The sequence below is a fragment of the Thermosporothrix hazakensis genome (assembly GCF_003253565.1).
Classification (GTDB): Bacteria; Chloroflexota; Ktedonobacteria; order Ktedonobacterales; family Ktedonobacteraceae; genus Thermosporothrix; species Thermosporothrix hazakensis.
This window is the reverse complement of sequence record NZ_QKUF01000004.1, coordinates 114,388-172,058: the sequence shown is the minus strand read 5'-3', so window position 1 is coordinate 172,058 and position 57,671 is coordinate 114,388. Positions and strand designations below refer to the sequence as shown.

General features: G+C 54.1%; 51 protein-coding genes and 1 pseudogene (2 of these 52 only partly in view). 21 read left to right on the top strand and 31 right to left on the bottom strand.

The annotated features are described in order from the left end of the window. Positions 1–5, bottom strand: partial view of a cytochrome P450 gene (locus EI42_RS08915; protein ID WP_211326090.1) — the start only. The gene continues 1,192 nt to the left of window position 1, outside the view; only the first 5 of its 1,197 coding nucleotides appear in the window; its start codon is at positions 3–5; its stop codon lies beyond the left edge, outside the window. 322 nt (positions 6–327) lie between these two features. On the opposite strand from EI42_RS08915, the gene EI42_RS08910 reads away from it, so the two are divergent. From EI42_RS08910 to EI42_RS08885, 6 genes are all read left to right on the top strand, one after another. Continuing rightward, positions 328–1,395 (top strand): class I SAM-dependent methyltransferase, encoded by a 1,068-nt coding sequence (locus EI42_RS08910; RefSeq protein ID WP_170142478.1) that lies wholly within the window; start codon positions 328–330, stop codon positions 1,393–1,395. A gap of 167 nt (positions 1,396–1,562) precedes the next feature. Then, positions 1,563–1,958 carry an ester cyclase gene (locus tag EI42_RS08905; protein WP_170142477.1) on the top strand — a complete coding sequence of 132 codons (396 nt, stop codon included), beginning with the start codon at positions 1,563–1,565 and terminating at the stop codon, positions 1,956–1,958. A gap of 44 nt (positions 1,959–2,002) precedes the next feature. Beyond that, the gene (locus EI42_RS08900; protein ID WP_137686289.1) at positions 2,003–8,407 is read left to right on the top strand and encodes a type I polyketide synthase; all 6,405 of its coding nucleotides are present in this window, start codon (positions 2,003–2,005) and stop codon (positions 8,405–8,407) included. 61 nt (positions 8,408–8,468) lie between these two features. Beyond that, positions 8,469–14,741 (top strand): non-ribosomal peptide synthetase, encoded by a 6,273-nt coding sequence (locus tag EI42_RS08895; protein WP_137686288.1) that lies wholly within the window; start codon positions 8,469–8,471, stop codon positions 14,739–14,741. Continuing rightward, entirely contained in the window at positions 14,738–16,009 is a 1,272-nt protein-coding gene (locus tag EI42_RS08890; protein WP_111320994.1) for an alpha/beta hydrolase-fold protein, read from the top strand. Before EI42_RS08895 ends, EI42_RS08890 begins: the two co-directional genes overlap by 4 nt. 2 nt (positions 16,010–16,011) lie before the next feature. Next, the gene (locus EI42_RS08885) at positions 16,012–17,154 is read left to right on the top strand and encodes an FAD-dependent monooxygenase (RefSeq protein ID WP_111320992.1); all 1,143 of its coding nucleotides are present in this window, start codon (positions 16,012–16,014) and stop codon (positions 17,152–17,154) included. A gap of 51 nt (positions 17,155–17,205) precedes the next feature. Here the strand turns inward: EI42_RS08885 and EI42_RS08880 are convergent, their stop codons facing one another. Continuing rightward, positions 17,206–18,840, bottom strand: coding sequence for an FAD-dependent monooxygenase (locus EI42_RS08880; protein WP_111320990.1), 1,635 nt, complete (start codon positions 18,838–18,840; stop codon positions 17,206–17,208). A gap of 315 nt (positions 18,841–19,155) precedes the next feature. Between EI42_RS08880 and EI42_RS08875 the strand changes: the two genes are divergently transcribed. After that, complete coding sequence (locus EI42_RS08875) at positions 19,156–19,590, top strand: RidA family protein (protein ID WP_249033455.1); 435 nt, start codon at positions 19,156–19,158, stop codon at positions 19,588–19,590. 184 nt (positions 19,591–19,774) lie between these two features. On the opposite strand, the gene EI42_RS08870 is transcribed toward EI42_RS08875, so the two are convergent. From EI42_RS08870 to EI42_RS08860, 3 genes are all read right to left on the bottom strand, one after another. Continuing rightward, on the bottom strand, positions 19,775–21,064 hold the full coding sequence (locus EI42_RS08870; protein ID WP_111320988.1) for an MFS transporter: 1,290 nt from the start codon (positions 21,062–21,064) through the stop codon (positions 19,775–19,777). 225 nt (positions 21,065–21,289) lie between these two features. Next, entirely contained in the window at positions 21,290–21,631 is a 342-nt protein-coding gene (locus EI42_RS08865) for a YrdB family protein (RefSeq protein ID WP_111320986.1), read from the bottom strand. A 608-nt stretch (positions 21,632–22,239) separates the two neighbouring features. Beyond that, complete coding sequence (locus tag EI42_RS08860) at positions 22,240–23,055, bottom strand: MFS transporter (protein WP_170142476.1); 816 nt, start codon at positions 23,053–23,055, stop codon at positions 22,240–22,242. 33 nt (positions 23,056–23,088) lie between these two features. Between EI42_RS08860 and tnpA (EI42_RS08855) the strand changes: the two genes are divergently transcribed. Together tnpA (EI42_RS08855) and EI42_RS08850 are read left to right on the top strand one after the other, a co-directional pair. Beyond that, the gene (tnpA, locus tag EI42_RS08855) at positions 23,089–23,487 is read left to right on the top strand and encodes an IS200/IS605 family transposase (protein WP_111320982.1); all 399 of its coding nucleotides are present in this window, start codon (positions 23,089–23,091) and stop codon (positions 23,485–23,487) included. Then, positions 23,484–24,680 carry an RNA-guided endonuclease InsQ/TnpB family protein gene (locus tag EI42_RS08850; protein ID WP_111320980.1) on the top strand — a complete coding sequence of 399 codons (1,197 nt, stop codon included), beginning with the start codon at positions 23,484–23,486 and terminating at the stop codon, positions 24,678–24,680. Before tnpA (EI42_RS08855) ends, EI42_RS08850 begins: the two co-directional genes overlap by 4 nt. Here EI42_RS08850 and EI42_RS08845 read toward each other — a convergent pair. From EI42_RS08845 to EI42_RS08800, 10 genes and pseudogenes are all read right to left on the bottom strand, one after another. After that, on the bottom strand, positions 24,677–25,369 hold the full coding sequence (locus EI42_RS08845; RefSeq protein ID WP_111320978.1) for an MFS transporter: 693 nt from the start codon (positions 25,367–25,369) through the stop codon (positions 24,677–24,679). The genes EI42_RS08850 and EI42_RS08845 overlap by 4 nt on opposite strands. Positions 25,370–25,413: 44 nt before the next feature. After that, positions 25,414–26,136, bottom strand: coding sequence for an SDR family oxidoreductase (locus EI42_RS08840; RefSeq protein ID WP_111320976.1), 723 nt, complete (start codon positions 26,134–26,136; stop codon positions 25,414–25,416). Between the two features lie 140 nt (positions 26,137–26,276). Beyond that, a complete protein-coding gene (locus EI42_RS08835; RefSeq protein WP_211326088.1) occupies positions 26,277–28,286 on the bottom strand; it encodes a winged helix-turn-helix domain-containing protein in 2,010 nt (669 codons plus the stop codon). A 31-nt stretch (positions 28,287–28,317) separates the two neighbouring features. Then, positions 28,318–29,463 (bottom strand): annotated as a pseudogene (locus EI42_RS08830) (RNA-guided endonuclease InsQ/TnpB family protein). After that, complete coding sequence (locus EI42_RS33815) at positions 29,378–30,685, bottom strand: MalT transcriptional regulator family protein (RefSeq protein ID WP_249033454.1); 1,308 nt, start codon at positions 30,683–30,685, stop codon at positions 29,378–29,380. The pseudogene EI42_RS08830 and the gene EI42_RS33815 overlap by 86 nt, the downstream one beginning before the upstream one ends. Positions 30,686–30,780: 95 nt before the next feature. Next, entirely contained in the window at positions 30,781–31,188 is a 408-nt protein-coding gene (locus EI42_RS08825) for a winged helix-turn-helix transcriptional regulator (RefSeq protein ID WP_111320972.1), read from the bottom strand. Between the two features lie 136 nt (positions 31,189–31,324). Beyond that, positions 31,325–31,696 carry a hypothetical protein gene (locus EI42_RS08820; protein WP_111320970.1) on the bottom strand — a complete coding sequence of 124 codons (372 nt, stop codon included), beginning with the start codon at positions 31,694–31,696 and terminating at the stop codon, positions 31,325–31,327. An 83-nt stretch (positions 31,697–31,779) separates the two neighbouring features. Next, positions 31,780–32,487, bottom strand: coding sequence for a restriction endonuclease (locus EI42_RS08815; RefSeq protein ID WP_111320968.1), 708 nt, complete (start codon positions 32,485–32,487; stop codon positions 31,780–31,782). A 390-nt stretch (positions 32,488–32,877) separates the two neighbouring features. Beyond that, positions 32,878–33,954, bottom strand: a complete 1,077-nt coding sequence (locus tag EI42_RS08805; protein ID WP_111320964.1) for a helicase-related protein — start codon at positions 33,952–33,954, stop codon at positions 32,878–32,880. After that, complete coding sequence (locus EI42_RS08800; protein ID WP_111320962.1) at positions 33,932–34,525, bottom strand: DEAD/DEAH box helicase; 594 nt, start codon at positions 34,523–34,525, stop codon at positions 33,932–33,934. The genes EI42_RS08805 and EI42_RS08800 overlap by 23 nt, the downstream gene beginning before the upstream one ends. Positions 34,526–34,780: 255 nt before the next feature. On the opposite strand from EI42_RS08800, the gene EI42_RS08795 reads away from it, so the two are divergent. Further along, entirely contained in the window at positions 34,781–35,272 is a 492-nt protein-coding gene (locus tag EI42_RS08795) for a ferritin-like domain-containing protein (RefSeq protein ID WP_111320960.1), read from the top strand. A gap of 52 nt (positions 35,273–35,324) precedes the next feature. On the opposite strand, the gene EI42_RS08790 is transcribed toward EI42_RS08795, so the two are convergent. Continuing rightward, positions 35,325–36,203 (bottom strand): RNA polymerase sigma-70 factor, encoded by an 879-nt coding sequence (locus EI42_RS08790; RefSeq protein ID WP_111320958.1) that lies wholly within the window; start codon positions 36,201–36,203, stop codon positions 35,325–35,327. Between the two features lie 35 nt (positions 36,204–36,238). Continuing rightward, the gene (locus EI42_RS08785; RefSeq protein WP_170142475.1) at positions 36,239–37,552 is read right to left on the bottom strand and encodes a phytoene desaturase family protein; all 1,314 of its coding nucleotides are present in this window, start codon (positions 37,550–37,552) and stop codon (positions 36,239–36,241) included. A 121-nt stretch (positions 37,553–37,673) separates the two neighbouring features. Here EI42_RS08785 and EI42_RS31880 point away from each other — a divergent pair, with 121 nt between their 5' ends. Beyond that, a complete protein-coding gene (locus EI42_RS31880) occupies positions 37,674–38,081 on the top strand; it encodes a hypothetical protein (RefSeq protein ID WP_137686287.1) in 408 nt (135 codons plus the stop codon). 36 nt (positions 38,082–38,117) lie between these two features. Here the strand turns inward: EI42_RS31880 and tnpA (EI42_RS08775) are convergent, their stop codons facing one another. Beyond that, on the bottom strand, positions 38,118–38,531 hold the full coding sequence (tnpA, locus tag EI42_RS08775) for an IS200/IS605 family transposase (RefSeq protein WP_170142474.1): 414 nt from the start codon (positions 38,529–38,531) through the stop codon (positions 38,118–38,120). Then, positions 38,528–39,013: a hypothetical protein gene (locus tag EI42_RS34660; protein ID WP_346268187.1), complete on the bottom strand. Its 486-nt coding sequence runs from the start codon at positions 39,011–39,013 to the stop codon at positions 38,528–38,530. The genes tnpA (EI42_RS08775) and EI42_RS34660 overlap by 4 nt, the downstream gene beginning before the upstream one ends. Between EI42_RS34660 and EI42_RS08770 the strand changes: the two genes are divergently transcribed. After that, positions 38,997–39,830: an RNA-guided endonuclease TnpB family protein gene (locus EI42_RS08770; RefSeq protein WP_111320950.1), complete on the top strand. Its 834-nt coding sequence runs from the start codon at positions 38,997–38,999 to the stop codon at positions 39,828–39,830. The genes EI42_RS34660 and EI42_RS08770 overlap by 17 nt on opposite strands. A gap of 96 nt (positions 39,831–39,926) precedes the next feature. On the opposite strand, the gene EI42_RS08765 is transcribed toward EI42_RS08770, so the two are convergent. The 3 genes from EI42_RS08765 to EI42_RS08755 all read right to left on the bottom strand — a co-directional run bounded on the left by EI42_RS08765 (position 39,927) and on the right by EI42_RS08755 (position 41,672). Beyond that, positions 39,927–40,169, bottom strand: a complete 243-nt coding sequence (locus EI42_RS08765) for a nucleotidyltransferase domain-containing protein (protein ID WP_111320948.1) — start codon at positions 40,167–40,169, stop codon at positions 39,927–39,929. A gap of 129 nt (positions 40,170–40,298) precedes the next feature. Next, positions 40,299–41,075, bottom strand: a complete 777-nt coding sequence (locus EI42_RS08760) for an SDR family NAD(P)-dependent oxidoreductase (RefSeq protein ID WP_111320946.1) — start codon at positions 41,073–41,075, stop codon at positions 40,299–40,301. 108 nt (positions 41,076–41,183) lie between these two features. After that, entirely contained in the window at positions 41,184–41,672 is a 489-nt protein-coding gene (locus tag EI42_RS08755; RefSeq protein WP_111320944.1) for a MarR family winged helix-turn-helix transcriptional regulator, read from the bottom strand. Between the two features lie 105 nt (positions 41,673–41,777). On the opposite strand from EI42_RS08755, the gene EI42_RS08750 reads away from it, so the two are divergent. Then, complete coding sequence (locus EI42_RS08750; RefSeq protein WP_111320942.1) at positions 41,778–42,662, top strand: NmrA family NAD(P)-binding protein; 885 nt, start codon at positions 41,778–41,780, stop codon at positions 42,660–42,662. 10 nt (positions 42,663–42,672) lie between these two features. Here EI42_RS08750 and EI42_RS08745 read toward each other — a convergent pair whose 3' ends face one another. The 3 genes from EI42_RS08745 to EI42_RS33160 form a co-directional block, all read right to left on the bottom strand. After that, positions 42,673–43,461, bottom strand: a complete 789-nt coding sequence (locus EI42_RS08745; RefSeq protein WP_137686285.1) for an MBL fold metallo-hydrolase — start codon at positions 43,459–43,461, stop codon at positions 42,673–42,675. 34 nt (positions 43,462–43,495) lie between these two features. Next, positions 43,496–44,491, bottom strand: a complete 996-nt coding sequence (locus tag EI42_RS08740) for a phosphotransferase enzyme family protein (protein ID WP_246046446.1) — start codon at positions 44,489–44,491, stop codon at positions 43,496–43,498. Between the two features lie 424 nt (positions 44,492–44,915). Continuing rightward, positions 44,916–45,107, bottom strand: coding sequence for a hypothetical protein (locus EI42_RS33160; protein ID WP_211326086.1), 192 nt, complete (start codon positions 45,105–45,107; stop codon positions 44,916–44,918). A gap of 441 nt (positions 45,108–45,548) precedes the next feature. Between EI42_RS33160 and sigZ the strand changes: the two genes are divergently transcribed. Then, a complete protein-coding gene (sigZ, locus tag EI42_RS08735) occupies positions 45,549–46,148 on the top strand; it encodes an RNA polymerase sigma factor SigZ (protein WP_111320936.1) in 600 nt (199 codons plus the stop codon). 21 nt (positions 46,149–46,169) lie between these two features. Here sigZ and EI42_RS32405 read toward each other — a convergent pair whose 3' ends face one another. Next, complete coding sequence (locus EI42_RS32405) at positions 46,170–46,322, bottom strand: hypothetical protein (protein WP_170142471.1); 153 nt, start codon at positions 46,320–46,322, stop codon at positions 46,170–46,172. A 719-nt stretch (positions 46,323–47,041) separates the two neighbouring features. On the opposite strand from EI42_RS32405, the gene EI42_RS08725 reads away from it, so the two are divergent. The 3 genes from EI42_RS08725 to EI42_RS08715 all read left to right on the top strand — a co-directional run bounded on the left by EI42_RS08725 (position 47,042) and on the right by EI42_RS08715 (position 49,189). Next, a complete protein-coding gene (locus tag EI42_RS08725) occupies positions 47,042–47,476 on the top strand; it encodes a GNAT family N-acetyltransferase (RefSeq protein WP_111320932.1) in 435 nt (144 codons plus the stop codon). Between the two features lie 392 nt (positions 47,477–47,868). Further along, a complete protein-coding gene (locus tag EI42_RS08720) occupies positions 47,869–48,246 on the top strand; it encodes an OsmC family protein (RefSeq protein WP_111320930.1) in 378 nt (125 codons plus the stop codon). 109 nt (positions 48,247–48,355) lie between these two features. Beyond that, the gene (locus EI42_RS08715; protein ID WP_170142470.1) at positions 48,356–49,189 is read left to right on the top strand and encodes an LLM class flavin-dependent oxidoreductase; all 834 of its coding nucleotides are present in this window, start codon (positions 48,356–48,358) and stop codon (positions 49,187–49,189) included. 49 nt (positions 49,190–49,238) lie between these two features. Here the strand turns inward: EI42_RS08715 and EI42_RS08710 are convergent, their stop codons facing one another. Then, the gene (locus tag EI42_RS08710) at positions 49,239–50,450 is read right to left on the bottom strand and encodes an MFS transporter (RefSeq protein ID WP_111320926.1); all 1,212 of its coding nucleotides are present in this window, start codon (positions 50,448–50,450) and stop codon (positions 49,239–49,241) included. 775 nt (positions 50,451–51,225) lie between these two features. On the opposite strand from EI42_RS08710, the gene EI42_RS08705 reads away from it, so the two are divergent. Next, the gene (locus EI42_RS08705) at positions 51,226–51,954 is read left to right on the top strand and encodes a TetR/AcrR family transcriptional regulator (RefSeq protein ID WP_111320924.1); all 729 of its coding nucleotides are present in this window, start codon (positions 51,226–51,228) and stop codon (positions 51,952–51,954) included. 47 nt (positions 51,955–52,001) lie between these two features. Continuing rightward, a complete protein-coding gene (locus tag EI42_RS08700; protein ID WP_111320922.1) occupies positions 52,002–52,679 on the top strand; it encodes a methyltransferase family protein in 678 nt (225 codons plus the stop codon). 47 nt (positions 52,680–52,726) lie between these two features. On the opposite strand, the gene EI42_RS08695 is transcribed toward EI42_RS08700, so the two are convergent. Continuing rightward, positions 52,727–53,098, bottom strand: a complete 372-nt coding sequence (locus EI42_RS08695; protein WP_211326085.1) for a TraB/GumN family protein — start codon at positions 53,096–53,098, stop codon at positions 52,727–52,729. 248 nt (positions 53,099–53,346) lie between these two features. On the opposite strand from EI42_RS08695, the gene EI42_RS08690 reads away from it, so the two are divergent. Continuing rightward, positions 53,347–54,312: an LLM class F420-dependent oxidoreductase gene (locus tag EI42_RS08690; protein WP_111320918.1), complete on the top strand. Its 966-nt coding sequence runs from the start codon at positions 53,347–53,349 to the stop codon at positions 54,310–54,312. A gap of 367 nt (positions 54,313–54,679) precedes the next feature. On the opposite strand, the gene EI42_RS08680 is transcribed toward EI42_RS08690, so the two are convergent. Further along, positions 54,680–55,315: a LysE family translocator gene (locus EI42_RS08680; protein WP_111320916.1), complete on the bottom strand. Its 636-nt coding sequence runs from the start codon at positions 55,313–55,315 to the stop codon at positions 54,680–54,682. Positions 55,316–55,692: 377 nt separating this feature from the next. On the opposite strand from EI42_RS08680, the gene EI42_RS08675 reads away from it, so the two are divergent. Next, positions 55,693–56,547 carry a patatin-like phospholipase family protein gene (locus EI42_RS08675; RefSeq protein ID WP_111320914.1) on the top strand — a complete coding sequence of 285 codons (855 nt, stop codon included), beginning with the start codon at positions 55,693–55,695 and terminating at the stop codon, positions 56,545–56,547. A 315-nt stretch (positions 56,548–56,862) separates the two neighbouring features. Here the strand turns inward: EI42_RS08675 and EI42_RS32400 are convergent, their stop codons facing one another. Beyond that, positions 56,863–57,015 (bottom strand): hypothetical protein, encoded by a 153-nt coding sequence (locus EI42_RS32400; RefSeq protein ID WP_170142469.1) that lies wholly within the window; start codon positions 57,013–57,015, stop codon positions 56,863–56,865. A gap of 272 nt (positions 57,016–57,287) precedes the next feature. After that, a protein-coding gene (cas6, locus tag EI42_RS08670; RefSeq protein ID WP_111320912.1) for a CRISPR-associated endoribonuclease Cas6 crosses the window boundary here: on the bottom strand, positions 57,288–57,671 show its end. 567 nt of this gene lie beyond the right edge of the window; only the last 384 of its 951 coding nucleotides appear in the window; its start codon lies off the right edge, out of view; the stop codon is at positions 57,288–57,290.

Below are 57,671 nucleotides of genomic sequence, written 5' to 3'. Positions count from 1 at the left end.
CCCATCTCCTCCATGTGACAACCCCTTTCTTGAGCTGCACAGTGCTGAATGTATGAGTGTGAATAGAAAAATTTTTACGCAATTCGCATATCTTAAGACATAGTATACTTGTGGAACAAAATGATATCCTCCTTATACATATGCCAGTATGCTTGCTTAGAAGTTTGACATTAGACTGATGGTAAATCAGAAACTATACTTATGTTTCATGCCAGGCTCTCTATTCTGGTAGAGGCATGCCTCATTTGAAAAATAGGACAAAAGTTTAAATACTTGAACTGGAAGAAGAAGCGTATTATCATGAATACAGATCTAAGGAGGTTGAATATGGTTGTAGAGGATAGAGATCAAGCTGCGACAAAGGCCTTTTCCGAGAAGGTGATGCGTGATGTTGCAGGGTGGTTAGCCTCATTAATGGCCTGTATTGGTGATCGTCTTGGCCTTTTTGCCTGTCTGGCACAGGGGGAGGCGACTAGCGAAGAGCTTGCGGCGCGGGCTCAAATCAGTGAGCGCTATGCACGTGAGTGGCTCGGCGCGATGGCATGCGCGGGCTATCTGGACTATGATCCGACGAGCAAGCGCTTTTGTTTGCCTCCGGCTCATGTTCCGGTACTTGCTCAGGAGGATGGCCTGTTCTTTGTTGGTGGACTGCTTCAGGGTACTTTTGGCGCTCTTCCGGCTCTGGGGCAATTGCTGGCTGCCTTCCGAAGCGGGGAAGGCGTACCGATGTCGGCGTATAGTGCTGACGCGTTCGAGGGTATGGCACGACTCTCCAATAGCTGGTTTGAGAACTTGCTGGTACAAAAATGGATTCCGGCGATGCCCTCTGTGCAGGAGAAGCTGATGCAGGGTGCGCGTATGGCGGATATTGGTTGTGGACAGGGGCGAGCGCTGTTGAAGCTGGCTCAGGCATATCCCAAAGCGCACTATTGTGGCTATGATATCTTTGCCCCGCATGTGGAGCGAGCCAACGCGGATGCCCGGGCTGCTGGTGTGGCCGATCGCGTGTGCTTCGTGCAATTGGACGCCGCCGAAGGGCTCCCTGAGCAGTACGATATCATCACCACATTTAACATGGTTCATGATGCACCGGACCCATTGAAGCTACTTCAGGCGATCAGGCAAGCGCTTGCTCCCGGCGGGCACTATATCTGCACGGAAGTGGACGCCTCGGACAAGCTGGAGGAGAATAAGGGGCTGCATGGAACGCTCTTCTACTGTAGCAGCGTGCTCTTCTGCATGCCAACATCGCTTGCTTTTCAGGGGGCAGGTCTGGGGACATTAGGCTTGCCAGAATCTAGATTGCGTGAGTTTTGTTTGAAAGCAGGGTTTCGCGACTTGCGGCGACTACCGGTTGAAGCGCCAATGAATGCCTTTTATGACATCACGGCATAGCTACTTTAGTGCTTAGCAGTATCAGGTATGACTCTTTGTGAATGTAAATATATAAATTCTAAAACGAGAGAAAAATGAGTATAATGTATGGAAGATGTCATTGCAGTATGCATCTTCTTAGACGAGAGCGTGCTACAGTTAGAGTGAAAGGAGCGCTTGCGTTGTCAGTGGAAGTGAAGCACATAGCCCTTGTCAGACGCTACATTGAGGGCTTGTGGAGTGGTGAGCGCATCGAGAACCCCCACGAATGGTTCACAGATGATTTTGTTGCGCATGAAGCTACCGGGACACATGTTATTCATGGATATGAACAGTTCATCGCTCTTGGAGAGCAGTTCATGGAAGCTTTTCCTGCCATTGAAGTGAAAATGCGGCATATTGTTGCTTCAGGTGAGAATGTCGTGGTGCATTGGACCCATCGTGGAAAGCCCCGGATCGCGCTGCCGGGCCTGCCTTCGACCGAAAGCGAGGCTCTGCTTGAAGGAATGGCACTTTTTCGTATAGCACAGGGAAAGATGGCGGAGGTCTGGGAAGTCGTACAGGTACGATGCCTCGCATCTTGAGATCTGCATCAATGTACTCGCGAATTTGACTGTATGTATGCTTCGTGGTTTGGTGGAAAGGAGAACGGCGCGGTGGTACAGCGCCCGGTCAACGAGAAATGGATACACTGACCTGTGACAACGATGCACCTGGACTGCTCAAACGAGAACCTATTGCGATTGTTGGTATGAGTTGCCGCTTCCCGGGAGCGCAGAATCTGCAAGCGTTCTGGCAGTTGCTTCGCGAGGGAAGGGATGCGATTAGCGAGATACCGCCGCAGCGCTTCTCGCTCGATCAATACTACGATGAACGGCCTGGCATTCCCGGCAAGATTATTTCTCGCTATGGTGGCATGCTTGAGGAGATAGACTGCTTTGACGCGACCTTTTTCCAGGTTCCGCCACAGGAAGCATCCTGGATGGACCCACAACATCGCCTGTTGTTAGAGGTCGCTTGGGAGGCGCTGGAAGATGCCGGTTTTCCCCCGGCCCGCGTGCAGGAGAAGCAGACAGGCGTCTTTATTGGTATGTGGACAAACGACTATGAAGACCTGCAATTTCGGGATCTTGCGTCTATCTCTCCATATGCAGTTGTGACCGGTGTTCGCTCGGTTGCAGCCGGGCGGCTGTCGCACTTTCTCAACGCGCAGGGGCCGAGCATGGTTATCGATACGGCCTGTTCGTCTTCGCTGGTCGCTGTGCACCTGGCCTGTCAGAGTTTGCAGGCGGGAGAGTGTCAGGTTGCGCTGGCGGGTGGCGTCAATCTCGTGCTGGAGCCCTCTCAATCGATTAGCTTTTCACAGGCAGGCATGCTTTCTCCGGATGGTCGTTGCAAGTTTGGTGATGCACGAGCAGATGGCTTTGTGCGTAGCGATGGCGTCGGGGTGGTCGTCTTGAAGCCGTTGGCACAAGCGCTGGCTGATCATGATCCGATTTATGCGGTGATTCGAGGAAGCGCGGTCAACAATGATGGCAGTGCGCCAGGAGAGCAGCGCCGACTCTCGAAACCGAGCCTGAGCGGGCAACGCGACGTTTTGCGAAAGGCCTATCGGCAGGCAGGTATAGCGCCCTCACAGGTTTCTTATGTTGAGGTGCATGGAACAGGAACCAGCGCGGGTGATCCTGTGGAGCTTGAGGCGCTAGGTGACATTCTGGCTGAAGGGCGAGCCCCCGATTTTCCTTGTTTGGTTGGGTCGGTCAAGACAAATATCGGCCATACAGAGGGCGCGGCGGGTATCGCGGGCCTTATCAAGACCGCCCTGTGTCTCAGACATCGAACGATTGTGCCGTCTCTGCATTGTCATGAGCCCAATCCAGCCATTTCCTGGTCACGTGTTCCGTTCCACCTGCCGCAAAGGGTCCAGCCGTGGGAGGCGCATCCTCTTTATGCGGGTGTGAGCTCCTTTGGCATCAGCGGCACGAATGCCCATCTCGTGCTGGAAGAAGCGCCCAAGCAAGCATCTCCTATCGTGGCTGAGGAACCAGATGCGTATCTGTTGCCGCTTTCGGCCCATTGTCCAGAGGCGCTTCTAGAGCTTGCTCGACGCTATGTGCATCTATTAAGTGAAAAACAGTTATCGCTGGAAGATGTATGCTATACTGCCAGTGTTCATCGGGCACATCATCTGTATCGGTTTGCGCTTGCGGGCACTTCCCGGGCGGAACTGCTGGACCAATTACGGGCCGGGCCTCAGACTGCTGCCGTACAAGCGCCGAAAGTGGTTTTTGTCTTTCCCGGGCAGGGCTCGCAGTGGCCTGGTATGGGTAGAGAGCTTTTGCGGCAGGAGCAGCACTTCGAACAGATAATTCAGCGGTGTGAGCTGGCAATGCGTCCCTATGTTGATTGGTCTCTGAGAGAGGTATTGACGACGGACGAAGGCGCGGCGCTGCTAGAGCGTATCGACGTGATTCAACCGACATTATTCGCGCTTGAAGTGGCGCTGGCTTCCCTCTGGCGCTCATGGGGCATCGAACCACAGGCGGTCATCGGTCATAGTATGGGCGAAGTCGCGGCGGCGTGTGTGGCCGGGATTGTGAGCCTTGAGGATGCGGCACGGATCATTTGCTGTCGTAGCAAGCTGATGCGCGGTCTGGGGCAACATGGGGCGATGCTTTTCGTTGAGCTCTCGTTTGCCGAAGCGCAAAGCCTGCTTGCCGAAAATCGTGAGCAGGAGGTATCGTTAGCTGCCTGTAATGGTCCACGTTCTGTGGTGCTGTCGGGAGATCGGGGAGCGCTTGAAGCGATCATGCATATAGTCGAGCAGCGTGAGATCTTTTGTCGATTTGTCAGGGTCGACGTTGCTTCGCACAGCCCCGCGATTGATCCCGTTCGAGATGCGTTGCTCGATGCTTTAAAGGGGCTGCAACCGCAACCCGCGCGGATTCCCATGTTCTCGACTGTCACAACAGATGAGGATGCACCCTGTGATGCGGCCTACTGGGTCCGAAATATTCGTGAGCCGGTCCTTTTCGCGCAGACCGTGCAGCGCTTGCTTGAGCAGGAGTTCACCATTTTCCTTGAGGTGAGCCCGCATCCAATCCTCGTTTCAAGCCTGCGCCACTGCTTTGAGGCGGCAGGCAAGCAAGCGATGGCGGTTGGAACGCTGCAACGCGAAACTCCTGAACGGCTGGCTCTGCTTCAGGCGCTTGGCCGACTCTATGAGCGGGGATGTACTCCTGACTGGAGCTTCCTGTACCCGCAGTCGCGACAACGTGTGTCGCTGCCTCTGTATCCCTGGCAGCATCAACGTTTCTGGTTGCCTGCTTCAGCGAGGCCACTTTCATTTGAGGGAGAGGCACAGCAGCGTTTTCCGTTCGTGCAGCTTCACTGGCCGTTCGCGCTGCATCCTGAGACGCATTTCCTGCTGACCCGGCTCGAGTGCCAGCGCTTTCCCTATCTGCGGGACCATCGCATCCATACAACGATGATTCTCCCTGCTACGGCTTATATAGAGCTGGCCCTGGAGGCTATCCGCGTTATTCCGGGAGCACGTCACGCTCTTCTTGAGAACCTTGAGTTGCTCAATGCACTTGCGCTCTCAGATGACGAGCCGCAAACGATTCAGACCATTCTAGCGCCTGATGGTCCCGGGCTCTTCACGCTGCATATGTTCCGGCTAACAGAGGATGAATCCCACCTGCATGCACGGGGCATAGTACGCTTGCTGCAAGCCGCTCCCCAGGCTCCTGAAGTATCGCTTTTGGAGCTGCAACAGAGCTGCTCAGGCGAGGTCTGCACCGCCGAGACCTTCTATCATGATGTGGGGATGCGCCGGGCGAACTATGGACCTGCATTTCGTGGTGTGGAGCGGCTATGGAAGGGGGATGGTGAGGCACTGGCTTTGCTTCAGCTTTCCGAAGCGGTGAAACAGGGAACGCAGACATATGTGCTGCACCCTGCGTGGTTGGATGCCTGCTTGCAGACGCTTTTCGGGACGATTCCTGCCATGCTGGATGGGAAACGTATCGGAGCCAGGGACACCTATGTTCCGGTGCATATCAAGCGAGTGAGCGTGTATGCCGCGCTGGAAGCGGAACGCTATTGGAGCTATGCCCGTCTGCAAGAGAATAGTGAGGCTGATCTACTGGTTGGTGACGTGGTTGTGCTGGATGCGCAGGGGCGGGTTCTGGTAGAGCTTAACGGCGTTCTTCTTCAGCGAAGCAAGCAAGAGGCGCAACAGGAGTACCTGTATCAACTGCGTTGGGAAGAGCAGCCATCAGCGCAAACGGAATCAACGTTGTCTCCGCTGCTCCTTTTCGCGAATGAAGATGATGAAACGGCGAAACAGCTTGAACTGGCTCTGCAAGAGCGTGGGCAGGCCTGCATAGTAGTGCAGCCGGGCGCAAATTTTCAGCGCCTTGATGCGCATCGCTATCAGCTTGATCCGGCTCTCGAAGCTGATTGGGAACAGTTTTTTACGCAGATTCCCGCGACAAACTATACGCTGCTCTTCCTGGCAGGCGGTAGCATCGAGATGGACAGGCCGGCCGAGCAACTTGAGGATGAGTATCTGACACTGTGTGGGCGCTGGTTAGCGCTGGTTCAGGCGCTGGTGAAAGTGCCGGAGCCTCCTTTTCTCTGGCTGGTGACGCGTGGGGCTCAGGTGGCGCTTGCAGAGCAGAAGACCGTGAACTGTGTTCAGGCGCCGCTCTGGGGGCTGTGTCGTGTTTTGCGAAATGAGCATCCTACGATACGTTGTAGCATACTCGATCTCAGCCCTGTTCCATCGGTGCGAGAGCTCTCTATGCTCCTTGATGAAGTAAGTCGGTGCGAAGCCTATCAAGAACTGGCGCTGCGAGGCACAACGCGCTACATGCATCGCCTGTTACGTGAAGACGCGCTACCGGTAGTGGCGCCGCGCTCCGTTGAGGAGCCCGATCAGTTCTATCTGGAAACGACGCAACCCGGCTCACTGGATGCGCTGCGGTTTCGGCAGGCGGAGCGACGTGCCCCTGGTCCCGGCGAAGTCGAGATACAGGTACATGCTTCAGCGCTCAATTTCAGGGATGTGCTGTCAGCTCTGGGGATGTCGCCGACCTCTGCGCAGGGGGTGGACCCGCTCGGCATTGAGTGTGCTGGCATTATTACAGCTGTGGGCCCGGGAATTGAAACGGTACATGTGGGTGCTGCGGTGATCGCTCTGGCTCCACATGCGATCGGAGCGTACGTCACAACTGATGTTCGTTATGTGTTACCCATCCCCGAGCCATTGTGTTTTGAGGACGCGGTTACGATCCCGATTGCCTTTCTGACGGCCTCCTATGCACTTCATACGCTTGGGCATATGCAACCTGGTGAGCGAGTGCTGATTCATTCGGCAGCGGGTGGTGTTGGTCTGGCGGCGGTCCAGTTAGCGAAGCTGGCCGGAGTAGAGATCTTTGCTACCGCCGGAACGCCTGAGAAGCGGGCGTATCTGCAATCGCTTGGTGTACAGCATGTCATGGATTCACGTTCGCTTGAATTTGCCGAAGAGGTGATGCGGCTGACGAACGGCGAAGGGGTAGACCTTGTCCTGAATGCGCTTGCGGGAGCATATATCCAGAAAGGACTTTCGGTGCTGCGGCTCTGCGGGCGCTTTCTCGAGCTGGGCAAACGCGACATTTATCAGGGCAGTCAGCTATCGCTGGCTCCGTTCCGCAATAACCTTGCCTATCATGCAATCGATCTTGATAAGCTGATCAAGGGACGCCCCGGGCTGATTGGTGGCCTGCTTGCCGCGATCGGGCGCAAGCTGGATGAGGGCCAGATTACGCCGCTGCCCTATCGCTCTTTCGCACTCTCGGATGCAGAAGATGCATTTCGCTATATGGCCCAGGCAAAACATATCGGAAAGATTGTATTGACGCATCAGCCGCAGAAGGCGCGGCCGAAACACGTTGTCTCGATTCCGGTCATCGTGCGGGCTCAGGCAAGCTACCTGATCACTGGCGGCCTGGGAGGTATTGGCCTGACAATGGCCCGCTGGCTGGTTGAGCAGGGAGCGCGGCATCTGGTGTTGCTTGGAAGAAAGGCGCCTTCTGCTGAAGTGGCTCGCTTCCTTGAGACATTGAGTGCCCGAGGGGTACAGGTGCGGGTTGCCGCGGTGGATGTCTCCTGTGAAGAGCAGCTTGCTCGGGAACTCGCTTCTATTGAACGCACGATGCCGCCGCTTCGCGGAGTGCTGCATGCTGCGGCGGTGCTGGATGATGGTATGTTGATGCAGCAGAATCCTCGACGCTTCCAGACAGTGATGAGGCCAAAGGTACGCGGGGCCTGGAATCTCCACCGTCAGACCCTTCACCATGCGTTGGATTTCTTTGTGCTCTTCTCTTCGGCTGCAACCCTGATTGCTCCTCCGGGACAAGGAAACTATGTGGCTGCGAACAGCTTTCTTGATGCATTGGCTCATTATCGGCGGGCGCGTGGCTTGCCCTCGCTCTGTATCAACTGGGGCGCATGGGGAGAGATCGGCTTTCTGGCGTCACGTCCGGAGCTTGGACGGCATTTTGAGGGGCGTGGCCTGATTCCGCTTGATCCTCATGAGGCAACGGAGCTCTTCGGGCGCTTGCTTTTGCAGCGTAAGCCACAACTCTGTGTCATGGCAATGGATTGGGAGCGCTGGCAAAAGTTTTATCCGGTTTCCTGTGAAGCATCCTTGTTGCGACGCCTGATGCCTGAGGAGGTGCGTCAGGCACAGACGGGAGAGGAACAGCCGTTCTCATGGGGTGAGGGGCCCCTTGCCGCACAGCAGGCCCGTCTGGAAGCGTACTTGCAGGCGCAATTTGCCGAGATTCGGGGCATTGAACGAGTCTCTGTCCAGACGCCGCTGTTACAGCAAGGACTTGATTCTTTGATGGCTGTTGAGCTACGCAACCGCATTCAGCGCGACCTGGGCATTTCCTTGCTGGTCAAGCACCTGCTCGGCAAGGCTACCATTCGACAGGTTGCGGCACTGCTTCGTGAGGCGTTTCAGATGACGGATAAAGGGTAGTTCATGAGTGGTTTGGCTGCCGGGGTGAGGATGGGCAGCGTCAATTGAAGGGAGGAAACGGGTGAGTTCTCAACCAGTAGAGCTGTACCCTATGAGTTACGGGCAGCAGGGGTTATGGGTGCTCTATAGGCTTAATCCCGATAGCTCTGTGTATAACGTGCATGTCACTTTGCGCATTCGCTCATGTGTGGATGCTTCTGTTTTGAAACGAGCGCTTGAGGAGCTGGTTCGGCGTCATCCCGTGCTCCGCACGACGTTTACAGACTCCACGGCAGGGCCAATGCAGCGGGTTCATGCCTCTTTACCGGTTCCATTGACGCTGCACTCATCCCGAAATGAAGCAGAACTCCTTGAGATGGCGCGAGCCGCGATTCTTCAACCCTTTGTGCTGGAATGCTGCCCATTTCGTGTCTTGCTGCTACAACGCCACAAGGAAGATACATTGTTCCTGTTTGTGGCTCATCATATCATTTGTGATTCGTTGACAATGCGCCTGTTGCTTCAGGAACTCTTTCTCCTGTATGATACGCAAGCGCTGCCAGGGATGTCGGCGACTGGCTATCGAGATTTTGTTCGCTGGCAACAGGAAGTGATCGCCGGAACGCGTGGCGAGCAGCTTCGGGCTTATTGGATGCGGCAACTGGCTGGTGAGCTTTCTCCTCCTGACCTTCCCTGTAGTCGCCTGCCTGCTTCGGGACGAGCCGAACAGGGAGCGACCTTTGTCTTCACTCTTGATGAGGAACTCACACAGGGTATTCGTGCGCTTGCGTTTGAGGAGTGTGTCACACCCTATACCGTGCTGCTCGCCTGCTTTGTTGTGCTGCTCTATCGCTATACGCAGCAGGAAGATGTGCTGCTTGGTAGCCCTGCTGTCGGTCGGAGTCGTTCGGAGTTTGAAAAGGTTGCGGGTTACTTCGTGAACCTGCTTCCATTGCGCATTGACGTCTCGGGGAACCCGACCTTTCAGCAATTGCTTGAGCGGGTGCAACAGGTCGTTATGGACGCGCTTGAACATCAGGATTACCCGTTTTCGTTGCTGGTGAAGGAGCTACAACCCGGACGTGATGCGGCTCAACAGCCGTTGCTCAGGACGGCCTTTGTCTGGGAATCTACCTCGCTCGATCGAGAGGGCTTCTCGCCCTTCTTTCTTGGTGAGGCCGGTGTACAGCGTCAGATAGGTAGTCTGCTCCTGGAATCATATGCTGTATTGCCGCCACAGGAGGGGCTCTTTGACCTTTCGCTGATGCTTTATGAGCAGCCAACGTGCCTGAAGGGTTTCTTGCAATATAAAGTCGATCTTTTTTCTGAAGACATGGTTGCTCGGATGGCGGCCCATTTTCAGAACCTGGTACGTGGTCTGATCGCGCACCCCGAGCGGCCTCTTGCCGAGTCTTCGCTGTTGGGAGAGGATGAGCGTTATTGTTTGCTTGAAGCCTGGAATCAGACGCAGGTGCCATATCCACATACGCGCTGCATTCATCAGCTTTTTGCGGAACAGGCTCAACGAGCTCCGGAAGCGGTCGCATTGTTGTATCAGGGGGAAGCTCTTCGGTATGGTGAGCTTGATAGGCGCTCCAATGCGCTTGCTCTGGTGTTACAGGCTCGTGGAGTTGGCCCGGGAATAACGGTCGGCCTTTTTATGGAGCGCTCGCCCGAATTCATTATCGGGATGCTTGCTATTCTGAAGGCCGGTGGGGTCTATGTGCCGCTTGACCCATCGTTCCCTGCTCGCAGGCTTGCTTTTATGTGTGAGAATGCCCGGCTCTCGCTTGTGTTGACTCAGGAGCACCTGGAACCGCAGGTGCCTCCTGGAAGTCCGCCATATATGTGCGTTGAGCGCTATGGTCCGGAATGCGCACAAGTTCCCGAGAATCAGAATAACCCTGATGATCTCGCCTATATCATCTATACATCGGGTTCAACAGGCCAGCCAAAGGGTGTTGAGGCGCTGCATCGGGGCGTAGTGCGTTTGCTGTTCGGGGTGACATATGTTCAACTGGATAAGCATCAACGCTTCCTCCATCACTCCTCGATTACGTTTGACGCGGCAACCTTCGAGATCTGGGGTGCGCTCCTGCATGGTGGATGTTGTGTGCTGTTGCCAGAGCGAGTTTTAACGCCCGCACTGCTTCGATCCTCTATCGCCCGCTATGGAGTGACTATCACCTTTTTTACCTCTGCTCTGTTTAACCTGATCGTGGATGAGGACCCGACGGCTTTTCGTGGCATGCAGCAGGTGGTATGTGGAGGCGAAGCGCTATCCAATGTTCATGTTCGTCGGGCTCTAGAGGTGCTCTCACCGGAAACGCGGATCATCAACGGATATGGGCCCACAGAGACCACGACGTTTGCTTGCTGCCACCCCATTCACCCGTCAGAGATTGATGATATACCAATCGGGCGACCGATCGGTAATACCTATGTTTACGTGCTTGACAGACAGCTTCAGCCCGTACCTGTCGGCGTTCCGGGAGAGCTCTATATTGGCGGTGATGGGCTGGCAAGAGGCTATTGTGGCCGTCCTGATCTGACTGCTGAGCGCTTTCTTCCTGATCCTTTTCGGCCGGGAAAGCGCCTCTACAGAACTGGCGATCGGGTCTGCTGGCGAGCTGACGGGACACTCTCGTATCTGGGGCGTCTCGATCAGCAGGTGAAAATACGCGGGTATCGGATCGAGCCTGGTGAAATCGAAGCGACACTCAATAGCCATCCTGCGGTGCGTCTGTCGGTCGTACTGGTGCGTGAAATGGCCTCAAAGGGGACGGCTCTGCTGGCCTGGGTAGTTCCTGACGCTTCCGTTGAGCGGGATCAATTGCCTGCTCGGCTGCACTCCTATCTCAAAGAGCGCCTGCCCGAATATATGATACCGACCCATCTCCTGCTGCTGGATGCCTTGCCTTTGCTGTCCAGCGGAAAGATTGATCGCCATTCGCTGCCGCTTCCCGCATTGCCGGCCGCGCAGTCGGCATGTCCTCGCACCCCGGTGGAAGAGTTGGTAGCGAATATCTGGCGAGAGATTATGGAGCTGGAATATGTCGGCAGGGAGGAGAACTTTTTTGCGCTTGGTGGACATTCATTGCTGGCCACACGGGTTGTCTCGCGAATCGAGCGCATTTTTCAATGCTCGTTTCCGCTCCGGGATTTCTTTCAGGCCCCGACCGTTGCAGCCGTTGCGCGTCGGATAGAAAAGGCATGCGCTACTGAAAGCGAAAAGAAGCGAATCATCAGTTCAGAACGGGATGATGCGCTTGTGCCCCTGTCCTTTGCTCAGCAGCGACTCTGGTTTCTGCAACAACTGGCACCAGACAACCCGTTTTATCTGATCCCTTTGGGGTGGCGCTTGCGCGGTTCTCTGCATGTGGAGGTGCTCGAGCGGAGCTTGAAAGCGCTAATAGAGCGTCACGAAAGCCTGCGCACCTGCTATATCAGCAAACACGGGCAGCCCTTCCAGAAGATCAGGCCAGTACCGGACGAGCCGTTGCTGACGTTCATCGATATCAGCTCGCTTACTCCTGCGGAGCAGGTGGAACGATGCCGCGAGGAGGGCCAGCGGGAGGCACTGACACCTTTTGATTTGACCGGTGGGCTGCTGCTTCGTGCTCGCTTGCTTCGTCTGTCTGGGCAGGAGCACATTTTGCTTCTTACCGTGCATCATATTGCCTGTGATGGCTGGTCGCTGGCTATTCTTCAACGGGAGTTACAGCAGTTCTATAGCGCCTTTGTGCGGGGTGAGGCGGCTTCTCTAGAGCCTTTACCGGTACGTTATCGCGATTTTGCACGCTGGCAGCGAGAACAGGAGGAAGCGCCCGGCCTGCTTGCTTACTGGACGCGTCAACTGGCTGATCTCCCACTGTTGGAACTGCCCGCTGATTTTGTGAGGCCACAACAGGAGCGCTTTCGAGGTGCTCAGGTGCCGCTACATCTTTCGCCCGAACTGGTGCAGAAGGTAAAGGTATTAAGCCAGAAGCACGAGGTCACGCTTTTTATGACCCTGCTGGCCGCGTTTCAGGTGGTCCTGATGCGCTATTGTGGCCTTGAAGATGTTGCTGTCGGTGTGCCGATCGCAAATCGTACGCAGTTTGAACTCGAAGGGCTGATCGGCATGTTCGTCAATTTGCTGGTAATACGCACGGATCTCAGCGGGAATCCGCGGGTTGACGAGCTTCTTCGCCGGGTGCGTCAGGTGACGCTGGACGCCTATGCGCATCAGGATATGCCTTTTGAGCGCCTGGTTGAAGTGTTGTGCCCACAGCGTTCTCGCGAGCGAAACCCGCTCTGTCAGGTTGCGTTTCAACTTTTCAATGCGCCACAGGAGCCGCTTGCGCTCCCTGAATTGCTGGTTGAGCCGCTTCCGACCCAGGAGAGCAGCGCCAAAATAGACGTACAGGTGACTTGTGAGGAGCACGAGGAGGGAATAGTTGGCTCAATTGAATACAATGCTGATCTGTTTCTCCCTGAAAAGATGGAGCGGCTTGCCCGGCATTTCGAGCATATGCTTGAGGCATTTGTATCACAGACACAGCTTTCTCTCGCGGAAATTCCTCTTCTGACCGAGCAAGAACAGCAGCATATGCTTATCGAGTGGAACAGGATGCAGCCGACCTTTCCGCAAGATCTCTGTGTGCATGAGGTCTTCGAGCATCAGGTTGCCTGCACGCCTGAGACGCTTGCTCTGGTGACCGACAATGAGACCTTATGCTATCGTGAGTTGGATCAGCGAGCCAATCAGCTTGCATGGTTGTTACGAGCGCAGGGAATCGGTCCTGAAAAGGGTGTCGGGGTGCTGATGCGGCGCTCGCTTGCGGCGATTGTCAGCTTTCTGGCAATTCTCAAAGCTGGCGGAGTCTACGTGCCGCTGGATCCAACGAATCCGCCTGAGCGCCTGGCTTTTCTGTTGCATGATGCGAACATCTCGCTGTTGCTTGCTCAGGAGCCAATAGAAGAGCCGACTGTTCCCTGTATTGTCCTGGATCATGCTCTGACGCAGCTTGAGGGGTGGAGTGAGCAACCGCCACCAAATCTGAGCCAGCCAGATAATCTGGCATATGTGATTTATACCTCGGGCTCAACCGGGCTTCCAAAGGGTGTTGAGGTCATACATCGTGGCCTGTTGAACGTGGCGCGTGAGCTCAAGCGGCTCTTTCAGGTACAGACCGGGACACGTATCTTACAATGGGCAAGCCTGAGTTTTGATGCCTCGCTCTGGGATATGATGCTGTCGCTGCTAGCCGGGGGCACGCTCTACCTGCCACCCCCACAGATGGCGATGGTCGGCGAGGAACTCGGGCGCTATCTGCTTGAGCGGCAAATAGAGCTGATCTCACTGACTCCCTCGGCCTTGAGGACATTGCCACTACACACGCTGGTAACGGTTCACACAATCATTGTCGGTGGTGAAGCCTGCCCGCTGGAGCTGGCGTGCACGCTTAGCCAGGGAAGGCGCTTCAGGCGCTTCTACAATGTCTATGGTCCAACTGAGGCCGCAATCTGGGCCACCGTTGCCGAGTGTGGGCCAGAACAGCAAAAGATGCATATAGGGAAACCAATTGCTCATGTGGAGCTCTATGTTCTGGATCGATGGTTGCAGCCTGTCCCGATCGGCGTTCCGGGAGAGCTCTATATAGGCGGCGTTGGGCTGGCACGTGGCTATCACAACCGCCCAGACCTCACCGCTGAACGCTTTCTTCCACATCCCTTTAGCGAGGAGCCAGGCGCGCGGGTATATAGAACCGGGGATCTGGTCCGCTATCTGGCTGACGGCTCGCTTGAGTTCCTGGGCCGTGTTGACCATCAGGTGAAGGTGCGCGGTTATCGCATCGAGTTGGAAGAGATCGAGGCGCTTTTAGCCAGGCATCCAGCAGTGCAGGTAGCACAGGTAAAGCTTCAGGATGGACAGCTTTTCGCGTATGTGGTGGCGACTGGACCGGCGCCTTCACCTGATGAACTGGCGGCGTACCTGCGTCAGCGCCTTCCTGACTATATGGTTCCTGCCACCTTTATTCTGCTCGATGAATTCCCTCTGAACGCGCATGGGAAGATCGATCGTGCTGCCTTGCCCGAGTCTGCTCGGTTGACTGCCAGCAAGCGCCCACCGCGCACTATGACCGAGAAGGCACTTGCTGAACTCTGGCGCCGGGTGCTCAACATTGATGAGATCGGCGTTCATGACGACTTTTTCCGTCTGGGAGGCCATTCGCTGCTTGTTGCGCATCTCGCGACCGAGATTCAGAATCGCTTCAATCTTTTATTGCCGCTTGCACTCATCATGGAAAATAGTACAGTTGAGGCATTGGCACAGCTTATTGATCAGAGCAGGCAGAAGGAGGAAGCATGAGTACACAGGCATTATTGCTCAGTCCGCGTCTGATGCGGCTTCAGCAGGAGCTTGAGGCAGGCAATCAGGATGCGCTCGCTGCGTTCTGGCAAGAGAGAGAGCAGGCAGGGGGACCACTGATTGAGCCGCTTGAGGGCGATGCTGCGCAGATGTTGGTCACGTTTCTCTGGCGTGACGTGGACGGGCAGACTCGTAATGTGGTTGTGCTTGGGGGACCTGCGCTGCCGGGAGCTTTTGCCGAGAATCAATTGCATCGGCTCCCCTTTACTGATCTCTGGTACCGAACATATTGTGTTCCTGCTGATCTGCGCACGACATATCAGTTCTCATTGAATGATCCGCTGACACCTTGCCGTGAGATTCAGGATGTGCTGATACGGATGATGCATGCCCGCACCGATCCACTGAACCCGCGACAGATGCGCTCTCCGCTTGGTTTGCCCGGCAAACAGGATTTTATGCAGGTCTCGATTCTGGAATTGCCTGCTGCACCTGTGCAACACTGGATACTTCCTCAAAAGGGTGTTCCGCGGGGAGCCGTCAAACTCTCGATGTTTCTGGCCCGGCGGTTGCAGCGCACATATCATGTCGCGGTGTACATGCCACCTGTAGAGAGCACGGAGCCCCCTGGTTTGTTGCTGCTCTTCGATGGCTGGATGTATCTGAACTATATGTCTGTTCCAACGGTGATGGATAACTTGATTCATGCTGGAAAAATAGCGCCATATATGGTTGTGTTGCTCAGTCATATGGACTATGGCACGCGGCGACAGGAGCTGCTCTGTCACTACCCCTTTCTTGATTTTCTGTGCGAAGAGTTTGTGCCCTGGATTCGGGAGAACTATCGAGTAAGCTCAGATCCGGCTCGTGCTATTGTGGGTGGGGTGAGCGCGGGAGGCGTTGCGGCAGCCTTTACCGGGCTCCATGCGCCCGATCTCTTTGGCAATGTCCTTTCCCAATCCGGGACGTTCTGGTCGAGCAGTGGTGGAGATGTGCAACGCGAGGGCGAATGGCTCACCGCTGAATACGAGCGACGAGAGCCGGTTGCATTGCGCTTTTCTCTGGAAATCGGGCGGTTTGATCGCTATGTGTTGATTGATCCGGTGGCGGCCACCCGGCGGTTTCGTGATGTTTTACAGCGACAGGGCTATGCTGTTGACTATGCGGAGTTTAACGGGGGACATGATTTTGTGTGCTGGCGTTACTCTTTTGTGGAGCGCTTCCTTGCGCTTGCGCAGTGTGGCGAAGAGAAAGGGGCGAATGGGTGAGAGTGCTGATATCTGGTGCCGGGGTTGCCGGGCTGACGCTCGCGTACTGGCTGGCGCATTATGGAATGGAGCCGGTTGTCATTGAGCGGGCGGAACATTTGCGCGATGATGGCTTTGTCATCGATTTTTTTGGTGCGGGCTATAAAGTAGCGGAACGCATGTCGCTGCTTCACGATCTGGAGGCCATTCATTGTCCGGTATTGGAGTTGATCTTCCTTGATGGAAGTGGACGGAGGCGGATCACCATCCCGTATGAAAATATGCGGATGCTGCTTGACGATCGCCATTTCAGCTTTATGCGTGGCGATCTGGTCCAGTTGCTGGCCCGCAAGACGGATAGTCCGGTGCGGTTTAGCACCTCAATAATGGCGCTCGAACAGGATAAGGAGCGGGTCAATGTCACCTTGACTGATGGATCAGAGGAGACGTTTGATCTGGTTGTAGGGGCCGATGGTGTGCATTCTAATGTTCGGCGACTGGTCTTCGGGCCCGAGGAGCGCTTTAGCAGGCCTTTGGGATATACTATTGTCGCTTTTGTTGTTGAGCATCTGGATGTTCGTTCCGATGTATTCTACACCCTCACGGCTCCCGGGAGGCGCATCGGCGTATTCCCGCTGCTTGATGGGCGCATTGCGGTCTTCTTCTTCTATCGGTCGCTGCAACCCCCCACGCAAGCCACCATCATGGATGAGCTACAGATCTCGTTTGGATCGCTTGGCTGGCTGGTTCCCGATCTGCTTGAACTGGCTGGCAAAGAGGAACGGCTCTATGTGGATGCCCTGACACAGATTATCATGCCACAATGGAGTCAGGGACGGGTGGTGCTGCTTGGTGATGCCTGTCATTGTGTCTCCCCGGCGGGAAGTCAGGGGGCGTCGCTGGCAATGGTGGGAGCGTATATTCTGGCGCGTGAGTTGGGTTCGCAGCATGATCGCCTGACCGCTTTTCGCTCCTACGAAAAGCAACTGAAGCCAGGAATTACGCGCAGACAACAGGTCGGGCAAAAGGCGGCACGCTTTTTCTTCGCGCCCGAGAATACCTTTTTCATCGCGTTGCAGGGCTTGAATCTGCGCTTGATGAACTGGCCTCTGGCTGCCCCTCTGCTCAGGCGCAACTTCGCCTGGCAGGACGAATTCGCTCTCTAGATGCAGTGATGTACGAGCATGGCAAAAAGTTGCCACGCTCGCATCATTCACTTATTCATAGCAAAGGAGGTGCCTGAGAAGTGTCGTTACAGGCTGATCGTTGGCCTGTTGAGATCGCCAGGCAATAAAGCCATCGGGACGAATCAGGGTTGCTCCTGATGCACCAATCCCATAGCAGGCCAGGAAGCTTTCTTCCTGATCATGGAAGTGTTGCCCGATGGTATAGCTCACTAGAGGGATATCGAGCTGCCGAGCAGCCTCGGTAAAGGCTGTGCTCCACAGGTGTCCCTCGGGCCCGGTCAGCAGCACAAATTGCTTGCCATAGAGATCGAGCGTCGAACAGCGCTGACCATCCTGTGTCAGCCAGACGTGCGGCGCACGAGTTCCCGGGCGGCCGGACGGTTCGTTTTCAAACAGCGTTGGCTCGGTGTCGTCCTCGGAGAGAATCGCTGCTGAGCGATAACGATAGCCGTTCATCACGCTAAAGGCAGTTGGATCGGGCGCATCCGGGCTTTTGCGGACGCATGCGAGCATCTCCTGTGCACTTTGCAGAATGGCCTCTCGCTGTTTGTGTTGTGGGAGGCGATAGGCATAAAGTCCTGTCGAAACTGCCACAGCGAGTTCTGCGGCGGGCTGCCGCTCCTGTTCATAGGTTTCGAGGAGACGAGCCGGAGCTTTCTGCTTGAGCACAAGTGCCAGTTTCCAGGCCAGATTGTGCGCATCGGCAATACCGGTGTTTGCGCCAAATGCGCCCATTGTCGTCATCACATGCGCGGCGTCCCCGGCAAGCAAGACGCGGCCCTGCTGGTAATGCGTTGCGACACGTGAGGCGGTTTCCCAGGGCAGGATGCTGAGAATCTTCACAGGCTGATCTGGCAGACCGATAGCCGCGCGCACCAGTTCACGGCAGCGCTCTTCGGAAAAATCGTCGGAATCCTCGACATTGGCAAACAATGACCAGCGATTCTGTGATTGCCCGATGATGCCGCTCACATGTGGATTGTTGACGAAGCAGAGCGCAATGTTGCGTCCGTGAAGCACGTGGCTGAGATCGGTTTGAAACAGAATGCTGACCCATTGACCAAGCCGTCCATATCCGTAGGTGCTGATGCCGAGTTGTTGCCTGATCGCGCTTCTATTGCCATCTGCCGCGATAAGGTAACGCGCAAAAATGGAATGAACGCTTCCGGTGCCGCGGTCGCGTATATGAGCGTGAACGCCTTCAGTATCCTGCTCAAAATCGATCAGTTCCGTGTTGAAGCGAATATCGCAGCCGAGAGCACTGGCATGTTCCTGTAAGACGGGTTCAAGCTGATCCTGTCCGACCATTGCCATGCGCGTCGGGCTGGCGAAAGGATTGGTGATCTGGAATTGTTGATGTGATTTTGCTTCGCTGGTCGGGAGCTCCTTCCCAGCCAGTGTCTCTACATGCAGACCTATCTCGCCCATTTGTTCAGGCGGCGTCTCTAGCCGCTGAATATCGGACTCAATACCGGCCTGCCGATAAAGTTCCATTGTGCGAGCGTTAAAGCCGGCAGCGCGTGTATGAATAGAAGTGGTGGCGTGGCGCTCGACGAGAAGCGGTTGAATGCCATGCAGGGCCAGAAAGAGCGCCGTTGAAAGTCCGACAACGCTGCCACCAACGATAAGGACGGGAACCTGCTCTTCATGGTTGCTGTTATACATATTTGTGTTCTCCTTTGTTGCTTTTCATCTGGGGAGATTGTAATGCGAAGGAGGGTGAAGCCACATCACGAATGTTCGTGATTTCTGCTGACAAAGAGGAGAAAATTTAAAGCGTATGAAAGAACGGGTAAAGCCAGATGACGAGCGCCTTGAGTATGCTAAGATCTTGTCTCACCCTGCTTTGCGATGGGCTGATTACCCAACAGGTACCCAAGACTGTGAAATACAAAACGGACGGCGAGTGCTTGTTCTGTAGAAGCAGGATGTGCTACACTTCATTGCATGTTTGCTTGAATGCAAGAAAAAAAGTCTTTATTGGGTACTCTTAAATTCCAGAAAGGATTGACACATCCGGAGCATATCGAATTCCTTATCCCTGAGACGCTTCCCAGGCCCGCAGGATATTCGCATGTGGCAAAGGTCGCAGGCGGGCAGACGCTCTATCTCTCGGGGCAGATTGCGCTGAATGCAGAGGGACAACTGATCGGCGTGGATGGTTTTCGTGCGCAGGCCATCCAGGTATTCGAGAATATTAAGAAGGCTTTGGAGGCGGCAGGAGCTGATTTCAGCCATGTGGTAAAGCTTACCATGTTTCTGGTTGATCTGTCATATTTGCCGGTGCTGCGTGAGGTGCGCGATCAGTACATCAATCTGGAAACACCTCCTGTAAGCTCTCTTGTTGAGGTAAGCCGACTGATTCGTCAGGAGCTTCTGCTTGAGATCGAGGCAATCGCCAGCTTGCCCGCATAGAGTGGCTGGTGTGGTGCTTTGATGAAATATCCTTGTCCGAGATTTGTCAATGGCAGGTTGCCCGTTCGGGTAAGGGACGGACATGCCCTGCGTGCGTGACTGCTTTTTATCAGGCATCCGGGCGAGAGTGCCGCCTGTCCGGGGATCGGAAGCAGCACGGCACTCCTGGGCTCTCTCTGATGCCCTACGAAGAAGAGCCTTCTGAACGTCGCGGCAGGCTATGCCAGAGCCATCCTGCTCCTACAGTCAGCAAGGTAAGGAGTGCACCGACAAGCAGCGTGATGGAGGGGCCATAGAGGCTCGAAAGCCAACCTATCAGCATATAACCCAGGGGGAGGCTGCCATCAAAGAAGAGAACCTGAACGCTGATGACACGCCCGAGCAGATGATCTGGTGTGATCTGCTGAAGCGTGGTCATGGCTTGTGCCGCAAACGCATTTTCCAGAAAGCCAATGCTGGCAATCAGGAGAATCGCGAGGAAATAGATGGGCGAGAGGGCGAAAACAACCTCTAGAAGCCCGAAGAGCAGCATATACAGGAGCAACAGTCGCACGGTCGGCTGCTGATTCTTCCATGCCAGCCAGAGCGCCGCCAGCAATGCGCCACCACTCGCTGCGGCAGAAAGAAAGCCGAAACCAGTTGGACCTGCATGAAGCACATCGGTCGCAAAAACAGGTAGGATTACTCCAAAGTTTGAGCCGAAGAGCAGCACCAGCCCGACTACCACGATAATCTGTAGCACAGCAGGAGTTCGCAAACAGTAGTCGATCCCTTCACGGAGGCTCTGGCGGGCGCTTGTCCGCTTGCCTGTAGTAGGCTGAATAGCCAGCTCATGGCTTCTCATCAATAGGAGGCCCGCAATCACCGGTAGGAAGCTCAGCGCGTTCAAGAGAAAAAGCTGTGTCTCAGAGCTAATCGCGATAATCACGCCGCCGAGGCCGGGGCCAACAATGCGAGCAAGCGTCGAAATGGATGAGTAGAGCGCTATCGCGTTTGGCAAGTCGTCTCGTCCAACCAGTTCGACCAGAAACGCGCGGCTGGCTGGTCGGTAGATGGTACCTGTCAGCCCCAGAAGCGGCGCGAGTATGTAGAGATGCCAGAGCTGAACCTGACCGGTTGCAATCAATGCCCAGAGTAACAGTGCTTCCAGCATATTGATCCACTGAGTAATCAAGAGGAGCTGTCGTCTGGGCGAGCGATCGGTCAAAACGCCGCCAATAATAGAGAAAAACAGGACTGGAGCAGCTTGAAGTGCGCCGACAAGCCCAAGCTGCCAGGCACTGTGTGTGAGTTTGAGGACAAGCCAATCCTGCCCGATTGCCTGCATGGATGTGCCGATCAGCGAGATGAGCTGCCCGAACCAGAAGAGCCGAAAATTCCGCTGCTTCAGCGAACTGAAAATACGCGACAGGCCGAGCAGTTGCAATTTGTCGCTCCCGGGCGGCTCACCCTGCTCTGATGAGGGTCCATTCATGAGTGTATCCTTTCTCTCTATTGAAACGCGAGCAAGAGGTAGTGAGGACGCCAGTATATCGGGATGCGACAAAAAAAACATCTGCCAAAAGAACGATGTCAGATGCTTGACATGAATGCTATACTAAACTGGGAAGGTAGGGCAGTTGCATCGGGAACTGCATTTCTTTTTCTACTATTTCTCGAAATCGGAGAGAAAAGCTTCTTGATTTCCCCTGAATACTCCTTATTGCTGCCAGACAACGAGCAACGTCAGATTGATAAGCGCGAGCAAGGCGAAAAGCAGCCCGAGACCCCGCTGTCCCGCCATGAAAAGGGCTCCTGCTCCCAGGGCGAAGAGCACCAGCTTTGAGATGAAACGCCAGGGTTCGGGAAGCAGCCTGGGCGCTTTTGGAGCCTCAAAGCACCCCCAGATAATTGCCATAAGTAGCGCTAAGCCAACACCTGCCACGAGCTTGAGCAGTGTTGTTTGAGCCATTGTAAAGCCCCAGTACCCGACTGCCACGAGTAAAGCTAACTCCAGGAGAAACGCAAGCATAAGGTTGATCTGTTTCAATATAGAGATCATGTTCTTGATTACCCTTTCTTATCTCGAAAAAAGGATATGGTGAACCGCTCTGTTAGTATAATCGAACAGGCTGGAATGCTCAAGCAGGAGGTTGTACGCTCTGCGGGGAGGGTGAAAAAGAAGCAGTTTTCTGTAATGTTCCAATCTTAACGCGAATTTAATATACAATAGCCATCGGCGTGCCATATAATAGACGAACAGAGCGGCTTTCCAGAAAGCGAATATTCTTTGTGGGGGCTTCAGTTGAGGCGGTGATATGGCTACTGCTATCGGAAAAGAAGTGCTGTGAGGTGAAACAGGATAAAAATGCTGTTTGATATGGAATAGAGAGAAAAAACGTTGTGGTAGAAAGGGGCGAAGATACTACCAGGTGTATCAAATAGGCAGGCCTTCCATAGACCAGAAGTGGGCATTCAGACGATGGGATAGCGGATCGTGTTCCACATAATGAGGCTGAGCTTTGCAGCCGCGAAACTTCTCTGCTTGTAAGTTTCTTTTGCATGGACAGGACCCATGTCGCTGTGAGCTCAATTTTATGATGCTGTCGAGCGACTCCAACAGCGGTGGAACCTGAGGGGAGGCGATATGCATTTGCCTCCCTGAGAGCATTATACTGTGGCAGGTTCAGCTTGAGAAGTCGGTTTTTCCTGTTTCTTGCGCAACAACAACACGAACAGAAACGCCAGTACCATCAGACCGATGGTAATCAGGAACACGGTATGTAAACCAACAAGCTGCACAAGCCGGGTCTGCCCTGCCGGCATCATGGTTAATGTGGCAAGGACAGCGGTTCCAAGCGAGCCACCAACAGAGCGTAGAACAGTACTTAGTGTCGTGCCAGTGGCAACGGCTTCCGGGCTGTGAATACTCACCATCGAGGCGACGCTTAATGGTTGCATCACAAGCCCATTTGCTAACCCAAGAAGCCCAACCATCAGGCAGAACTGCCAGTATGGCGTTGTCAGTGTGATTCCCATAAGCAACACCATACCAAGGATTTGCAGCACTATGCCAGGGACAATCAGCACGCGGGCATCCGGGAGACGATCAACGAGCCGACCGGCCAGGGTCATGCTGACCAGTGTCCCCAGTGCCAGCGGCAACAACAGGAGACTGGCCTGAAGCGCGGTCTGACCGCGTAATGTTTGCAGATAGATTGGAAACAAAAGCGAATTGCTGAACAGGCAGATGAAAAGCACAGTCGAAGCAACAAGCCCTGCTGAGAGTGAGCGATCAGTCAGGATCCGTATATCAAGCAATGGGCGTTTTCCACGACGCGCTTGTAGTAGCTCGATGACGATGAAAAGTGTCAGAGCAACAAGGCCGCTGAACAGGAACCCCGGAACTTTAGCATTTGCGCCGTAAGCCCCCTGGCCTTCAGACAGGGGGATATAAGGCGCTCCCACCAACAATAGATATGTCAAGTGTATCTATTGTTGGTGGGGTATACTAGAGTCATGAAATATAACCTGAAAACAAATAACAACATCGCGTATAACTGTCACTATCATGTCGTATTTTGTCCCAAGTATCGGCGTAAAGTGCTGGTCAATGGAGTAGATGAACGCTTGAAAACGATTCTGATAGAAACCATCGAAAAATGGGGGCAAGAACTGGTCGAGCTAGAAGTCATGCCCGATCATGTTCATCTGCTGGTTGGCTGTGATCCACAGTTTGGCATTCACCGTTTGGTAAAATATCTCAAGGGAACCAGTAGCCGCTATCTTCGCCAAGAATTTCCTCAGTTAAAGCGACGTTTACCCTCATTATGGACAAATAGCTATTTTTGCTGTACAGTCGGAGGCGTCACGCTCGAAACGCTGAAACGCTATGTGGAGGGACAGAAGAACCGATGAGAAAAGCCTATACGTTCCGGCTCTATCCAACGAAAAAGCAGGAAGAAAAACTCTGCTGGACCTTGAACCGATGCAGGGAGTTGTATAATGCAGCCCTTTCCGAACGCCGGGACGCTTACCGCATGGCAGGGAAATCAATCAGCTCCTATGAGCAGAAGCGTGATTTGCCTGAGATCAAAGAGATCAGGCCAGAATACAACGACATTCATTCTCAGGTACTTCAAGATGTGCTGCTTCGCCTCCAACGAGCCTTTGATCGCTTCTTTGAGCGCGTGAAGAATGGTGAGAAGCCAGGGTATCCCAGGTTCCAGGGGCGCAATCGCTATAGCAGCTTTACCTACCCGCAGTCAGGCTTTAGCTTGGAAGAGAAGCATCTCACCCTCTCCAAAATTGGCACACTCAAAGTCAAGGTTCATCGCACGATTGAAGGAGCAATCAAAACCTGTACCATTAAGCATGAGTCAGGCCAGTGGTATGTGATTTTCTCCTGCGAGGTGAAACAGCCTGAGCCTTTGCCGGTCAGTTATGAGGATGTAGGGATCGACCTGGGGATCACCCACTTCGCGGCGCTCTCCAATGGAGACTTCATCGACTCCCCGCGCCATTACCGCCAAGCTGAGAAGAAGCTGAAGAAATTGCAGGAAGCTCTCTCAAGAAAGAAGCGCGGCTCCCATCGCAGAAAGCGAGCAGTGCAAGCGATAGCCAAAGCCCATCGCAAGGTCAGGAACCAGCGCCGGGACTTCGCTCATAAAGCTTCACATCAACTCGTTCAGCGTTATCAAACCATTGTGCTAGAGGAACTCCAAACCAAGAATCTCCTCAGGCGACCAAAACCGAAACAGGATGAAGAAGCTGGGCAATACTTGCCCAATGGAGCCGCTGCGAAAGGCGGATTAAACAAGAGTATAACTGATGCTGGTTGGGGCATGTTCACGGAAATGCTACGAGTCAAGGCAGCGTGGGCCGGGCGTGTGGTTGCTTTCGTGGACCCCAAATATACCAGTCAGGTCTGCTCAGGGTGTGGAACGGTCAAGCCGAAAACACTGGAAGAGCGTTGGCATTCCTGTGAATGTGGATGCGAACTCGACCGGGATACCAACGCCGCCAGGAATATCCTCAAAAAGTATATCGGGGCAGGAAGTGCCCTACAGATTCTCCCGCGTGGGGAGTCTGTCGAAGCCCCTGCCTTCTAGGCACGGGGTACTTCACGTGATGCCCATCCTGTGTTGCTGATTTCCGAGCAGGCGTAGAGGACTGCCGCAACCCCATATGTTGCGGTCAAGAAGCCGGGTGTGTCGAAGCGCGTCGCCCTCTGCATCTCGTCTCCGGGCAGAAAGATGCTGGCTAGAATCACGGCAAGGATGCCTATTGGCACATTAATCAGGAAGATGACCGGCCACGGCGCAATAGTGACCAGATAACCGCCAATGATCGGGCCTAGCGCAGGCGCAGCGAGAGCTGGAACGCTAAACGCGGTCATAGCTCGCCCTCGCTCCTCAAGCGGAAAGGTGTTCAAGAGGATGCTCATGCTGAGCGGCATTAACAGGGCCCCGCCCACTCCTTGCAGGACACGAAACAGAATCAGTGCGTGCAGGGTCCAGGCAAAGGCACAGAGTGCTGACCCTGCTGTAAACAGGGCGAGGGAGAAAAGATAACAGCGCTTGCTTCCCAGACGTGCCGTAAGAAAAGGCATCGTTGGGATGAGCGCTCCCTGCGTCAGCATATAAGAGGTGATGACCCATTGCACGCTTTGCAGATCGGCTTGAAAGGCGCGTTGCAGTACGGGAACAGCAATATTGACAATGGTTTGATCGAGAAAGCTCATAAACCCGCCAAAGATAAGCACAAGGGCGGTAACCCATCTGGATGAGGATTGAAACATGTCTGGATGATCCTTCTATCTACATATTGCAAAACAACAGAACGTTACCAGGGAATGCGCTGTCTATCGCGAAAGAAGCCGCCTGTGGGGCCATTCTCTGGCAGCGTTGCCAGCCAGACCGGGGTATCGGCCCCCTCATCTGTGGTGCGTTCGGCATCCAGATTATGGGTCTCCGTGCGTACGTAGCCCGGGCAAGTGGCGTTGACGAGGATATTCATTCCGCGCATTTCTGCTGCCAGCGAAACGGTAAGAGCATTGAGCGCTGCCTTTGAGATGCGGTAAGCGGGCGCCATCTCTCCAGGAGCATCGTTTTCCTGAAAGGCTGCGATCCCTGAGGACATATTCACAACGCGCCCGTAGTGGTGTTGTCTCATCAGGGGAAGCATAGCTTGTGTCAGGGCCCAGGCGCCAAAGAAGTTGGTCTCAAAGGTTAAGCGAACCGCTTCCATACGCACGGTGCCGGGTGTGGCATTCTCGTCTGTTTCGAGCAGAATGGCGGCATTGTTGACCAGAACATCGAGCCGCCCGAAGCGCTCCGTGAGCTCATGGGCAAGCTGTTTGATCTGTTGTGGATTGGTGATATCTAGCTGATGCACTGTCGCGGAACCACCCGCAGCAGTGATCTCTCGGGCTACACTGTTGCCTTGAGCAATATTGCGAACGCCCAGAAGGATGTGCATATCGTGCCGGACTGCAAGTTGATAAGCGGTGGCCCGACCTATGCCGCGATTGGCGCCTGTAACCAGTGCTATTCGACGCTGTTGCATTGTTCACTCCTTCTTTCATTACTGAAGTGTGGCATACCTGAGTGAAGAGGTGCGCACTCGGGTGGAACTGTTTATGTACAGCGCCAGTATAGGAGGTAGCTGGATGAAGCCGCATCGTCTGAGTGGATGAAAGGAGGATTTCAGGGGAGAAGATGGAAAGAGCGAGCAGCCTCGCTGGCTGCTACCCGATTGCTGACACCAAGCTTGCGGTAAATGCTCTGAACCTGCGTGCGGACGGTATTCACTGAGACGACGAGCTCTCGTGCAATTTCGGGATTGGAGTGGCCTGCTGCAAGCAAGCGAAGCACGCGCCGTTCCTGTGGTGAGAGTGGTTCGATCAAGGCAGAGGGGGGCGAAGCAAGCGCTTGTCGTGCAGGCGTCGCTGCTTGCAAGATCGTCCGCAGGTAGGTAAGGAGTGGCTTCTCGCGCAGACTGCCAAAGAGGCTTTGCAAGAGGCCGAGCAGTGCATCACCCTCGTCGAGAAAGAGGCGAATATACCCTTCGCTTCGTGTCTGGTGTAAGGTGGAGTAAAGGCGCTGGCGTGCCTCCTGTGGCTGTTTCAGCGCCGCGTACGCGAGTGAGAGAAGAAGCTGTATCTCGAATGCTCGGCGTATACGTCCGGCTTTCGTCGCCTGTGGCAATATGGTGTGAAGCAGGTCTAGTGCGGCCTGGGCCTTCCCATCCACAAGTTGCAGGCGAGCAAGTAAGAGCGCTTCCTGTTCGGCATAATCAGGTAATGTGCTCTCGAGCATCCGAAGCTTCTCATAGCTTCTTCGTGCAGCAGAAAGGTCACTAAGGGCGAGCTGGATCCGCGCCTGATACGTAAGGACCTCGCGATAGAGAGGCTGGGCATGCACTGGCTGTAAGCGTGCAAGCAAGTTTGTGAGCCGTTCGAGGGCATTTTCACTCTGACCCCGGGCATGCTCTAGCAGGGCCATCAGAAGCTGGATCCGCCTGCATGTTTCTTCTGGCAACTGGGAACGTAGCTGGTTGGCCTCTGCGAGCTGTTGTTCTGCCTCGTCCAACCTGTTTCGCTCGTAGGCGAGTTGGGCCAGGCAGAGAAGCGCGGGGCCTATATCTGTTGGGTCGGCTTGTGCTCGGGCTTCATCAAGGACCTGCTGATAATACGCGGCAGCCTGTTGCAATTCGCCTTGCTCGGCGCACACGATACCAAGTAGCAGGATAGTGAGTCGCGCAATCGGGCGATTACCGATGGTTTCGCTTAACGCGCTGGCCTCGGTAATGGTGCGACGTGCCTCATTGAGGTCGCCTCTACGCCTGGCGGCAAGACCAATGATACGCAGGCAGGTACTACGCCATGCAAGCTCTTTCTCGTCCAGGTAGTCGAGCGCCTTTTTCGCGTATTCAATCGCTTGTTGCATCTCTCCAGAAAAGCTGCTGGAAAGGAGTGATTGAAATGCAAAGACTTCACCGAGGCGAGGGATATTCCCTTCAGCCTGCCAGACCTGCTGTGCTAACTGGAGCGGTTCTTCAAACTGTGCTCGCTCGGTTTGCGGAAAGCGTCCGGTCATATGGATAAAGTCAGCGAAATGCGTGAAAAACTGAGTGATCGCATAATTCAGGCAGAGGGTGGGATGTTGCTTGAGCGTCTCAAAGGGAAGTTGCTGAAGCCAGCGGTGCAGCGTCGGGATATAGGTCAGCGCATTGAAGTCAACAAATCGCTCGATAATGGTGGCAGCATGGGAGAAGTCACATGCATACAGGGCGGCATCTACTGCCTCTTCGAGCATACTATGCTCTTCATACCAGTAGCTTGCCTTCGATGAGATGGCCTGTAATGTTGCTTCACCCAGATGACGCTTCGCTTCATGCTGCATGGCTTCAGCAAAAAGGGCGTGATACCGATACCAGAGCCCGTCAAGTGGTTCAAGAAAGAGGTGGGCCTGTTCGAGCGTTTCAAGCAAGGCGTCGCTTGCAGGGTTTCCAGTCACGGCCATACAGAGCGAACCTGTCAGGCGGCTCAGCATGCTGGTATGGAGCAAGAAGCTTTGCAGTGATTCTGGCTGTGCGTTCAAGACCTCAGAGACAAAATAGTCGAGTATAGGCCGATGCTCACCTGCGAAGGTATGCAAGCGCGTTTCCGCCTCCGTCTGTGTCTCGCAACCCTGCAACATGATTGTAATTGACACTCCCCAGGCCAGAAGGGCGGGGATTCTTCCTTCATCCAGCCTGCTTGCGCGTCGTCGCTGTGCGACGACGCGTAGCGGCAGGCTGTCCAGAAGCGTTCGACGAGACCTCCTCGTCGGTTCCCGTCTGCCCGACGGTACCCTGTAGCGCTTTGTGCAAGATATTCAAGGCGGCGTTGTGATCGCGATCGAGGAGCAAACCATAGCCGGGACACAGATGCGTACGCATACTCAAGCTCTTTTTCACCCGTTGTCCACAACGAGAACAGTCCTGACTGGTATAGGCCGGTTCCACCCCGATCACCGGAACCTGATGCAGCGTGCCATAATACCTGACCCAGGAGAGGAAGCGACCCCACGCCGCATCAGCGATACTCTTGGCCAGATGACGGTTCTTGACCAGGTGACGGATCTGCAAGGCTTCGTAGGCAATCAGGTCGTGAGACGAGATGAGCGCGTTCGCCTGCTTTCTGGCGAAGTCCTCGCGCTGCCGCTGTACCTTGAGATACGCTTTGCTAAGAGCTTGACGGGCTTTGCGCCGATTGCGACTGCGTTTCTGGGTCCTGGAGAGCCGACGATGCAGCCGCTTGAGCCGCCGTTCCGCTTTGCGGAGATCCTGAGGAGGAGCCACGGTGTTGCCTTCGGAGTCAGTGAAGAAGGCACGCAGCCCTAGATCAATACCCACCTGCTTGCCTGAGGGCTAATGCTCAACGCGTCGCGTGGCCGCCACCGCAAACTGACAAGAATACCCATCAGCCCGCCGGAGCAGCCGTACCCGCTTGATCTGTGAGAGGGGAAAGGTCATGATATCGCGCGAGCCGATGAGGCGCAGCCGGCCAATGCCGCAGCCATCTGTGAAGCGAATATGAATGCCATCGGCCTCCAGCTTCCAGCCAGTGGTCTTGTATTCGACACTGCGACAATCGCGCTGGAACTGAGGATAGCCCTTCTTTCCTGGTTTCTTGTGGTTGCAGTTCTCGTAGAAACGGGCGATGGCAGCCCACGCCCGATCAGCGGCAGCTTGCCGGGCCTGTGAGTTGAGGGAGAGCGCAAAAGGGAACTGTCTGGCGAGCACAGCGCAATAGCGCTGCAGATCATTCCTGGAGACGCCACGTGCATCCATCCAGAGGTGCAGGCATGTGTTGCGAATGAACTGGGTGGTGCGGATGGCTTCCTCGATGGCGGCGAATTGCGCTTTCGACCCATCGAGCTTGTCTTCGTAGATCAGCATCCCTTGCTCCTTGTTCGTCCTCACTGTCTTCACGTATCCTAACACAACGATTGTCTTCTGTCAAGCGAAGGGGGACGTCCTGCTGCTGCTGGCTTCCTGCGCCATCCATCCCCTTGGCTGAAGCCAGCGGCCTTCTGCCGCTTTCTGGTAAGCGCAAGCCTGCGGGCCAACCTTCAAGGCGCGTGCTCAGCGTGTTGAGCGTCTCAGGAGTGAGCGTGAAGGCCAGTTCTTGTGTCAGAAAGGCGCGAGTTTCTTCTGGCGAAAAGCGCAGATCATGGGCATGCAATTCATGCAGCTCGTTCCGCGCCCGAAGCCGAACCAGGGGGAGCGGTGGGTCTCCACGGGCAATGAGCACAATATGCAACGTTGGCGGCAGATGATTGAGAAAAAATGCCAGCGTTTCATGAATGCAAGGATCTGTGATGACGTGATAATCTTCCAGTACCAGCAGGCCTGCATTACAGTGAGCCAGCGCATTGAGAAATGTTGTAAGGATCGCTTCCAATGGTGGCAGGGTGAAAGGTGGTTGTGAAGGCGTCGCAAACAGAGCGAGAACCTGCTGTCCCTGATCTGGCAGCAATGCTCGACAGGCAGCGACGACATAACGCCAGAAGCGGGCCGGGTCGTTGTCGCCTGCATCAAGTGAGAGCCAGGCAACGGGCTCTGTGCGGCTGTTCAGCCACTGGCGTACGATGGTTGTTTTTCCGAAGCCTGCGGGTGCGGAAATCAAAGTCAGTTTGCGCTCCAGGCCGAGATTGAACCTGTCGAGCAGTCTTGAGCGCGAGAGCAGCGAGGTTTGTAGACGAGGGAGCGATAGCTTGGTTTCAAGCAACGTGAGCGTTGGAGCGGTCCGCGGCGCTGGTTCAGTTGCTGTGAGAAGCCGCGCGATCTCTTCGAGCTTTGCGATGGTCAGGTCTGTGCTGCGTCCGGCATAGCGCTTACGCGTCCGACGATTTCGAGTGCAATAGGCATACCAGTAGCTCTCACCGCGCTTTCGAGGCTCTTTGCGCAATGTGAGATGACCGTTTCTGCCTTCAAATGCAAAGGAGGAGCAGGCGTCCAGCCATGCACGCCATTGCTCCTGTATGTCATATGTATCAGGTTGTCCGGGCTGCGAAAGCGCATAACGCTGGTGCTCGGGCAGCCATGCAAGCGTGTAAAGAGGAGCCATATTGTCTCAATTACCCAACACTCTTCTCTGGATGAATATAACAGCTTTGGTCGATTCTGGCAAGTACAGAACATCTCTGTTGGGTAATTGGCGCGTCAACGGAGCGGCAGGCCTCTGTTTGCCTGTTTGGCGTGAAAGTGCTGTGCGGCTGCTTGCATCTGTTGCCAGTGTTCGTCTGTCCAGCGGCAAATTGCGTAGAGAGGCTCAAGCAGCGTCTCGCCAAGCGGTGTGAGCGAGTATTCTACCTTTGGGGGAATGACTGGATAGACGGTGCGCTTGACCAGGCCATAACATTCCAGCTTACGCAGCGTCTGAATTAACACTTTCTGGGTGATGCCCTCTATTTGCCGTTGGAGATCGCTTAGCCGTCGTTTCTCTTGTTTCAGCGCGAAGATGACAAGCACTGTCCATTTATCCGAAACAAGCTCTAATCCCTGGCGCGTGCCGGCAATCGGGTCCAGGTGCTCTAAATTGCTCTCAGTAGTCAGTTGATCGAGTCCCATCGCCTTCCACTCCCATCTTGTACTTACAGGTTAGTATACCATTTTTTCGCTGTACTGCATAGAACAGGCGCTCTTTGAGCGGTTTATAGTACGCATTGTCGACTTTTTGATCGAAAGCACTCTGGAAAATTGCGCTTTACCCGGGTTCGCTTGTCATATGGTAAAAGCCACAGAACAGGCTTAGTGGGTGAATATTGCAGTAGTTCTTATAAGATCTGATGCCAAACGATATCTGCGTTCTTCCCTCAGAGCTCATAGAAGCGCCATTGTCTCCTGGCTTCACCTGACACATTTCGGATAAAAGTCGGCGGGCAGGCCTCACGGGTCCATATGTCGGGACAAAGTTCGGAAAGCCCTCTCGAAACTTTGGCCGCGTATGGATGGGCATGCCCGTCTGTAGCAAGCGTCGTGCCAGTGGCTCTTCTTGAAAGAAAAAGGGCCCGGTTGGTGGTAAGAAGGTAGGATCCCACTGCTTTCGTTGCTCCGCAGGCAGTTGAAGCCTATACATGTTCTTTTATCCTTTAGATGACCTTCTTGTGCATCGGCCTTTTTCTCATAGAATGCGCTTTCTGGCAATGAGAGATATCGATATTACAATTTTTGCTGCTGCTTGATCTCCTGGAGTGCCTGGATGATCTGAGGCCGCTTCTGTTGAAGTAATGCTTCAATCACCGGAGCGTCAATTGTGCGAATGCGTGCAGTATGCTTGTAGATCCACTGTCGGGCGGGTTTGGTAAAGGTAGAGGTGGTGACGAAATACCCGTAGACAGCGCGATTGTCATATGTCGCTCCCAGAAAATCTCGCACCTCTGATTCCTGAACTTTTTTATTTGGCGCATAGCGCTTGCTCTGGACAATGACCAGATCATTGAACTGATTGAGCAGCCTGGTATCCACCCCATGATCTCCGGTCTTGCCACAATGTTCCAGAAAGCGATGCTCTCCCTGAGCGATTACAAGGGCCGCCGAGAAGAGTTCAAATTCTTCTGGCTTGAGCCTGTACACGTCCTGAAGCGTACGCGGAATCTCAGAAGTATGTCCATTTTGGCTCGCCGGGGGAGGAGCCGGTGCAGGCCGTGGAGAAACGCGCCTGGTAGACCGCTTAACGGAGCGACGGAGCGGCACCGTGAGCACCTTTGGATGAAACAGTAGGATCAAAGCAAAGGCCACCAGGAGGAAGCCGAGAGGGAGAAAGAGACACTGTAACAGCGGACTGAATGAGGACCAACCGAGGACGATCAGGAGAACCAGTACCAGAGACAGGAACACGACCCCATAGGTGAGGAGCTGCTTTTTCAAGAGAAACCTCCGTAATGCTCGCTAGAACGTGCTCTACTTGCGATGTAAGTATACGGGAAAAACAGCAACACTCGTTTGAATGATAGAAAAATGTAAATCCCTTGCACCCATCACTGCTCAGATAATCTGCCCTATTTCTCTGAAAAACATCTTTTCTAGAGTATACGCTATTTTTCTGCGTCTTGCAATGTGTTGAGGTCAACTCCTGCCCTTTATTTGCTTTTTATCAGGTAAAGCCTTTTTTCGCCTTTGGCTTGGATCGGGATAGTATCTCAAGTACGACCAAAATCGGGCAGTCAGACTTTCAGCGGGTCCGTGATAGCGAAGGTTCGCTTCGGGAGCTCTTTCAGACCTTCAGTGAGCTGCGCCTGATTCCAGAGGCTGAATGGTTCACGCGTCGCGTTGTGCCGGCTTGAGGAGCTGCTTTTCACCCACCACCGATCGTGAGAGCGATTTATAGCCGACGCTCTGGAAAAGGACAACGAGGGTATCGCCTTCATAACGCACAATCTGTCCAGTTCCCCATTTCGGGTGCTCGACTGCGCTGTTGAGCGGGAAGGGTATGTGTTGTTCCTGCTCGTTGGAGGTGGTACCGGCCTCGCAATTGTCGCAAAAGTTGCAAGGAGCCTGATATTCCTCACCGAAGTAATTAAGCAAGTACTTGCGCCGACAATCTGTCGTCTCGGCATAGGAGCGCATCATTTCGACTCGCGAATGCACATAGCGCTGATAGGCCTCCTGAGATTGGCTGGCTTCCTGAGCGACTTCGGCTTCATTCTGAGGTTTTTGTTTCAGGAGCACCTCCCCTGTGGGGGTGATTTCCACGACACCAGCTTTTCCCAGGTGATGCAGTATCTGCGTCAATTTCCCCGAAGGAAGATCCAGCTTCTTACTGAGTGTTTCGGGATCGATCGGCCTGGTTGCGCGTTTTAGTACTCGTTGAAGCCGCTGTACCTGGTCCGTTTCAATCGAGCCGCTTCCAACGAGAAATTGTTGCAACCCCACATCTTTGGGATTGTAGAAGAGGAGCGCTCGAGCCTGCTGGCCGTCTCGTCCGGCTCGTCCGATCTCCTGATAGTAGGCATCGATAGAGTCGCAAATGTCATAATGAAAGACAAAGCGCACGTCAGGTTTATCAATCCCCATTCCAAAGGCGTTGGTGGCAACAATAACCTCGATCGCGTTCTGCATAAACGATTCCTGGGTCTGTTCGCGCTCTTTGGCCTTCATGCCGGCGTGATAGAATGCTGCATGGATGCCTGCCTCATTGAGTGTTGCGGCAATCTCTTCTGCATGTTTGCGGGTAGCAACGTAGACGATGCCGGGCTTCTCAACATCCGCGATAGAGTCCAGAAGGGCCTTCTTCTTCTGTGTATTGTCATGGACGGTTTCGACACCAAGCCAGATCTCCGGGCGGTCAAAGCCCCGGACAATGACGCGTGGGTTATGGCATCCCCAGTCGTTCAACGATCTCTTCACGGGCCGGTGGCGCAGCAGTGGCAGTCAACGCGAGAACTCGCGGATGTCCGATTGCCTCGATAACGCTTCCCAGGCGGATATAGGATGGGCGGAAATCACGCCCCCACTCGCTGATACAGTGTGCTTCATCAACGACAAAGAGCGATGGATGTGCCTGCTTGACCTGTGCAAGCGTCTCCTCATTGTCGAACTGCTCAGGAGCCAGAAACAAAAACTCCAGCTTCTGTTCTTGCAAACTGTCCGGTGTCTCCTGGCGCTTGGCTTCGGGCTGAGCGGAATTCAGTTGTGCAGCTTCTCCGGCGGGAAGTTCCTCAAGCGCTTGCGCCTGATCGCGTTGCAGGGCGATCAGTGGCGAAATAACCACCGTTGGACCTTTCAGCAGCCGGGCTGCTACCTGATAGATCAGCGATTTCCCGGAGCCTGTTGGCATCACCGCTAATGTATCATGACCCTCAAGAAGTGCCTGTATTGCGGCTTCCTGTCCCGGTCGTGCGTTTTGATAGCCGAACGATTGCTGTACAAGCTGGCGAATGCGTTCTAGCGTTTGTGTTTTTGTCATGAGATCTGCTGTGCCTCCTGATGTACGGTGCTCTCTTTTCAACACGGCTTGCTGTCTTCTTTTGTTTCCTTTTATGCTCTCTGGCTTGCATGGAAGATGCGCCCTTCTGTTACCTTTCTTCGATGTTTATCGTGATACCTCCGTCCATAAAAGACCGAAGTGAAAAAGAAAATTCCGTTCAGTTCTTCCTTTTCTGCAAAAAAGAGCGGACGTTCTATTGTGGCATAGGAAGTTCAAGAAAGGAGACGCAACCGTATGGTAGGGAAAGATCTTCTCATTTCCTGGCTCAACGATGCTTATGGAATGGAAAACGCGTTGATTCAGGTTCTGGAGCATCAGGTGAAAGATGCGAAGGACTATCCGCAGGAGCAAATAAAGATTCAGGAGCATCTTGAGCAGACACGCCAGCATGCACAGATGGTGAAGGAGTGTGTGGAGAGCCTCGGCGGAAGCACCTCTGCCATGAAGACAGGCATGGCGAAGCTATTCGGGCAGATGCAGGCTGTTTCAACCGGCGCTGCTCGTGACGAGATGGTCAAGAATGCCCTTGCGGACTGCGCGGCAGAGCATTTTGAGATCGCTTCCTATTCCGCACTGATTGAGGCGGCACAGGCAGCAGGCGAGCCGCAGGTTGCTCAGGTCTGCCAGCGGATCCTGCGCGATGAAGAGGAGATGGCCCGCTGGCTACAGCAGAATCTGCCAGCGGTGGTACAGCAGACCATGACGCAGGTGGTGAAAGCTCGTTAACTGCGACTGAGAAGGGGTGTCTGCCGGACGCCTCTTCTTTTTTTTGCCCCTATTAGAAGATCACACCTGCTTTGAGCGCCGTCAGCTTATCCGGGTTGGTGATGAGGTAGATATTTTGCACCCGTCCATTGACGATCTCCGGCAGCATCGCGGCGAGAATCTGGCCATTATGCTGACCGAGAAGCGCAATTTGCCCGTTTAGCTCTACTTGAATGATCTGCATATCTGCTGGATACCAGCGCATACCGCCGAGCATGCCGCGCACAACCTTCTTTGCTCCCTGTACTGGCCTGAGTCCTGCCCTCGTCTTGCCATTGCTGTCAGTTGTGAAGACCACATCATCTGCCAGCAGATGTAACAGCTCCTCGACATCACCATTTCGCGTCGCCCGGGTAAAGCGGTCGAGCATGCTTTTCTGCTCTTCTAGCGGGACGGGAAAACGGGCCTGTGGCCGGTTCAGGCGTTGTTGGGCTCGATGCAGGATCTGGCGACAGTTCGCGACGCTTTTGCCCACAATCTCGGCGATCTCTGTATAGCTATAATCAAAGACCTCGTGCAGCAGGAAGATAGCGCGCTCCACCGGGTTCAAGCGTTCCAGCATCAGCAGGAAGGCAAACGAAAGCGACTCCGCCCGAGCTACGTTCTCGGCCAGGGTGTCGGTCAGAACGGGCTCGGGCAGCCAGGGACCAACATAGACCTCTCGCCGAGCGCTCGCCGACCGTTGCTTGTCGATGCATAAACGCACCACAACGGTCGTAAGATACGCTTTCGGCGTCTGCATCTCGGTATCACTGGCCTGAAGCCAACGCACAAATGCTTCTTGGACGATATCCTCAGCGTCTGTATAGCTACCGAGCATGCGATAGGCGATAGAGGTGAGGAGTAATCGGTATTGATTGAATATTCGAGTTGTCTCTTCTGGATCTTTCATCTGATACTTCTACCTTTTCTCCTCATTATATCTTATTATCTCGCCAGGGACAACTGACGCTGCTCCGCATAAAGCGAGGATCCTGCCTGAAGGATGAGGCGCGAGACCCGCCGCGCGCTTGCCAGGCTGGCATCAGTCGCGAAGCCCTCCGAGCCGACCCAGTCACCGGCCAGATAGAGATTCGTGAGTTCTGGCAGGCGATAATCTGGCCTTCCGGCAAAACCACCGCTACGTGCAAGCGGAAGAGTCCCTACCGTCTCGATGTGCGGTAGATAGATCTTCTTTACCTGGACCTCTCGCCAACCGGGCTGCGCTGCATCAAGAACCGCTTCGAGGTCCTGTAGATCCTGCTCGGGATCGGTGGCCTTTATCGGCGAAAGCTGCTTAAAGGCGGTAATCAGAGCGGCTCCCTTTGGTGCGACCTCGGTATAGTGAGATTGTACGCTCATAAAAACCGGGTGATCCAGGCTTTGCACAATCGTGTGCTCTTGCACTGGTTGGCGGCTAAGTGCGACCTCTACCGTTGCCAGACGTGCCGGGAGCAGGCTATCAGCAAGCGTCTGGAATGAAGGCACATCGATGATTCTGGCAGCCTCTTTGGGTGTCGTCGCGACGATGACGGCATCTGCCGAAAACACTCTCCCATCGCTCAGGCGCACCCCCTGCACGCGATTGCCTTCACGTACAAGCCCGGTGACGCGTGTTCCACTTTTGATCTGGGCTCCGTAGCGCTCTGCCTGGGCCTGTAGCGCGTCTACCAGCGTTTGCCAGCCGTGCTGAATATAGTGAACCGGGTGGAAGAGGGAGCGACGCAGTTTGTCAATAAAGACCTCGGCGCTCACCAGATCAAGCGCGTCGCTATAGGTATAGGTCCGGGCAATTGCTGCTATCAGGTATCGGTTCTGTGGCCGGCGGAAGCTCTGCTGTATCCATTCCTGTACGCTGATATGTGCGGTGCCGGCGGTCGAGAAAGTCGCAAGCACGCGCATAAGTTCCAGTTTGTCCAGCAGATCAAGCGCCTTTGTCCTGACCATCGTGCCCGCCGTTGCTGGAAAGGGCTCGAAGCGTCCCTGTTCCAGGAGAAAGAGGTCCCCGGCTGCTGGCGAGCTATAGGGGTAGGTGATGTTCAGCTCTCGGAGCACCTCAGAAGCGCTTCCGCCTGAATAGAATGCATGCGATCCACGATTAAGCGAATACCCCTGATACCGCTGCGAGGCGGCGCGGCCTCCCGGGTGAGCGGCCTTTTCAAACAAGGTGACTTGAACACCTGCGCGTGCCAGATAGGTAGCGGCGCTGAGTCCGCTCAAACCTCCACCAACGATTGCGACAGTCAGTTGTTCTGTGTTCATATTCTCAATCCCTTTCGTGTATTGATGTTCTTTGTCCTTTGTTGCAAATGATGACGAAAAGGGGGTGAGATTTGTGACACATTCCTCAGATGTTTTGCCCATCTTGTGAAAAAGAAAGCAGATGAGCGAGATCGCGCTGACAGATAGGGCAGGTGCAGTTGTTTTCGTAGAAGGGTTGATGTCCTCCGAGTGGCTCTACAATGTGATCAATGATAGCACGCCAGTACGCGAATTTGGCCTGTACCTCGCCTGTGCTGACGAACTGCTCGACAAGGTGAGCAAGTGGGGGATCCCAGGTGCGCAGATCGGCAAGCAGCCGCTTGCTGCTGACCCACCAGCGCCCGCAAAGCTGGTAATGATAGTGCAGGAAGTCGTTGAGCCCGACATGCATCACCAGGAGCGCCGTCAGGGGATCATCGTGCAGGTTCCTTTCGGCTTTATCGTTGCCATGAAAGATCATGAAGTGCAGCATTTGCAGTTCATTGTCACGTATCTTTTTGGGTTGCGCCTTTCTTGCCTCTTGCTGTAGGCTTTGGAGCTGCCGTGTCTTATCAATACGGCGCTCTCACTTTCCCTGACACTCCTCGATGTACCTCTTGATGGTCTCGGCTGATACGTTGCCTGCTGTCCTCACATTAGAGCTGCTGGTCCATCCGTGCTCCTTTCCGCTGACTTTGTTGAGATGAGGGAACCTCACACGCAGGAAACGAGAAGCGTCTCCTTTCAAATGGTTGGCAATCAAGGCAGGGCTCAAACGTGGCGGTGCACTGATGAACTCGTGAATGTGATCTTCATCCGTCTCCAGTGCGAAGAGTGTCAAGCCTTGTCGTTCACAACATTCTGCCATCAGGCATTTCGTCTCTTTTTGCACCTCTCCCGTGAGAAGCTGACGCCGATCCTGTGGGATCCATACCAGATGGTAGGCACGAGAGGAGTGGGCATATCTGGTTTTACCCACTTGCAAACGACCTGTATTCATGATATCATTCTCCCGTGAAAACGGTAAAAATCTACCAACTGAATGCTTTGTCCTATCAGCAATTCCAACGCTGTAAAGCTGCTCAAATGGAGTCGGCGCAGATATGGAACGTGCGTATGGAAATGCACAAAACTGCGCGTATGGGACATACCAGATGGCCGGGGCGGAATGCATTGCACCAGGCTACCAGGGGCCGGTTTGCCTTGCACAGCCAATCGGTTCAGCAGGTGTTTACCGCTTTTCTTGCCACCATTGAGACCACGAGCAAACTGCGTCAACGTCATCCGCAGATGCAGATGAAATACCCCTGGCGCACCAAACGCTTCTATCCAGTCAAATGGCCTGCTCAGGCCGTCTCGCGTGAGCGTGGGCGTGTGGTGCTGCCAATGGGCAAGGGGCGCCCTTCCCTGGTCCTGCCTCTCGACCTGCCTGAAAACAGTGGTGCATGTAGCCTGGTTTGGAACAATGGCTTTGAGCTGCATGTCTGTGTCGAACAGCAGCAAGCAGAAGAAGCTCCAGGCACGGTGCAGGCCACCGTCGATCTGGGGGGAAATCCACCTGGCGGCTGTCACCACCAACACAGCAGTGGCCATGATCGTGACTGGGCGAGGGATCCGCTCCCTCAAACGGCAGAGGAGCAAGCACCTGGGTCAGCTTGCGAAAAAGCAATCCAGATGCAAGCACTATTCGCGCCGATGGAAGAAGCTGCAACGCGCCAAAAACAAGCAGTGTCGTCGTGCTGAACGCCGTATCCGTGACATGAGGCACAAGGCCACCCGCAAGGTGATCAATTTCTGTGTTGAGCAACAGGTTGGAACTCTCTTCATCGGGAATCCTCATGGTGTCCGCAACAAGAACAATGGCAGACACCAGAATCAACGGATGGCGTTGTGGGAATATGGTCGTGATATCGACTACCTTACTCATAAGGCCAAAGCCGCTCACATCATGAGCTTCACTGGCTCCGAACGAGGGACATCGAGCCAGTGTCCTGTCTGTGGGCAGAAGCACAAGCCCAAGGGAAGACAGTGGGCATGCCGCGCTTGCGGCTTTCAGGGACACCGAGACCTCGTCGGCTCGGTGAATATGCATCAGCTTGCCTGTGGTTCTCAAGTGGAGTTTCCTCGTTCCTTCACGTATCTACGTCTCCCTGGGCAGCGTCCCAGGCGAAGTAGTAGTAGGGCAGACACGCCCCCCTGTTGTCTGAGAGAGTCAATGGCTCAACCACGTATCGCGGATACGGTCTCTTCGGAGACAGGCTATCCCGTTGATGTTTCTCAGAAGCCCGTCACCCTTTAGGGGACGGGAGTGTCACCAAAGAGAATGATTGACTTCGCGATGATGGGAATGCGTTCGGCCCGCTCCATTTCTTCTCTGGTATGCTTGCGTAATTGCTCAAGCGAGAGGAAGGTGAGGTCTAGCTTGACCCCGGCCGATGCTTGGATGATTGATATTGGAACAGGGATTCTCTTCATTGACGATAACCTTTGCATCGCAATCGCTTTTGTCGGTTGCTTCCATGCGTGCCAGCGAGCCAAAAATGATGGCTCCCAGATAGCGTTCGTGTTGCTGTAATTGGAGAAGCGCGCGGATGGCCGGGAGAAAACGGGCGGGAAAGGGGGAAACAGGTTGCGACATATACAGCTCCTTTGGGTGAGGACCGGGTGAGCCCCGTTGCTGTTCCCGGTCGATGACAATGGTATATTTCTGTCTATTTGTATATGTATTGTGCCAGGCGCGAAAAATAGAGATGGACTGCTTCAGAGGTTATTCGCGAGGAGACTCCATAATTGCATTGATGCCTCCATCAACATGGATGGTGGTGCCGCTCAGGAACTGGTTGACGCCACTCAATAAGTAAGTCACAAGGGAGGCGACATCTTCGGGCGTGCCTGCTCTTCGTACCGCGTAGTGCGTTTCAAGGCGCCTGAGTTCTGCCTGTGCCTCAGGTGAGCTGTTGAAATCTTCTACAAGCTGTGAGGTCATAATCATTGCGGGTGCAATGGCGATCGCTTTGATGTTATCCGGGCCCCATTCAATTGCCAGTGATTTTGTCAGGGCAACGAGCGCCGCCTTTGCTGCATTATAGGGGAATGTGCCCGCAAAAGTGCGTTCGGCATGAATAGAGGCCATATTGACGATAATGCCATTTCCGCACGCCTTGAGCTCCTCATAGGCCTCCTGACAGATCGCCCAGGCGGGATAAAAATCGACGGCAAAGCAGCGCTGCACATCTTCCAGCTTTGCCTTCAGGACGCTGTGGAAAAAGTTCGCGCCCGCATTGTTCACCACGCCATCCAGGCCCCCCAGAAATGCGATGGCATCGCGTGTGAAGCGGCGGGCCTCGTCAAGATTACTGAGATCGAGCGCACGAAAGAAGGAGCGGCGCCCGCACTTCTCTATCTCATGAATGACCTCGGCGGCTCCCTCTTCGGTCAGCCCACAGAACGCGATATCTGCGCCATGCCGGGCGGCCTCGAGCGCGATCGCCCGACCTATACCGCTGGTCGCGCCGGTCACGATGATCCGTTTATTCTGTAACATCGTTTTATGTTCACCTTCAAAAATCTTTCCCGTCTCAAAGAAAGCGGGGAGCAGTTGCAGCTCAATCGCATTATAATGGGATCAGGCCGCGTCTGTAAACAGTTGCTTTCAGGACGGGAAAGAGGCAGTATCTCGATGGAGTTGAGCAAGCGCCTGCTGGTTCAGCGGGTGTGTTTTGCGCAGGAAATCGAGAATAATGGCCAGCTCGTGCGGTCCATAGCTTTCATAGAGTTCGCTCCACGCCTGCTGTAAGTATCGCTCGAAGAACGCGTCAAGCTCTGCCATTTTCGCCTGAGGACGAATGAGGACGGTGCGCCGATCCCGCTCTGAGCGTTCTCGCTGGACGTACCCTGCCTTCTCCAGACGATCGATGACGCGGGTAACGGCTCCCGTGGTCAGGCCGGTTCGTTTCGCAAGAGTGCCGGCGGTCATCGGGCCGAGGGAGCTGAGAAGGTTCAGGCATTGCAAATCGGTTGCATGCAAGCCTGCGCGCTCGCCAATCTTCTCAAAGAAAAAGACGGCTTCCGCAACGAACTGGCGTATCTCCTGCTGAAATGTTTCCTTCGTATTGGACTGTGGTTGCTGCTCGCTTGACATGGCTATCTCCTTTATGTTAAAGTCAAAATATCTTCCTCATGCAGATACTTTCAGAGGAAGATAACTCTTATGTAGTATAGCATACAGGAGAAGGAAGGTATATCGATGATTGTTGTGACCGGACCAACCGGCAACGTTGGCGCTGAAGTTGTGCGTCTGTTGCTGGATCAGCGGCCTGCTATGCCTTTTCGGATCGCGGCCCATAATCCCGAACGTCTTCGTGCATTGTATGGACAGGATGCCCCCTGTGTTGCCTTCGATTATGATGATCGCTCGACCTGGGGCGCGGTGCTAGATGGCATTCAGATGCTCTTTTTGTTGTTCCCGCTGCCTCATCCTCGCACCGTGCAAACCCGCATGAAGCCTTTTATTGATGCTGCCGTGCAGGCGGGATGTCAGCATATCGTTTATGTGACAGTACCGGGCGCCGATGCGTCTTCGGTGATTCCACATTATCACGTTGAGCGCCACATTGAGCGATCCGGCGTTGCTTATACCTTTCTACGAGCCAGTTATTTTATGCAGAATCTCTGTCGTCGGATCTCAACACATGGTATTGACATCGCGGAACACAACGAGATTTTTATCCCGGCTGGCAACGGACTGACCAGTTTTATTGACGCGCGCGATGTGGCGGCAGTCGTCCTCGACATCTTCCGTGATCCCGCTCGCTTCAAGAACCGGTCCTATACGTTGACCGGCCCCGAGCGGCTGAGTTTCTTCCAGGTGGCGCTGGTCTTCTCGAAGGTGCTACAGCGCCCGATTCGCTATGCCAGGCCGAGCATGTTCCAGTTCTGGCAACGTCTATGGCGGCGTGGCGTTGCCTGGGATGTCATCTTCTTTATGACTATCGTCTATACGTTAACGCGGCTTGGCAAGAACGCTCTGATGACTGATGAACTGCCCGCACTCCTGGGACGGCCCGCGACGACACTAGAACAATTTGTTGCTGATTATCGCATGCGTTGGGAGACGCAGGAATGGACCTGATACGCTCCTCTCACGGCTTGAGAAGCGCTTCAAGCTGTATAACCAGGCCGTCAAACGCGAACATGACACCATCCGGGAGCCGCTCCGCGTAGCGCGGGATATCGATATCATGTGAGAGATGGGTCAGCACCATGTGCCTGATACCAAAGCGCTGCTTGATTGCCAGAGCCTCTTCAACGTCATAAATAGAGCGCTGGTGCGGCTCAGCCTGCTCTTTCCAGTAGGCTGCTCCCAGAATCAGAAGGTCCGAATGCTGTAGCGGCTTGAATTGTTCATCTGTCACCTGAAAGGCATCGGGCATGTAGGCCCAGGTGCTCTCACGGCCTGTAAAGCGAATTGCGTACGAATAGCCGTTCGCTCCATGTTGAACCTGATGGAACGTGATCTGCCACTCTGCAAGCTGAAGTTCTCGTGTGGCGACCATTTCAATTCCGCGTTCCGGTGTCAGGTGCGCGAATTTTTGTTGCAGGCCTGTGATCATCTCTTCCGGACTGAAAATGCGTGCGGGTGCATGATGCCAGAAGCAGAGGTCCCCGAAGTCGCCGAGCCCCGCGATATGATCGTTATGCAGATGCGTAATCAGCACGTTGCGAGGAATCTCCCCGGACGAGAACTGCAAGAACTGCTGACGGAAATCGGGCGAAAAGTCAATCTGGATCGGGCCCCCGGTTGTGTGTACCGAAATCGAGGGGCGCATGCGTACATTTCTGGGCGCTCTTTGTATGCAGACATCGCACGTACAGAGCAGCCGGGGAACGCCTCTGGAATCGCTGGTTCCCCAGAAGGTGATAGCGGTCAAGAATAACAATCCTTTCTAATGGTGTATTGCTGCTCTACAGAGAGAGCTCAGAGGGAAGATGTGCCGCCGCCTCCAGAGCCGCTTCAATCTCACCCCCCTTTGCCAGAACAGCGTGAAATAAGCTGGCTGCTTCGGCCTTGCTCTGCTCGCTTAAATCATCCCGGAAAAACACCTCATCAGCACACTCAATCACGTCCTGAATGACGCGTTCATAGCGGTAATAGGTGAGCGCGGCCCAGTTGATAGGCATCATTCCATACCCTTGAAAGAAAGGTGACCCGGCATGCTCAATAAAGATGAAGTCGCGCTCTTTCGGTGCCAACATCACTTCATCCCAGTCGAGCACGAACACGCGCCCGGAGCGATCTCGTAACAGATTGGCCGGGTGCAGATCCGCGTGACAGAGCACCAATGGAAGCGCCTGTTGCTGAAGTGCGGTCGCCAGCGTTTCCATCGCGTTGATGGCCCGCTCTATCGCGACCTGGTGGAGCTTCCACGAGGCGCGAAAAGCGTGAGCAGCAGGACTATCGGACGTGTGGAGCTTCTGCACCACGAACGTCCGCAGCCAGCGAGCGTATGCCGTTGGATCAAACGTTTCCCGACGGAGCGACGCCGTGATGTCGGGCGAAAGCGAGACCCGGTGAATCTGGCTGAAGATACGCCCTGTCTCTCTCCATTGATCGTCGGTTATGCCTGTCCAGCTTGTGTCGCCATCAAGGAAAGGATAGAGCATCAATGTCCAGCCCTCGATGGTGGTCCACAGGGTGTTGTCGCTGGTAGGACAGGGTGCAACGACTGCTGAGATTCCCTGTTTCTGTAGTACGGCGGGAACAACGCAACTCGGCTTATAGAGCGCTCCCGTTCTCACCTTGAGCAGATATGAGACCCCCTGCTTGCTCTCCACGCGATATTTTCCGGCATTGGTATCAAGCCCTACAGGAAGATATTCGAGCGAAACGGGTGTTATACCATATTGTTCTTGCAAGCAGGAGAGGAGCTGTGTTTCTGTAAGTGCTGGTTGTTCTCGCATCGTGTGACTCATTCTTTCTTTTCTTTTATTGTGCCATAGAACAGGCGTATGGGCAAGCATTGCGGCACAAAAGGGCTAGAAGTCGGTGAGGTCGCTTGCTTCAGGGGGAAGGCTTCTATTGCTTGCTTTTCGAGAAAAGAAGACATGAGCATACTGGAGGGAGGATGTGTCGATGAAACATATGGCACACAACTGGCTCGCCGAGTTGCCTCAGGATAGTGGAGCAACTCCAGCTTTCGCGCATGTGTATCAAAGGGAGAAAAAAGTAGACGGGACACGAGGAACCGCCCACCCTCTTGTAGAGAGAGGCGTCATTCCCCGCGTCCCGCTGTCATGCCCTTACTGCCTGTGGTTGTACTGGTTGATCACAGTGCCATCACAGCACTTGATCGTGGTAGTGACCATCGTGTACGATCCCTGTCCGTCAGTGTACACCTGCTGCGACCCTTCCATCTGCTGGCTGGGGCAGCTGGCGTGGTTTCCCTGCTCGCACTGCTCGCACATCTTTGACCTCCTTGTAGAGAGGGTTATTGGTGACGACCTTCAACCAGAGTGGTTGTTCAGTCCGAAAGGTCCGTTCGATGCATGCATCGAACGACCCCTCACAGTCTGACATAACCACCGCAGTTAGAGAGCATGATACTTTGTTCTTTATGCGCTCTAAACATTCGCCTTTCTTCAAAAAGAAGCGAATCGGTGGATTCAGCGATTCTCCGAAGTAAGATCAATGGAGCTGCATGGATAGTTGATGGGCTACACTATACCATACTCTCGGAGAAATAGCAAGATACCGAGAAGCATTCGTTGTACTGCCATACCATCCTGACTGATATCTCTCTGGGCCTTGCTCTCGAATGAATGGTACAATGTGAGGGTAAGCTATGGTCTGTTTGCGTGCCGGTGGTCCGAGCTGCTCCGCAAACAGTTACCGACCTGCTCGTTGTCCTTCTCGTATCTCTGTGAGCCTGTGCGCCGGGCAACCTCTCGCTCGCTGCGTCTTTTGGTGAGAAGGTGCGTCCATTGTAGTGAAAGTTGTGCAGTCAGGAGGAAAAAGACCGTGTTATCTCAACACGATATCGGGAGCGCTCTCACAACCGAGCAGGTATGGCATGCCTTCCATGTGCCACTGTTGCGCTTCATTCAAAAGCGAGTCCCGGACCCGGTTGCAGCGGAGGATATTCTACAGGATGTTTTTCTCAAGGTTCATCAGCGCATTGAGACGCTGCGGGACGCGGAAAAGCTGGAATGCTGGATCTATCAGTTGACACGAAATGCCATCATCGACGCGTATCGTCGCCAGCTCATAACCGCCCCTCTGGACGAGGACGTCTTGCTTGATGAACTGCCTGATGACGATGTGGTGAGCGAGCTATTGCCCTGCGTGCGTCAGATGGTGATGAACCTGCCCGAGAGAGACAGACAAGCGCTCGTTTTGACCGAGTATCACGGGCTATCGCAAAAAGAGCTCAGTGAGCGGCTTGGCCTCTCCTTCTCGGGCGCGAAATCGCGTGTGCAGCGGGCGCGTGAGCGGCTCAAGCAGGAGTTGCTTGAATGTTGCCATTTTGAGCTTGACCGGCGCGGCCATATTATCAACTATCAGCCACGTTGCACCTGTTGCGAACGCATTCAGGTGCAGAAGAGATGCACGGGGCAGTGAGCTATGCCCGCTCCGTCTGTCTTATTGCTGTGCCTCGGCTTCAAACCAGATCGAACGAAGCTCATGGCTGCCGAAAAGTAGTTCGGCAAGCGTCCCTTCAGCCTCTATTGCGCCATCACGCAGCACAATGATATGGCCAGCACGTCGGAGCACTTCCGGGCGATGCGAGATCACCAGCAGCGCAGGCGGTTCATTCTCAAGGAGCCGCTGCCAGAGTGCTTGTTCTGTGTGTACATCTAATGCGCTGGAAAGGTCAGGTGAGGGACAATGGCGCGCCAGATCAAGGCGCAGCAGGTTCGTTCGTTATGCTGTCTGGTGACAAAACGGCAGAGGCGTCAGGCATACAAGACATGCATGTCTGCAAGAGTGGAATATGTTGTATTGTGGTGTGCTACTTGTTAATGGGGAGGAAGAAGTGACCGGGGAAAGAACGTGTGAGGAGCATAAAAATTTCTTCCTTGTCTCTATAAATCTTTCTGATGAATAAGGCAATTCTAAACTGAAGACTCTTTTGATGTCAAGCACGATATGATTTTTCTTCTATAAAAGAGAATACCTTCTATAGAAGAAAGATCGAGCTCACAACCTTTGATGGGCTGATCATTCCATGTCTGTTGCATCAACATATGTTCACATTGGCTTGCGTTCACCTTGTATTTTTCTTACATTTCCGTGTACAATGAAGTGTATGCAACAGACAGTGATCCCCTCGTAAGCTCGGCGCATGCTTACATGCTAGAGGAAAAAGCGCCACTATAGTAGCTCCCTCTCATCAGGATGAGCAGCTTCTTGTCGGCCTGCTTTCCCCAATGCGTACCGAGCGTAGTTCCTCTATCCTTTTCTGCTTTCTTTGCCGCTAAAACGTATTATCCCTGTATCGAAGAGGAGAACCCATGCATTATTCTATCACCCCTTCGTTGAAGGAGTATCCTGAGTTTGAAACCTATCTCAGGCAGCAGCTTCAGGCGTTTAACGACAAGCATTCGCTTCCACATCGCCAGGCCAGAGATGCCATCAAGCACCTTCAGCTCATTGTCACGGATCAAGAAGGATGCTGGCAGGGTGGTATCACCGCCCAACAATATTGGGATTGGCTGGAACTCGATGTTTTTTGGCTGCCGGAAGAGCTGCGCGGGCAGGGACTGGGAAGCTCGCTGCTTGCCCGTATAGAAGCAATGGGCCAGGAGCATGGAGCCCGCAAGGTGTTGTTGACCACTTTTGAATTTCAGGCTCGTACCTTCTATGAGCGGCATGGATACACAGTGGTCGGGACGGTTGAGGACTACCCGCCGGGCTCGTGCTATTACACGATGGTCAAAAAGCTCTAAGCTTGAGAAAGGGAATGCAAGATGATATGCGTTTGATGAGCTGTTAACGAAGATATTACGTTATAGTAGATTTTTTCCTGTAACACATTGCTCTCATGTGCAGGTACCGTCGGACTGTCGCCACCGCTCTCATGATCTTTCGCGCCCCTGCTGAAGAGAGGTCAGCGTTTTGCGCCATGAGTTAGTAGCGGTGGTCCTGTCCTCTGGCAGTTCCGCTAAAGGCGATCACGATTCCGCTCCTGTATGAAAAGAAAACGGTTGAGAAGTATGCGAAAAGGAAATATGCCATTGATACGAGGAGCGTATCAGCAGAGAGAGAAAAAAGCATTAGACAACGCCTGTCCCTGCCTGTAAACTGCGTAGAAAAGCAGTACTAAGGAAGGTGAAACAATATGGTTATCTCGACAAGTCAACCGCAGGCGTACAGAACCGCTATTTCAAATGGGGAAGCGTGTCTCATCGCCGATACGACCGCCGATAAGGGGGGGAGCGGGCAGCACTTTCGACCGCACGACCTGCTCGAAGCCGCGTATGCAGCCTGCTTGAATATGACCACCAGAATGGTATTGGAGTCGATGCAGCTTCCCTATCAGGAGGTGTGCGTGCGGGTTGAGCTGGATCGCAGCGCAGAAGCAAGCACTACTTTCCGTTTTCATATCGAGATTGTGGGGGATCTTGATGAGGCAAGCAAACAGCTCGTTTTGAAGAAAGTGCGCGCCTGCCCGGTCAAAAAGACGCTCTCAAAGCAGCTCCTATTTGAGGAGGTGTAAGAATTGCCTTGAAGCTTGCTCACCTGGAACTGGCCCGAATATGACACAGGGTGACATAAACCGTGGGTATCATAGAGCAAGAACGGAGTTGCTAGAAGGAGAATATGCGATGCAGTACGGTATTGTGTTACCCATTTCGGGAATCGGTGGAAGTGTTGACCGACTGATTGAGTATGCTCAGGCGGCTGAAGAGGCGGGATGGGATGGTATCTTTCTGGAGGATTATCTTGTCTACTGGCGTGATGAGGGTGTTACCTATGATCCCTGGTTGACGTTGGCGGCACTCGCGATGCGCACGAAACGGATTCGTCTGGGAATCACGGTAACGGCGCTACCATCGCGTCTGCCCTGGCAGGTGGCGCGAGAGGCGATCACGCTGGACCACCTCTCGCATGGTCGGGTGATCCTGGGCTTTGGGCTGGGTGATCCGCAGGACATGCATTTCGGCGAGGTTGAGAAGGCGAAAGAGCGCGCCGAGATGCTGGATGAGGGCCTTGAAATTCTCGATGGGCTGATGAGCGGGCAACCTTTTCACTATGAGGGAAAGCACTATCAGGTGAAAGAAGTGACCTTTGTGCCCAAACCTGTGCAGCAGCCGCGCATCCCGATCTGGATAGGGGGAATGTGGCCGCGCAAGGCTCCAATGCGTCGGGCGGCTCGTTGGGATGGCTTTGTTCCTGCAAAGCTACCCGATGAGAACGGGTATACTGAATTCCAGCCTTCTGAGCTTCGCGAGATCAAGGAGATGCTTGAGCAAGAGCATAAAGGACCATTTGATCTGGTTACTGGCGGCACGACGCCGGGAGATGATCGCGCAAAGGCGAGGGAACGGATGGAGCCAATGCGTGAGGCGGGCGTGACATGGTGGTGTGAGTTTGTATTACCTGAGCCGAGGCAGGAGGAGGAGGCCCTGACGCGTATTAAGCAGGGTGCGCCTCGCTAGCATTCGGGAAAAACAGCAGTGCGCCGAGACAAAGCGCACCGCTGTTGTTTTATTTGCCGATAGTAGCTTCGGTCCGCTCGTTTGCTGTTGCGGCGCCCTTCTTCGCCCGTGCCGAGTGATCCAGCGTGTAGGCGAGGACTGTCATCAGGATCGACAGAAGCAGGATGATGCCAAGCGCCCCCCGGAGAGTGAAGATCTCGGCCATCCCCCCGATAAGCGGCGGACCTGCCAGAAAGCCACCATATGACATGGTTGCCACTCCTGCCAGCGCCACACCTGAGGATATATTGGGCAGGCGCCCCGCTGCGCTAAAGACCAGCGGAATGCTACATGCGATGCCCAGACCAACACCCGCGAAGCCGATGACAACGGTAATTGGATTCGGTACAAAGAGCGCCAGCGCGATGCCAAGCGTTGAGATAATGCCCCCGATGCGCACTGTTTTAGCAGCTCCCAGATGATGCGAGATCTTGTCACCGGTTAAACGGGCAACCGTCATTGCGCCCGAGAAGATCGCGAAACCAGCCGCGGCAAAGGCTGCGGTAGTGCCAAGCGATTGGTGCAGATAGATCGCGCCCCAGTCGGAGATAGCGCCTTCACTGACAGCGGCACATAGCGCGACAATGCCGATGCCGATCAGCGCTTTAGAGGGCAGCGCAAAGGCTGGATGATTGGTTCCTGTCGGCGATACGGTGAGCAGCCAGCGCCAGGAACAAATAGAGACTACCATGATAATACAAGCAATAATAAGGACGTGGGGAAGCTGGTGTATGTTCTGGGCGGCCATGACACTACCGATCGCTGATCCTACAATGCTACCGATGCTCCAGAGACCATGAAATGAGGTGATGATTGGTCTCCCATATTCCTCTTCAATAGAGACGGCCTGCGCGTTCATCGAAACATCCATCGCGCCATTACACATACCTAGAACGAAAAGGGCCAACCATAAGAGAATCAGGTTGGGAGCAAGCACCGGGAGCGGTAAAAACAGGCAAAAAAGGAGTGAAACGACTGTGGAAACAATGCGACTGCCGAAGCGGGAAATCAGCCAGCCGGTAAATGGAAAGGCCACAATGGCGCCGGCTGCCATTCCCCAGAGCGCAAGCCCGAAGTGGCCGGGACTCAGATGCAAATCCTGTTGCACGGCAGGGATCCGAGTTGCCCAGGTTGCGAGCCCGACGCCGTTTGCAAAAAAGAGGGTCCCTGCTGCCAGCCTTGCATGAAATACGCGTGGTGGTGGCTTCTGATTTGATGACATGAAGTTCTCCTGGCTTTCACTATAATGATAGTTGTTTCCTGTGCTCTTTCTATAGATTGTATCCCATAGAGCCCATGAGATAGATAGGGGTCAATCCGATAAGCGCTGAATAAAAGGCTCAGGGATGGCGTGAAAAGGGGGGATGAGGAAGACGGTTGACCGATGAGAGTGGCTCTCGTATCGGACGTTCCTGCAACTCCGTTTCCTGAGGAACATCGGTCCCGCATAGCGTATCATGCTGATCTTTACCAATCAATCATCGTATAGAGCTGGGAAAAGAGAGCGGCGAGAATGGCTGGACAGAGTGCGTCTGGACGTTCTAGCAGTAGAATGGCATCGTGTGCACTCAGAGCTGCTTACCCCTCTGATTATGACCGGGCATTACTTCCAAAAGTATACCAGTCGGTCAGACGCGATGTCAAGGTTGCGCGCAAGCAAGCGCTCGATTTTTTGCGGAACAAAAGCACAATGATCGCTCTTCTGAGAGGAAGCTTTGCTGCTGCTCCCTTCGGATATTCCTGCTTGCTCTCGCGAGCATGGATAGCGGATCCGCGGCGAGTATGTGATGAGATAGAACCGATGATGTCACTTCTTGCGTAGTATGGCGAACGGATGCCTGTGCAATCTCGTGCCCCGGTTGAGCAGCGTTTGAGGGCGCTGGAAGCGGTGTGAGAGGAACCGAAACGATTCCCCTCATCTCCTTGCTACTTGACAGCGAGCGTAAGAGTGTTAAAATTAATAAACAGATCGTCTGTTTATTATTGAGAGGAGAAGCATGGCCCGAACTGTGAAACCAGAGGTATTCGCTGCCAGACGGCGGGAGATCCTCACTGCGGCGCAACGTCTCGTACTGACAAAAGGATACGAGCGTATCTCGATTCAGGACATTCTGAACGAGGTGCAGATTTCCAATGGTGCATTTCACCACTACTTTGAATCGCGTCAGGCGTTACTGGAAGCCCTGATTGACCATATCAGGCAGACATTGGAAAAGCCGTTGTTGTCGTTAATCCATGATCCGCGTTTGAATGCGATTGAGAAGTTACAGGGGTTCTTTGATACTCTGAACCAGTTGCGACACGCGCATAAAGTGGAAGTGATGAAGATAGGGCGCGTCTGGTATACCGATGCGAACGCCTTGATTCGGCTAAGGGTGGATGAGGCCGTGTTTCAGCAGCGTGCGCCTCTGCTTGCCGAGATTGTGCGGCAGGGGGTTCAGGAGGGCGTTTTTACCGCTCCCTCACCTGAGAAGACGGGCGAGATTATCATGGCACTGCTCCAGAGTATGGGAAATACGCATAGCCGCCTGCTGCTCTCGGTCGGTCGGGAGCGTGATGACGATGAACGAATTATTGAAGAGGTTGTCACCACATTCGCGGCGTATATGGAGGCAATCGAGCGAGTGCTTGGTGTCCCTACCAATACCTTTACCCGAACAGATGCTGAAGAGGCACGGTTCTGGGTTGAGGCGGCGCGGGAAAGTCTTGATGCTGTTGATGTATAGCAGTCTTCTCCTGGGAGAAGAACAAAAATTGAGAGAAGCGCTGAACAATGAAACACCTTCTTCTTCAGACATTACAATCCTTGCTTCTTGGCGTGATTGTGTTTGCTCTTCTGCTGTTCCTGCCTGCATGGACGCTGAATTACTGGCAGGGGTGGCTGTTTATTGTGGTCTTTCTGGGGGCGGCGAACGCGATAGGTATCTATCTTGCGCTCAATGATCCTGAACTCCTTGAGCGACGGAAGCGCATCGGGCCGGGAGCTGAAACGAATAGAGCACAAAAAATCATCGTATCGCTCATACTTGTTGGTGCTATTGTCCTGTTGCTCGTCTGTGTCCTTGACCATCGTTTTGGCTGGTCTCCTGTGCCTGCCGTCGTTTCGCTGCTTGGAGATGCGCTGATCCTGCTAGGTTTCCTCATTGACTTCTTTGTCTTCAGAGAAAACAGCTACGGAGCTTCTAACATCCAGGTGATAGAAGGCCAACAAGTCATCTCGACAGGGCTTTACGCCGTGGTACGGCATCCTATGTACCTGGGAGTGCTTGTCATGATGCTTGGTGTGCCCGCTGCGCTTGGCTCGTTGTGGGGCTATCTGGCACTGGCGTTGATGTTGCCGGTCCTGATCTGGCGCATACTGGATGAGGAAAAGACGCTCAAACGAGATTTACAGGGATATCAGGAATACACACAGAAAGTGCGTTACCGTCTTATTCCCGCTCTCTGGTAAAGGGTGCTCATGCCGGATCAAGCGCGACCCGGCATGAGACAGACCTGCTAGTGCGCCTGCGTATCCGGTAGCGGCCAGCCGCCACGAGCGTAGTCGGTCTCGTGAAAGAATGCGAGATAATCGAAGTCGGTGAAGCTTTCGGCGCTCAGCGGGAAGTACGTTGTGTTCTTCGTGCTCCCGGTGCGCGTCGAGAGGGCCGCAATCTCCGTAGTTGGGAGCCGCTTCCCGTTGTATGTGGGAAGCAGTGCGGCAGCTCCACCAAGAGCTGTCAGCCGCGCCTCAAGGCTTCCTTCCTCGGGGCTGGCTATGCCGTTCTCCTTCGAGACACCCACACCGGTACCGATAATGGCATACTGTGTGCCAAGCATCCGGGAGAGGTGCGAACCGGCAGGCCACCAGAAATATGATAGCGGCGACAAAAAGTATGGAATAGATAGAAGTATCCTGATACATGCCTCTTTCTCATATTTCTTTTTTTTTATTGTATCTTTCAATATTTCAGGTATATAAAGTAATACGTATGTAAGAAGAGAGTAAATTTAGAAATATATTAGGCAGGTTAATACGACTTCATAGGCTCAGGGAGAAAAGCCTTGACTTAGAGTGCACCCTGAGTAGTATCCTTGAGGAGGAAGTGTAACGTTTTTGAGCGAAAGAGGTGATATACATGGCTATGAAGTTTGGTGTCCTCGTGCCGCAGGGCTGGCGTATGGATCTTGTGGGGATCAAAGATCCGGTTGAAGCTTATGAAACAATGACCGAGACGGCTCAAGCTGCTGAAGAACTGGGCTTTGATTCTATCTGGCTTTTTGACCACTTTCACACTGTTCCTGTTCCCACACAGGAGGTCACGTTCGAGTGCTGGACCAGCACGGCGGCCCTGGCTCGCGATACCAAGCGCATTCGTATCGGGCAGATGGTAACGTGTAACAGCTATCGCAACCCGGCGCTTCTGGCGAAGATGGCAAGCACCGTTGATGTGCTCAGTCACGGGCGGCTTGATTTCGGAATAGGCGCGGGCTGGTATGAGCACGAGTACAATGCGTACGGTTATGAGTATCCCGAGGCGCCTATTCGTTTGCGACAGCTACGCGAAGCTGTACAGATTATTTTGAAGATGTGGAGTGATGAGGAAGCCTCATTTGAGGGGACATATTATCAGATTCGTGGGGCAATCAACCAGCCAAAGGGCGTGCAGAAGCCGCACATTCCCCTGTTAATTGGTGGAGGTGGGGAGAAAGTCACGCTCAAGCTGGTGGCGCAATATGGCGATGCCTGTAACGTTGGCAATATGGAGCCTGAAGCGATTGCGCGCAAGTTCGACATTATTCGTCAGCACTGTGAGAGCGTTGGTCGCGACTACTCGACTATTCGCCGTACGGTGATGCTGAATTGCGCCATTGGCGAGACAGATGAGCAGGCGCTTGAGATCGCGAAGGCCGCCAATCTTGATCGCAATACTGGCGGCGCTGAATATCTGCGTACTCGGGCCCTGGTCGGAACGCCCGATGCCATTCGGCAGCGTCTCGCCGAGTATGAGCAGGCAGGCGCTCAGGAAATGATTCTCTTCGTGCCGCAAAAAGGGCGCATGGAAGCGTTGAAGCGCCTTGCAAAGGATGTCATTGGAAAATAACCAAACAATCTTCTGCTGCTTTTCAGGGTCCGTCTCGATGCGACATGCAGAGGGCGGCCCTGATTGCTTTTCTCCTGAAACATCCTGGGAAGCGATGCCAGAGCTATTTTCTCCCTTTTTCTGATGAAGCCAGGAGAGCGCATAGAGGTACCAACCGGTGCGCTTCCTCCTCGTGAGTGGGGAGAACGAAGCCTGAATATCACACGCTGGAAGCAAATGCCGCGTGGCGGGCACTTCGCGGCAATGGAAGACCCCGAGCTCTATGCGGAAGAGGTGCGAGCCTTCTTTCGGCTGCTGCGGGAGGTGGTCCATGAGCGACAATCGAGCTATTGTGGGAAGATGGGCAGGTTTCCATCTTCCCGATACGCTATTTTTTCTCGGTGCTGGCAAAAGCCGCAGTCAGCCCAAGAGCGATATAGATGCATCCTGTGATGTAGCGCTGCACTCGCTGAAAGGTCGTACTCCGCTTGAGCAGCGCGGCTGTGGTTCCCGCAATAAGACCATAGAACGTCAGACTGCAAATGCCCAGTATCGTGTACAGGCTTCCAAGCAGCAGGAATTGCAGTGTAACGTTTCCCTGAGCGGGGTCAACGAATTGGGGCAGGAACGCCAGAAAAAAGAGCGCCGTTTTAGGATTAAGCAATTCAACAAACATTCCCTGGGTGAACAGGCGGGTGAGAGATTGGGACGCTTCGCTGACAGTCTGATGGGGTGTATCCCGCTTCAGAAGCGTGCGAATGCCGAGATAGATCAGGTAAGCAGCTCCGAGATATTTGACAACGTTGAATGCAAGCGCTGAGGTCACGAGCAAGGCAGAGAGCCCAAACGCAGCAGCAGTTGTATGAATGAGGTCTGCGATACCAATGCCAAGCGAAGAGACTGCACCGACCCGCCTGCCTTGATCGACGCTCTTCGTCATCACAAACAGAACAGCGGGCCCTGGAAGAAAGAGCAGGCCCAACGCTGCCAGCAGAAAGATTGAAAGGGTTGTCCAGGTAGGCATTCTTCAACTCCTCGTTGAAATACAGAAAACACGCTATCTTCTCTTCCACTCTAACAGACCTGTTCCATAAAGTCCAGTTCCTGGGCGAAGCGGCGGCTAGCCCTTTCTCTCTGTAGGAGGCGTATCAGCGTTTGACAATGGCTCTCCTTTTATTATAGGATGAGGCACTCGGGTGCTCCAAGACGGGGGTGGATATGAAAACGGCAGATCCAGCGCCTCTTCTGGCTGCCTCCAGACGGCTCTGATAGCTGATCGATGGTACCTGTAGCCTGAAACTTTTCGTTCTCGGGACTCCTTGTTCATTCCAATTCTAAAAGAAATTACTGTAGATAGATATCTTTTTCTCGTTTACAAGAAAAAAGGAGTAAAAAATAGATATGTCAAAAAGAGCGTTGGTACTCGGTGGCGGCGGCGTTGCGGGCATCGCCTGGGAGACTGGCTTGCTTGTCGGGCTGGCAGATGCCGGAATTGAGATCAACAAGGCTGACCTGTTCGTAGGAACATCGGCAGGCTCGGCTGTAGCGGCACAGGTAACGAGCGGCCTTTCTATGGAGGAACTATTTCAGCGGCAGGTTGACCCGGCCTTACAGGCGAAAGAGATAGATGTCCAGCCGAACTTTCAGCAGATCGTTGCAGACTTTAACCGGATCACCTCTGAGGGCCATCGCGGCAGTGCATTGATGCGGGAACTCGGGAAGACTGCCCTGTCCACGCCAACAGTGCCAGAGGCCGAGCGGCGGAATGTGATTGTTTCGCGCCTGCCTGTTCACCGGTGGCCTCAGTCCCGACTGGAAATCGTTGCAGTTGATGCGTTTAGTGGCGAACGTGTTGTGTTCACCCGTGAATCCGGGGTTGAGTTGATTGACGCTGTAGCGGCCAGTTGTGCGGTCCCTTGCGTCTGGCCTCCCGTCACAATTGGGGAACGACGCTATATTGATGGTGGCTGCTATTCGGCGGCAAATGCAGATCTGGCTGCTGGTTTTGAGAAGGTGCTTATCGTGCAGCCTGAGATACCGGCTCTCCTATTGGTAGAGAGCCTGGAAGAGCAGATAGAGCGCTTGCGTCAGAACGGGGCTCAGGTGGAAGTGCTCTCACCAAATGCGGTGGTGAAGAATGCACTGGCCGCTGCCGGTGGGAACCCGCTTGATCCCGCGCTGCGAGAGATCTCAGCGAAGGCCGGGCGTGAGCAGGCTCGTGATGAGGTGGTGCGTATTGCCGCATTGTGGCGCTAGTCCGAGAAGGCGTGTTCTCATAATAGGAAACACGCCTCTTTCGTTGTTTAGAGGGTAATAGGAAGGCTCTGAACGCGAAATAGGAGCGGGCTCACGATGCGCTCTAGCGGATGCGTGGGAACCCGCTGAAAGGATGGGAAGCGTGGGAGCAGACCTTCAAGTGCTAACCGGGCTTTCAGACGGGCGAGAGATGCCCCAAGACAGAAGTGAATGCCGAAGCCAAAGCTCAGGCGACTTCTGCCCTCAGCAGTGCACTGATCACATCATCACCGGTGCTGCCTTTGCGCTCCTCCAGCAGTTCCCCGAAATAGTCAATTAAATCACGTGTAGCCTGCTGTGCAGCGGGGTGATAAATTCAACGCAGGCATCAGTCCACACCCGGAAGCGATCCTGATCAGGTTGGGAAATTCCGAGCAGTTCCGCGATAACAAGTGAGAGGGTGAGCCAGATCATCAATGGCGTCAACATGGTCCTTTGCTTCAAGTTGATCGAGCAGTGTCTGCACCATTGCTCTGATGCGCTGCATCATTGTGTCAGAGCGAGAAAGCCTCCCTCTCTATTTTCGGGAGAGCAATCTTGTGCACTGAACTCTTGAAGGGAAGCGGCAGGTATTGATCTTTCTCAAGCGGGATCTGGAGGAGCTTCAGGTTTCAATGCGACGTATACATTGGGCGCGAAGAGGGAGGATCGGCGCCTGTTGAATAACGCCTCGCTCAAGAAAGAGATACGGGATACCGGGATCAAGAGGTGACCGACGAGCCGTTTTTGCGCTCCTTCTCTGTTGATAGGGTGGCTGGAATACAACGTGTTTGCCCCATTCCCATTGAGGTTTTCGTGCCAACTCCACTATAGTATGCGAAACGGGCGAGGGGCGTTAACCAGCGTGCTTCCGGGGCGGTCGGATTCCCTTTTACCTCATATGTGATGTTCCCGATAAAGCCATTATGGCCATAGCTTCCTGAAGGTACATAGCAGCTTTGAAGCTCATAGTGATGCACGATCACGTTTTCCGTACACCAGCTTTCCAACTGACGCGGGAGTAGTTCCGCATCGGAGAGCCGGAGACCTGCCGGGGCAAAGGTTTCCCATTGTCGCGCCAGACTTTCAAACACGCTTCCCGGCTC

What these genes read in the sequence shown, in the direction of transcription:
- EI42_RS08910 (WP_170142478.1), top strand. Translation starts at nt 328, where the DNA reads ATGGTTGTAGAGGATAGAGATCAAGCTGCGACAAAGGCCTTTTCCGAG.
- EI42_RS08890 (WP_111320994.1), top strand. Translation starts at nt 14,738, where the DNA reads ATGAGTACACAGGCATTATTGCTCAGTCCGCGTCTGATGCGGCTTCAG.
- EI42_RS08880 (WP_111320990.1), bottom strand. Translation starts at nt 18,840, where the DNA reads ATGTATAACAGCAACCATGAAGAGCAGGTTCCCGTCCTTATCGTTGGT.
- EI42_RS08870 (WP_111320988.1), bottom strand. Translation starts at nt 21,064, where the DNA reads ATGAATGGACCCTCATCAGAGCAGGGTGAGCCGCCCGGGAGCGACAAA.
- EI42_RS08865 (WP_111320986.1), bottom strand. Translation starts at nt 21,631, where the DNA reads ATGATCTCTATATTGAAACAGATCAACCTTATGCTTGCGTTTCTCCTG.
- tnpA (WP_111320982.1), top strand. Translation starts at nt 23,089, where the DNA reads ATGAAATATAACCTGAAAACAAATAACAACATCGCGTATAACTGTCAC.
- EI42_RS08850 (WP_111320980.1), top strand. Translation starts at nt 23,484, where the DNA reads ATGAGAAAAGCCTATACGTTCCGGCTCTATCCAACGAAAAAGCAGGAA.
- EI42_RS08845 (WP_111320978.1), bottom strand. Translation starts at nt 25,369, where the DNA reads ATGTTTCAATCCTCATCCAGATGGGTTACCGCCCTTGTGCTTATCTTT.
- EI42_RS08840 (WP_111320976.1), bottom strand. Translation starts at nt 26,136, where the DNA reads ATGCAACAGCGTCGAATAGCACTGGTTACAGGCGCCAATCGCGGCATA.
- EI42_RS33815 (WP_249033454.1), bottom strand. Translation starts at nt 30,685, where the DNA reads ATGGCTCCTCTTTACACGCTTGCATGGCTGCCCGAGCACCAGCGTTAT.
- EI42_RS08825 (WP_111320972.1), bottom strand. Translation starts at nt 31,188, where the DNA reads ATGGGACTCGATCAACTGACTACTGAGAGCAATTTAGAGCACCTGGAC.
- EI42_RS08820 (WP_111320970.1), bottom strand. Translation starts at nt 31,696, where the DNA reads ATGTATAGGCTTCAACTGCCTGCGGAGCAACGAAAGCAGTGGGATCCT.
- EI42_RS08800 (WP_111320962.1), bottom strand. Translation starts at nt 34,525, where the DNA reads ATGACAAAAACACAAACGCTAGAACGCATTCGCCAGCTTGTACAGCAA.
- EI42_RS08795 (WP_111320960.1), top strand. Translation starts at nt 34,781, where the DNA reads ATGGTAGGGAAAGATCTTCTCATTTCCTGGCTCAACGATGCTTATGGA.
- EI42_RS08790 (WP_111320958.1), bottom strand. Translation starts at nt 36,203, where the DNA reads ATGAAAGATCCAGAAGAGACAACTCGAATATTCAATCAATACCGATTA.
- EI42_RS08785 (WP_170142475.1), bottom strand. Translation starts at nt 37,552, where the DNA reads ATGAACACAGAACAACTGACTGTCGCAATCGTTGGTGGAGGTTTGAGC.
- EI42_RS31880 (WP_137686287.1), top strand. Translation starts at nt 37,674, where the DNA reads ATGAGCGAGATCGCGCTGACAGATAGGGCAGGTGCAGTTGTTTTCGTA.
- tnpA (WP_170142474.1), bottom strand. Translation starts at nt 38,531, where the DNA reads ATGAATACAGGTCGTTTGCAAGTGGGTAAAACCAGATATGCCCACTCC.
- EI42_RS08770 (WP_111320950.1), top strand. Translation starts at nt 38,997, where the DNA reads ATGGCTTTGAGCTGCATGTCTGTGTCGAACAGCAGCAAGCAGAAGAAG.
- EI42_RS34660 (WP_346268187.1), bottom strand. Translation starts at nt 39,013, where the DNA reads ATGCAGCTCAAAGCCATTGTTCCAAACCAGGCTACATGCACCACTGTT.
- EI42_RS08765 (WP_111320948.1), bottom strand. Translation starts at nt 40,169, where the DNA reads ATGTCGCAACCTGTTTCCCCCTTTCCCGCCCGTTTTCTCCCGGCCATC.
- EI42_RS08760 (WP_111320946.1), bottom strand. Translation starts at nt 41,075, where the DNA reads ATGTTACAGAATAAACGGATCATCGTGACCGGCGCGACCAGCGGTATA.
- EI42_RS08755 (WP_111320944.1), bottom strand. Translation starts at nt 41,672, where the DNA reads ATGTCAAGCGAGCAGCAACCACAGTCCAATACGAAGGAAACATTTCAG.
- EI42_RS08750 (WP_111320942.1), top strand. Translation starts at nt 41,778, where the DNA reads ATGATTGTTGTGACCGGACCAACCGGCAACGTTGGCGCTGAAGTTGTG.
- EI42_RS08740 (WP_246046446.1), bottom strand. Translation starts at nt 44,491, where the DNA reads ATGCGAGAACAACCAGCACTTACAGAAACACAGCTCCTCTCCTGCTTG.
- EI42_RS33160 (WP_211326086.1), bottom strand. Translation starts at nt 45,107, where the DNA reads ATGTCAGACTGTGAGGGGTCGTTCGATGCATGCATCGAACGGACCTTT.
- EI42_RS08725 (WP_111320932.1), top strand. Translation starts at nt 47,042, where the DNA reads ATGCATTATTCTATCACCCCTTCGTTGAAGGAGTATCCTGAGTTTGAA.
- EI42_RS08720 (WP_111320930.1), top strand. Translation starts at nt 47,869, where the DNA reads ATGGTTATCTCGACAAGTCAACCGCAGGCGTACAGAACCGCTATTTCA.
- EI42_RS08715 (WP_170142470.1), top strand. Translation starts at nt 48,356, where the DNA reads ATGCAGTACGGTATTGTGTTACCCATTTCGGGAATCGGTGGAAGTGTT.
- EI42_RS08710 (WP_111320926.1), bottom strand. Translation starts at nt 50,450, where the DNA reads ATGTCATCAAATCAGAAGCCACCACCACGCGTATTTCATGCAAGGCTG.
- EI42_RS08705 (WP_111320924.1), top strand. Translation starts at nt 51,226, where the DNA reads ATGGCCCGAACTGTGAAACCAGAGGTATTCGCTGCCAGACGGCGGGAG.
- EI42_RS08700 (WP_111320922.1), top strand. Translation starts at nt 52,002, where the DNA reads ATGAAACACCTTCTTCTTCAGACATTACAATCCTTGCTTCTTGGCGTG.
- EI42_RS08690 (WP_111320918.1), top strand. Translation starts at nt 53,347, where the DNA reads ATGGCTATGAAGTTTGGTGTCCTCGTGCCGCAGGGCTGGCGTATGGAT.
- EI42_RS08680 (WP_111320916.1), bottom strand. Translation starts at nt 55,315, where the DNA reads ATGCCTACCTGGACAACCCTTTCAATCTTTCTGCTGGCAGCGTTGGGC.
- EI42_RS08675 (WP_111320914.1), top strand. Translation starts at nt 55,693, where the DNA reads ATGTCAAAAAGAGCGTTGGTACTCGGTGGCGGCGGCGTTGCGGGCATC.
- EI42_RS32400 (WP_170142469.1), bottom strand. Translation starts at nt 57,015, where the DNA reads ATGTTGACGCCATTGATGATCTGGCTCACCCTCTCACTTGTTATCGCG.